Raw genomic sequence first — 55818 nt, 5'->3', positions numbered from 1 at the left:
GAGCACGAGCACGAGCACGAGCACGAGCACGAGCACGAGCACGAGCACGAGCACGAAGAAAAGGGTAGCCACAGCGATGTCGAGGTCACCCAGAGAATCGAGTGCGATAGTGAACTGACCGATCCCCTGGCAACGCCCCTGATGACACGATTCCCCGGCATCGAACACCTGTCCGTGGACTGGCTGGGCTCCGGCGGCCAGGGCCACACCGAGCTGCACGCGGGGGAGGACGAGATCCATCTCGATCACTGATGGGAACCAACCACGGATCAGCGTGACGGAACATCACATCCCGTCGCGCCATCAGCCCTCGTAGGGCTCCACATTCTCGCTGACCAGGGTATAGGAGGCGGCACCGATATCGTTCTCCACCGACTCTGTCTTCAGGGTGCCCTGGACCCAGACAGGTTCATAGAGGGCGTCCAGGGTGAAACCGGGTTTGTAGGTCACGTGAATAATCTGGTTCGGCGGTGGTGGCGGCACGTGGATGCAGGCACCGTAGTAGGGCACCAGGAAGAATTCGACAATGCGCTGGTCACCCACCGTCTTCAGGGGTACCACGAAGCCGGGGATCCTGGCCCGGGTGCCATCCATTTCCGGCACCACCCGGCCGGTGAGGATCTCATCCGGCAATGCGGCGGGGCCACTGCCCTCATGCTCCACCTCCGGCAGGTTCTCAAGCAGTCGCAGATCCTCCTCAGGCATCAGTTCCAGCCAGTCCAGCTCGCGCCACTGTTCGTCGGCAAGGCTGGTGCTGGCGATCAACACCAGCAGGCAGGCCCCCAGGACCTGTCTTGTCGGCGCACGAAGGAATGGTATGGACATTGATGGTCTCCAGGTATTCGGGGAGGCACCTGACGGACGATAGCCGGGGCCGGTCATGATGATTCAGGTTATCATGCCACGACCCGAACCGGCTTCCCAGACTACGGCGATTACCATTTTGACGCACAATACAGCGCTCATAGCCCGATACCCTCGACCACAATGACAGGGAACAGCAATCACAGGCACGATCCAACCATGGTGATTAATACGAAAAACCTGAGCTGGCACTGGCCCGACCAGGGGGGCAGTCTCCACTTTCCCGACATCCGGCTGCAGGCGGGGGACCACCTGTTTATCCGTGGGCCCAGCGGTAGCGGCAAGAGCACCCTGCTCAGCCTGCTGAGCGGCCTCAACCGAGCGGTGGACGGAGACATCGAAGTTCATGGCCAGGACCTGAAACGGCTGGGCGGCGGCGCCCGGGACCGGCTGCGGGCCGACTGTACCGGCGTCATCTTCCAGCAGTTCAACCTGGTGCCCTACCTCAGTGCCCTGGACAACGTCACCCTGCCGTGCCGCCTCTCCGCCACCCGTCGGCGACATGCCGGGCAACCGGAAGACACCGCCCGACGCCTACTGCGGGCCCTGGACCTGCCGGATGACAGCCTGGGGCGCAAGCCCGCAGCCCTGAGCACCGGCCAGCAGCAGCGGGTGGCTGCGGCCCGGGCCCTTATCGGCGCACCACCCCTGATCCTGGCGGACGAGCCCACCTCCGCCCTGGACACGGACAACCGCGACCGGTTTATCGACCTGCTGCTGGCACGGGCCGCCGACCACGGCACCAGTGTTGTCTTTGTCAGCCATGATCCCGGGCTCGCCGCCCACTTTCCCCATCACCTGGAGCTGGCATCCGGCGGGGAGGTGCAGCCATGAGACTGTCCCTCGCCCTGTCACTGGCCGCCGCCAGCCTCTGGCACCGCCGCCGGGTCCTGCTGCTGGTCACCCTGACACTGACCCTGAGTGTCACCCTGCTGCTGGGTGTGCAGTACCTGCGCACCGAGGTTCGCCAGTCCTTCAACCTGTCGGTGTCCGGTACCGACCTGATCATCGGGGCCCGCAGCGGGGAGCTGAACCTGCTGCTCTACTCCGTGTTCCACATTGGCCATGCCACCAACAACCTGCGCTGGTCCACCTTCCAGGATCTGGAACAGGACCCGCGCATCGACTGGCTGGTGCCACTGTCGCTGGGCGACAGCTACCAGGGTTACCGGGTGGTGGGCACCGACCGGCGTTTCCTGGAGCGTTACCAGTACGGCGATGAACAGCCCCTGGCCATGGACGAGGGCAAATGGTTCAGCGACCTGTTCGATGTGGTGCTCGGGGCCCAGGTGGCCCGCAAGCTCGGACATAATATTGGCGACGAGGTCATCCTGTCCCACGGCGGCGGTCGTACCAGCTTTGTCAGCCATGACCAGCATCCGTTCCGGGTCAGCGGCATCCTGGCGCCCACTGGCACTCCGGTGGACCGGGGCGTCTATGTCAGCCTGGAGGGACTCGAGGCCATCCATGTGGGTTGGGAGGCCGGTGTGCCCTCGCCGAGCCGGACCCTGTCCGCCGAGGCCGCCCGCGACCGCAACCTGACACCACAGACCATTACCGCGGCCCTCGCCGGCGTGGAACGACAGATCCTCACCTTCCGCATCCAGCGTGACATCAACCAGATGTCGGCGGAACCCTTGTCCGCGATCCTCCCCGGCGTTGCCCTGTCACAGCTCTGGCAGGTGCTGGGCCAGTTCGAGTTCATCCTGCTGGGTATCACCGCCTTCGTGGTGGTCACCAGCCTGGCGGGACTGGTCACGGTACTGCTGACGCTGCAATCCCACCGTCACCAGGAAATCGCGGTGCTGAGGGCCAACGGCGCCTCCCCGGCCCTGATTGCCGGCCTCTACCTGCTGGAATGTACCGGGCTGGCCTTGCTGGCGGCGGCGCTGGCCAGCGGCCTGTGGTACCTGGCCGTGGCCATCCTGGCCCCCTGGCTACTGGAGGTGTGGGGCGTGGCCATCGTCTTGCGGACACCCACCCTGGCGGAATGGGGGCTGCTGGCGGCGGTGCCTGTGGCCGGGCTAATAGTGGGGTTGATACCCGCCCTCAGGGCGTGGCGAATGGGCAGCCATCCGGGTGGATGGGGTCCCACTGAGGATATGACCAACTGAACACGACTCACGGTCTGTGGGGATGCGGACTTACCGTGTTGGGACAGGGGTCACAGCAAGATGACAGACTGGCAAATTGACCCTTTCCCATCGCCCACTTATAGTGATTGCAGACGGTGGCCCCAGTGGCTCGGGTCCTTGCCTGCCCGAGCCATTGCAAACCGGAGTGCCAGACCGCGAACTGTAAGACCGAAAGGGGCCGCCGGTGTCAGACGGCCCCGCCAAGTACCGGAATGTCTATGGAACAGTCAGAATTGCAGGCCATGGCGGAGAAGCTGGACCGCCTTATCGAGCGCTGTCGCAAACTGGAGCAGGACAACGCTGCCATGAGGGAGCTTCAGGACGAATGGAACCGGGAACGGGCCCAGCTACTCCAGCGCAACGACCAGGCCAAGAACCGGATTGAAGCCATGATCGGCCGGCTCAGAGCCCTGGAGCACCACTGATGTCTAGATCCCCCACCACGGTTGAAGTCACCATCCTCGACAAGGACTACCTGGTTGCCTGCCCGGAAGACCAGCAGGATGCCCTGCGCCGGGCCGCCCGCCACCTGGACAGCAAGATGCGGGAAATCCGCACCACCGGCAAAGTGCTGGGCACCGAGCGCATTGCGGTCATGGCCGCCCTCAACATCACCCACGAATTGCTGGAGGACAGCAATGTCTCCGGGGCCGCGGACCAGTTGCTGCGGTCGATGGATGACAAACTGGACACCGCCCTGGGCGGCTCACAATCCGGTCCCGGGAACAGCCACGGCACCGGGTAACCGAAAAGTCACACACGGCGGTTGCAAAGGCCCCGGCCAATGCCCGTATAATGAAGCCAACTTCCTGGGCTGTTCGCTGGTCGGATACGTCCTCGAGCCGATGCGCAACACCCAGGTGGCTACTTCAGGGCATTGTGAGCAAGTCCCCCGCGAAGGGGAAAGCCTAATGTGTCACAGCGGCCACCACCTTGAACTTTGGGTTCAAGGGCCACATCCGATAACGGCAGCCCGGGAAGCTTATTCCACCTGACCCCTGACCCATCGTGAGTCACACGTTCCAGAATCTCTCAGAATTCGAGCCGGAATCCGCCAGGGACCGCAAGGCCCTCCGACGGCACCTCCGTGACGCCAGGCGGGCGCTCAACCCCGAGCAGCAGACCCTTGCCGCCATCGACCTGGCCAACACCCTGCGCCGACACCCCAGGGTCATGGGCGCCCGCCACATTGCGCTCTACCTGCCCAATGACGGGGAAATCGATCCGCGGACGTTCATGGCGCAGAGCCGTCGCCGGGGGGTGCATTTCTATCTGCCGGTACTGCATCCCATCCATTCCGGGCAACTGGCCTTCTGCCGCTATGACGCCCACACGCCCATGGCGCCCAACCGCTTTGGCATTCCGGAGCCGGTGTTCCACCATCGCCTGATACGACCGGCCTGGTCGCTGGATGTGATCCTGATGCCCCTGGTAGGGTTCGATGAGCAGGGCGGGCGCCTGGGAATGGGGGGCGGATTCTATGACCGCACCCTGGCGTTTACCCGGGTGCGCCCACGGCTACGGCCCACCCTGATCGGGCTGGCGCATGAACTGCAACGGATGGACAGGCTGCCGACGGAGCCCTGGGATGTGCCGCTGGATGCGGTGGTAACGGACGGAAGGATTTACCGGACCGGCTGACTCAGCCTTCGTTGCGGGGATCCTGACTGCGCTGGGCCTGGAACCACTGGCCCTGGGAACTGATATCGGCGGGCACCGCGCGAGGCTCATCCTCCGACGCCTGGAGAGATGTCAATCCGGTAACCGCCAGCCCAATAAAAAATAACAGGACGACCGCCCGAAGTGTATCCGGCCTGCGACTCATTGCCTCTTCTCCATGGGTAACCCCTGCCCCGTATTGTTTTCGTTTTAAACGATCACTTTGCGTTGAAAAACAGCTGGATGTTGTCGTTTTCCAGAATTGACAAAAAGCCTAACACGTATCTGGCCATTTACAATTTTTTATAATTAAAATTTGTAAAGGCTACGGGCCGTCGCATTACCGTTGGTAACGCGGCGTAACCCGGGGCGCACCTCGTAAAGCCATCCTGACAGGCGATCAATGCCCGTTGCCCGCTCCCAGGAACAGGCGATAGGCCTCGTTGTCGGTCTCGTTGGTATAACTGAACCCAACCTGGTCCAGCATGGCCTCAAAGTCCGCCAACTCCCCGTCCTCCACCTGGGCCCCCATGAGCACACGGCTGTAGGCCGCGCCGTGGTTGCGGTAGTGGAACATGGAGATGTTCCAGCGTGTTCCCAGGGACAGCAGGAATTTCAGCAGTGCACCGGGGCGTTCCGGGAACTGGAACTGGAACACCTTCTCGTTGTGCACCGACGGGGCATGGCCACCCACCATGTGCCGGATATGCTGCTTGGCCAGGTCGCTATCGGTGAGATCCATCACCTGGTAGCCGGTTTCCCGCAGGCTCTGGACCAGGTCCTCGCGGCCATGGCCTCCGGCCTGGATCTGGATGCCCACGAAGATGCTGGCGGATTCCGGATCGGAGTAGCGGTAATTGAACTCGGTGATGTTGCGCTTGTGCAGGGCGTTGATGAAGGTCTTGAACGCCCCCGGCTTCTCGGGGATGGTCACCGCCAGGATCGCCTCACGCTTCTCGCCGATCTCCGTGCGCTCGGAGATGTAGCGCAACCGGTCGAAGTTCATGTTGGCACCACTGAGGATGCCCGCCAGGTTCTCGCCTTCCAGTTGTTCCCGTTCCACGTACTTCTTGATACCGGCCACGGACAGGGCCCCGGCAGGCTCGCAGATGGAGCGGGTGTCCTCGAAGATGTCCTTGATGGCCGCGCAGATCTCGTCGGTGCTGACCGTGATCACCTCATCCACATGACCCTTGCAGATCTCCCAGGGGGCCTCCCCGATCTGTTTCACGGCGACCCCGTCGGCGAAGATGCCCACCTGATCCAGCACCACCCGCTCACCGGCCGCCATGGCCGCCTGCAGGCAGTTGGAATCCGCCGGCTCCACCCCGATCACCCGGATCTCCGGGCGCAGGTACTTGATGTAGGCCGCCATACCGGCAATCAGGCCGCCGCCGCCCACGGGGATGAACACCGCATGCAGGTTATGGGAACATTGCCACATCAGTTCCATGGCCACGGTACCCTGGCCGGCAATCACATCGGGGTCGTCGTAGGGGGGGATATAGGTGTAACCGTGTTTGGCAATCAGCTCCTGGGCATGGGCGGCGGCCTCATCGAAGGCATCGCCACGAAGCACCACCTTCGCGCCCCGATCCCGCACCGACTTGACCTTTATGTCCGGCGTGGTCTGGGGCATGACGATGACGGCCCTGATGCCCAGCTTCTTCGACGCCAGCGCCACGCCCTGGGCATGGTTGCCGGCGGAGGCGCAGATCACGCCTTTTGCCTTCTGCTCATCGGAGAGCTGGGCAATCCGGTTGTAGGCACCACGAATCTTGAAGGAAAACACCGGTTGCAGGTCTTCACGCTTGAGCAGGATGTTGTTGCCCAGGCGCTTGGTGAGACTGCGTGCTTCGGTCAGCGGGGATTCGATGGCCACATCGTATACCCGCGCATCAAGAATCTTTTTGATGTAGCGTTGCGGCATGGTGCTGGAGTCCGGTTCTGGGTGATTTGGCAAGATATTGGCCGCCCCGGTGTGCGGGGCAAACGCACAGTGTAGAAAGTTTGCACGGTCCGCGTCTATAACTGGGCTCCGCAGGAAGGGTATAATACGTCGCCTCGCGCCGACCAGGCGCCTTCCTTTACGACCAGTGACACCCAACCGGAGGCCAGCATGACGCAGGACGAACTCAAGCAGGCGGTGGCCAGGGCCGCCCTGGATCATGTCGCCCCCCGCCTGGACCGGGACAGCGTGATCGGCGTGGGCACGGGCAGCACCGCCAATTTCTTTATCGACTACCTGGCCGACATCCGCAACGACTTCGACGGCGCCGTGGCCAGTTCCGATGCCACCGCCGAGCGCCTCAAGCAGCACGGCATTCCGGTGTACGACCTGAACAGCGTCAACGAGCTGGAATTCTATGTGGACGGCGCCGACGAGACCAACGACTACCTGGAACTGATCAAGGGCGGCGGCGCCGCGCTGACCCGGGAAAAAATCGTCGCCGCCGTGGCCCGGACCTTTATCTGCATTGCCGACAACTCCAAGCGGGTGGACATCCTCGGTGACTTTCCGCTGCCGGTGGAGGTGATCCCCATGGCCCGCAGCCACGTCGGTCGCGAGATCGTCAAACTGGGTGGCGACCCCGTCTACCGGGAGGGGGTCACCACCGACAATGGCAACATCATCATCGACATCCACCACATGGACCTGTCCCGCCCCATCGAGGTGGAAGAGCGCCTCAACCAGATTGTCGGCGTGGTCACCAACGGCCTGTTTGCCCGCCGGCCGGCGGACCTGTTGCTACTGGGCACCAGCGAGGGCGTTCGTACCGTCGAACGGCCTGCCTGAGCACTCCGGGCCATCGAACCGGCAACCGACCTTGGTTGAGTTTCGGATGCGCCCGGTTGCCCGTATAATGGCGCGCACTTTTTCACGCAGTTATCAATGACCATTACCGCAGAGAAGGATCCGTCATGAACTTTGATCATATCCCGGCCGGCAAGAACCCGCCCGAAGACATCTACGTGGCCATCGAGATTCCGGCCAACAGTTCACCGGTCAAGTACGAGATTGACAAGGACATGGGCGCCGTCATGGTGGACCGTTTCATGACCGCCCCCATGTTCTACCCGGCCAACTACGGCTTCATCCCCCACACCCTGGCGGATGACGGCGACCCCCTGGACGTGCTGGTGGTCACCCCTTATCCGGTGCAGCCCGGCTCGGTCATTCGCTGCCGCCCGGTGGGCATCCTGAACATGGAAGACGAAGCCGGCGGCGACGCCAAGTTGGTGGCCGTTCCCCATGACAAGCTCACCAAGGCCTACACCGACATCAAGGATGTCGATGACCTGCCGCAACTGCTGCGGGACCAGATCCAGCACTTCTTCGAGAACTACAAGACCCTGGAGCCCGGCAAGTGGGTGAAGGTCCAGGACTGGGCCAACGCCGATGCCGCCCGCAAGGCCATCGAGGATTCCGTGGCCAACTACCAGGGCAAGTGATCACGCCCTGAAACAGAAAAACCGGGCTCAAGGGCCCGGTTTTTTGTGTCTGATTATCAGCCATGCCCTAACCCTGGGACAGCAGCTCCCGCAGATCCGAGATGGCCGAGTTGGCCCTCGCCAGGTACGCCGCCATGGTCAGGGAGTGGTTGGCCAGCACCCCGAAACCGCTGCCGTTCAGGATGACGGGGCTCCACATCTGGGCCTGGGATTCCTCCAGTTCGATAATGATCTGCCGCACGCTGGCCTGGGCGTTCTTGTCCACCAGCACCTTGCGGAAATCCACCTCAATGGCCCGGAAGATATGCAGCAGGGCCCAGGAAGTGCCTCGGGCCTCATAGAACACGTTGTCGAGCTGGGTCCAGGGGGTCTTCACATCCGCCCCCCGCTCTTCCTCTTTTAACGGGTCAAGGTCGTCGATACCGGCCAGGGCCTCGGTAATCTCCGGCTTGCCCACACTTTCGCTCAGGGTCCGCGACAGGCTGCCCAGGCGGGTCTCCAGATCCGCCAGCCAGTCGTTCAGGTTATCGGCACGGGCGTAGAAGTGAGCCTCCGGGCCCTCCGGGGCGGACAGACGGTCAAGGTAGCTTTCCAGCGCCCGGATGCCACGGCGGTACTCGCCCTCGGTGGAGGGCAGCGCCCAACTGTCGCTGTTGAAGTGGAACTGGGGCTCCGCCACCGTCAGGTCCGGGTCTTCCGCGGACTGGCTCTGGGAGCGGCTGATGTTCTGGCGCATGGCCCGGGACAGGTCCCGGAGCTGAACCAGTACGCCGTATTCCCAGGCCGGCATATTGTCCATCCACAGGCCCGGGGGAAAGATGTCGTTGGAGATGTAACCACCGGGTTTGTCCAGCAGGGTCTCGGCGACCCGGATCATGGTCGCCGTGGTGGCGAAGCCGGTGACCGGCTCCCGTCCCATTTCCTGCGACACGGTGCGGGTATGTTCACGGACGGAGAAGGTATCCGGCTCGCTGCTCCAGATCATGCCCAGAACGATGGTGACCAGCAGGTAGATCAGCACCACAACCGCGATAATCCTGCCGATGGGTCGGGATTTTCCGGAGCTGGCCGATGCCCCCTGGTAGCCTGATCCGCTACCGGAGAAAACGGATTTGAGTCGGTTAAACATATGCGCCTGTCCTTTGCCGATAAACCGGAAGCCGGTCTCAAAGATGAATGATTTGTCAGATTTATGCAACGCCGCCAGTAGCTTAACCGATCGGCGGATCGCCAACGGGGCCCGGCCTGCCCAGGTGATAACCGGTGGCGCCGTCAATGCCGATGGCCTGGAGGACCTGCCATTCCGATTCCGTCTCCACGCCGGCGGCGAATACCTTCACACCTCGACCATGGGCGATCGTGACCACAGATTCCAGGTAGAAGCGGTATTCATCGTGCCGATCAATACCATGGATAAAGCTGGAATCAATACGCAACGCCTGGATGGACAGATTCTTCATGTAACTGAATGGGATGCCTCCCACGCCGAAACGATCCACCATCAGACGGGCACCGGTCCGTCGTAGCTGCCGGATGAAAGTCTGGGCTTCCAGCCGGTGGTAGTGCAACGCCTGTTCCGGAACACCGATCCAGAGCCTCCGCATATCGGCCCCGGCCGCCCCGGCCAGCTCCAGGATACGCTCCGGGACCTCCGGCAACACCACCGTGGAGGCCCCCAGTGACAACCCGATTTCCGTCGCGGGCTCCTCCCTCAGCCGCTGCAGCGCCCGCTGGAACACCATCAGGTCCAGCCTTCCGATCAGCCCGAAACGCTCGGCCAGGGGCGCAAAGACATTACCACGCACCCAGTCCCGCTCAATCAGCAGACGCGAGAACACCTGATGATACAGCGGGGAACCGGTGGCCGCGGCCATCACCGGCTGCTCCCACAACCACACGGCCTCCCGGTCCAGGGCGTGTTCCAGCAACCGCCGCCAGTCTTCGGCGCCGTGGTGGACATCGGCACCGCTGTCCGCCAGTTCGCAATGGGGCACACCCTCGGTCTGGGCGCGCCTGAGGGCCGCATCCGCGTATTCGAACAGGGTTCGCACCGAGATCCCTTCCCCACTGCCGGCCACACCCCCGTGGACTGTCATTTCCACCAGGGCATCGCTGCCCTCACCGGCAAACTCGACACAGATGGACTGCAGGGCATCCACCAGTTCCCGCCCCCAGATCAGGGCATCGGCCGGCGCGCCACCGGGAATGAAGACCGCAAACTCGGCACCACTGCGCCGACCGGCAAAGCTGCCGGCATGGCTATCCACAAACCCATGCAGACCTTTCGACAGTCGCACCAGCAGGGCGTCCGCCTCCAGCCGCCCTGCCCGCTGGTTGAAGTCGGCAAAACCGGTGATCTGCACCAGTATCAGCGCCCCCGGACGGCGGCCTTCCTCGGTGACCGCCTCCACCGCCAGCCGCTGGTCAAAGGCATTGCGGCTGGCCAGGCCGGTCAGGGCATCCTCGTTGTTCAGCTTGCGGAGATGGGCAATCAGGGCCGCCTGGCCGGCAAACAGCTGCTCCAGGTCATCGGTCATCTGATTCATGGCCCCGGTGACCTCGTTCACTTCACGGGTCGAACGGACATGGGTGCGCATGCGGAAATCCCGGCGACCGATGGCCCGGGCCTGTCGCTCCAGGGCCCGCAACGGACGCAGCAACCGTCCCAGCAGGAAATAGAGCACCAGTATGGCCACCATGCCAATGGCCACGGAGGCCAGGGTCAGCCACTGGGTTATCCGCCACAGGTCCCGGTAGGCATTACCCGGATGGCCCACCACCCGCACTTCACCAAGCCACTGCCAGCCGCTCATCACCGCCGCCGTACCCACCGGCCGGGGCAGGTCAACGGCGCGCACGAACCACAACGGCACACCCAGGTCGGTCAGGGTCTGGGAGCGCCCGGTCACATGGCTGCCGTCGTGATCAATCAGTTCCACCACCAGGTACTCGCCACTGTCGAACACCGAGTCGATCAGGGAGCTCACCGCCACGGTATCCGTGGCATCGATGGCATTGGACAGGGACAACCCGATGGCGGTGGCCGCATCCCGGGTCCGGCCCTCCAGCTCCTCCACCAGGTAGTTGTGGAAACGACTGAAACTGATCGACATGCCGACCACCAGCAAAAGCAGCACCAGGCCGCCGGTGAAGATCAGCAACAGGGTGCGCAGCGTCACCGCGCGGTTCGGACGGCTTTTTTGGCTTTCCTGCTGCATCCGTGCCATACCTTGAGTTTGGAACGTTCTAGCCACCAAATTCCCGGCCTGGATCGTACCCAGGTCTCAGGTTCACAAAGATTTACAGTTCGCAGCCTGCGTCTTCGGTTACAAACACTATAGACTGCAGCAACAGAGACATCCTGCATTCCATGGCAAAGGAGCCAGAAAAACAGGCCGATTCTTCCGCCAGGGAGGCTCGGTGCGGTTCTTTTCGGCATTCCAGAAAAATCAGGACAGACTGACAACACCATGACTGACGAGTCCCAAAAAGAAAAACTGCGACAGCACTTCGCTCGACGGGTGACCAACCAGGCCCGGGTGGTGCTGGACACCTGGCAGAAGATCCATGCCGACGCGGCGGCCTCGGCGCCCTTCCGCGATGACCTTTATTCCGCTGCGGACAAGCTTGCGCGCTATGCCGGCCGCTTTGAAATGACCGCCTACGTGGAGGCCAGCAAGGCCATCATGGACGCGATCCGGCAATGGCCGGAGGGGCAGGCGCCGGACAGCGACGCCATACAGGCCCTCCGGGAAGCGGTCATGTCCCTGGAACAGAGCACCCAGCGCCGATCCGACCGCCAGAGCAGCGAGCCGCCCCGGGTCTATCGAAAAACCCCGATCTACGTGGCACTGGGCAATCACGAGCTGGCAACCCGGCTGGTCCGGCAACTGGAGTTCTTCGGCTTCCGGGCGGAGGCCTTCGACACCCCCGAGGGCCTGATGGACGCCTGCGCCCTGCACAAACCGGAAACCATCCTCATGGACATCGCTTTCGGGGGCGAGCCGGACAGTGGCCTGGCCACGGTCGAGACCCTGCAGCAGCGCCACGACACCCCTATCCCCATCATTTTCGTCAGTGATGAGGACGGCACAATTGAAACCCGCCTGCGGGCGTCCCGTTGCGGCGGCGAGGAATTCTTCTACCCGGCGGTGGATCCGGGCCAGTTGATCGAGAAGATCGAGACCTACACCCACAACAACGCGGTGGAACCCTACCGGGTGCTGGTGCTGGACGATTCCCGGGCCCAGGCCAAGTTCATGGAGACGGTGCTCAAGAAGGCAGGCATGACCGCCCATATCATCACCGATCCCATGCAGATCATCATGGCGCTGGAGGAGTTCAACCCGGAGATCATCATCCTGGACATGTACATGCCCGGCTGCACCGGCATGGAAATCGCCCGGGTGATCCGCCAGCAGGACCGCTTCCACAGCGTTCCCATTATCTACCTGTCCGCCGAGGACGACGTCCAGAAGCAGCTCCATGCCATGAGCCTGGGGGGCGACGACTTCCTGACCAAACCCATCGATCCCAAGCACCTGGTGGCCACCATCCACAACCGGGGGCGCCGGGCCCGCTCACTGCTGGCCCTGATGATCCGCGACAGCCTCACCGGTCTGTACAACCACACCCACACCCTGTATCTGCTGGAGCAGGAAATCATGAAGGCACAGCAAAAGGACCACGCCCTGTGCTTCGCCATGATCGACGTGGACTACTTCAAGAAGGTGAACGACACCTTCGGCCACCCCATCGGCGACCGCATCCTGCGGGCACTGTCCATGTTCCTGAAACAGCGGCTGCGCAAGACCGACCATATCGGCCGTTATGGTGGCGAGGAATTCGCCATCATCATGCCCGACACCCGGGAAAGCGACGCCCGTGCGGTGATCAACGATATCCGGGAACGCTTCTCGGAACTCACCCAGTCCGCCGGCGACCGGGAATTCCACGTCACCTTCAGTTGCGGGGTGGCCCACTGGCGGGGGGAAGCGCCGTCGGCCTTCTGCGAACGGGCCGACCAGGCCCTGTACCAGGCCAAGGCATCGGGCCGCAACTGTGTGATCGGAGCCGAGGATTAGGGCATCGCATTCCCTCTGTCCTATGGATTAGGAAGGAGGGAATCCCTGGCATCGGGGTCCGTTGCGTAACCGTCATCCGCGCGCTGCGAACTGGCCGGCATTTTTCTCCTTTCGTCGATGAAACCATCGTCTTATGGACGGATCTCCCGCCAACATCGAGAATATGGCGCAAGACGCAACAAATCCTGCCCGCGACCCGGAATTCATACGGTCGTTTGTCAAAAACTGTTGAACCGACAGCGTTCAAGACGCATTATGGGCACAAAATTCGACAAAATACGGCATTTTCACAAAACACCAGCAAGGCAAGACTGAACATGGCCACCATACTCGTTCTCCACGGGCCCAACCTGAATATGCTCGGCGTCCGCGAGCCTGACGTCTATGGCCATGAAACCCTCCAGGATATCAATGACCGGCTGCATGCCACCGCATCCGACCGTGGTCACCACCTGCTGCACCTGCAGTCCAATGCCGAGTACGAGCTGATCGAACGACTCCACGATGCCCGGGCCGAAGGCATCGACTACCTGATCTTCAATCCCGCGGCCTTCACCCACACCAGTGTGGCCCTGAGGGACGCGGTGCTGGCGTCGGGCATTCCGTTTATCGAGGTGCACCTGTCCAACGTGCACACCCGGGAGCCCTTCCGGCAGCATTCCTATTTTTCCGATATCGCCGACGGCGTTATCTGCGGTCTTGGCAGTCAGGGGTACGACCTGGCGCTTGACGCCGCCCTGCAAAGAATCAACTCCAACTAATACCGATAAGACGGGACCTTTAACACCATGGATATTCGCAAAATCAAGAAGCTGATCGAACTCCTCGAGGAATCCGATGTTGAAGAACTGGAGATTCAGGAAGGTGACGATTCCGTTCGTATTTCCCGCCGTCGCGAGCACGCCGGTGTAACCTACGCCGCGCAGCCGATGCCGGCACCCCAGCCCCAGGCTGCCGCCCCGGCCCCGCAGGCCGCTCCGGAAGCCGCCGCACCGGCGGAGCCCGAGGCACCCAAGGGCCATGCCGTCAAATCGCCCATGGTCGGCACCTTCTACCGTGCACCGTCCCCCAGCGCCGCCGCCTTTGTGGAGGTTGGCCAGACCGTCAAGGCCGGAGATGTTGTCTGCATCGTCGAAGCCATGAAGATGATGAACCAGATAGAAGCCGACAAGAGCGGCACCGTTTCCGAGATCCTGGTGGAGAACGGTCAGCCCGTGGAATTCGACCAGCCACTGGTAATCATTTCCTGAGCAACAGGTGACACGACATCATGGCCATGATTGAAAAAGTTCTGATCGCCAACCGCGGCGAGATTGCCCTGCGGGTGCTCAGGGCCTGCAAGGAGCTGGGCATCCGGACGGTTGCCGTGCACTCCCAGGTCGACCGCGACCTGATGCATGTGCGACTGGCGGATGAATCCGTCTGCATCGGCCCCAACAGCGCCACCGACAGCTACCTGAACATTCCCACCATCATCAGCGCGGCGGAAGTAACCGACAGCGTGGGCATCCACCCGGGCTACGGCTTCCTGGCGGAAAACGCCGACTTCGCCGAGCAGGTGGAGAAGAGCGGCTTTACCTTTATCGGCCCCCGGGCGGACACCATCCGCCTGATGGGCAACAAGGTCTCCGCCATCAACGCGATGATAAAGGCCGGTGTACCCACCGTACCCGGTTCCGACGGCCCCATCGACAACGACGATGAGCGCACGTTGCGCATCGCCCGGGAAATCGGCTACCCGGTTATCATCAAGGCCGCATCCGGCGGTGGTGGCCGTGGCATGCAGGTGGTTCACTCCGAGGCCGCGCTGCTCAAGGGCATCCAGGTCACCCAGAGTGAGGCCAGAAACTCCTTCGGCGACGCCACCGTGTACCTGGAGAAATACCTGGAGCGCCCACGCCACGTGGAAGTCCAGGTGCTGGCGGACACCCACGGCAACGTCATCCACCTGGGTGACCGGGACTGCTCGATGCAGCGCCGTCATCAGAAGGTGCTGGAAGAAGCCCCGGCGCCGAACATTGATCCGGAAGCCCGGGAAAAGACCCTGAAGGCCTGTGTCGACGCCTGCAAGGAAATCGGCTACGTGGGCGCCGGCACCTTCGAGTTCCTGTACCAGGACGGTGCCTTCTACTTCATCGAGATGAACACCCGGGTCCAGGTGGAACACCCGGTCTCCGAGATGGTGACCGGTGTCGATATCGTCCGCGAGCAGCTTCGTATCGCCAGCGGCCTGCCCCTGCAGTACAGCCAGGACGACATCCGCATTTCCGGCCATGCCCTGGAATGCCGGATCAACGCCGAGGACCCGAAAACCTTCGTGCCCAGCCCCGGCAAGGTGAAGCATTTCCATGCCCCCGGCGGCAACGGCATCCGGGTGGACTCCCACCTGTACAGCGGCTACACGGTTCCGCCCTACTACGATTCCCTGGTGGCCAAGCTGATCACCTGGGGCGACGACCGGGAAATCGCCCGCCGGCGCATGAAGAATGCCCTGGACGAGCTGGTCGTGGAAGGCATCAAGACCAACCAGCCCCTGCATCGCAACCTGGTGCGGGACGGCGGCTTCAAGAGCGTGGACTTCACCATCCATTACCTCGAAAAGCTGATGCGGGACTGACATGCCCTGGATCCAACTGCAGATCCCGGCTGATCCGGACAACGCGGATCAGCTGGAAGATCTTCTCATGGAGATGGGCGCCGACGCCGTCTCCATGGAAGATGCCGCCGACCAGCCCATCTTCGAACCGGACCCGGGCACCACGCCCCTGTGGATCGACACCCGGGTGACCGGCCTGTTCGATGCCGACCAGGATATCGACCGCATCTGCGCCGATATCCGCGATGCCTGGCACCAGCAGACCCAACAGGAGTTACCCGGTATCGAGGTGACCCTGGTGGAGGACAAGGACTGGGAGCGGGCCTGGATGGACGACTTCAAGCCCCTGAAGTTCGGCGAGCGCCTGTGGATTGTCCCCAGCTGGCATGACGCCCCCGACCCCGATGCCGCCAACCTGCTGCTGGACCCGGGGCTGGCCTTCGGTACCGGCACCCACCCCACCACGGCCCTGTGCCTGGAGTGGCTGGATGGCGCCCGGGTGGAAGGCACGCAGGTCATTGACTACGGCTGCGGTTCCGGCATCCTGGCCCTGGCGGCGCTGTTGCTGGGTGCCGACCATGCCATCGGCGTGGACACCGATGCCCAGGCCCTGGAGGCCAGCCGCGACAACGCCCGCCGCAATCAGGTGGAAGACCGTCACCTGGACCTGTACCTGCCGGGTGACGAGCCGGACACCCGGGCGGATATCCTGCTAGCCAACATCCTCGCCGGACCACTGGTGGAACTGGCACCCACGCTGGCGTGCAAGGTCAGCCCCGGTGGCCATCTGGTACTGTCCGGCATCCTGTCCCAGCAGGCCCGCGAAGTGATGGCCGCCTACGAGCCCTGGTTTGTCATGGATGAGCCGGAACAACGCGAAGAATGGATACGTCTCACAGGTCGCCGGATTGACGGATGACGAACGACACCTGTGTCGCTAAACTGCTGAGAGTCTGACACCTTACAGGATTTAGGGATGGCCGATACCTCCAGTCTGTTGACCCGCTGCCCGCATTGCGACACCCGCTTCCGGGTGACCGATGGACAGCTCAATGTGGCCAACGGCAGGGTACGCTGTGGTCACTGCATGGAAGTGTTCGACGCGCGCTCCCATGCCGACTCCGGCATGGGGCCGGACACCACTTCCGACACCACCGAAACCCATGAAAGTTTCAGCGCCTCGGAGCCGGAAGACGACCTGATCTTCCAGGACAACCCGGAAGAGGACGCCGCCGAGGGCCACTATGCCGGCCAGAAGACCGGGTTTGCCGACGACGAGCTCAGCGACAGCTTCCGGGATGCCGGTATCGACGACGGTAGCCTCGATGCCATGGATGAGGACGAGGACAGCGAGGTGGACGAAAGCTGGGCCGAGGCCATGCTCCAGGAAGAACTGCCCGATACCACCCCGGCTCGCACCAAACCCCGCGCCCCCGATCATGGAGCCACACCGGAACCTCCGCAGGAATCGCCCACTTCCCCTACACAGCCGGAGCCCGAGCCGGAGCGGCACAGCCCGACTGAGGCGCCGGAACGAGACCTTCATGCCACGCCCCATTCCACCGACGACCTGGAAATGACCGAAATCACCGCCGCGCCACCTCCCGACGAGGCCCCGGCGGGACCGGCCCGTCAGCAGGATGGCATTACCGGGGGCACCTTCCCGCCACTGGATGACCTGTCGCCCTATGAGCAGTTGTCCCGGGAACCGGTGGCGGTGCAGCCCCGCCGCGGAGGCAGCCTGCGTGGCTGGTTGTGGACCCTGGTCATCCTGGCCCTGATTGGCGGCCTGGTGTCCCAGGTGGTCTGGTTCCAGTTTGACCGGCTGTCGGCGATTCCCGAACTGCGGCCCTGGTATGAACAGGCCTGTGAGTATGCCGGCTGCGAACTGGAACCGCTAGTGGCCATGGACCGCATCCAGAGCCGCAAGCTGGTGGTGCGCACAGATCCGGAGAACCGCAGCGCCCTGCTGGTGGACGCGGTGATCATCAACCAGGCCGAATTCGAGCAGCCGTTCCCGTCCATCGCCCTGACCTTCTCCAACCTGAACGGCGACGTGGTGGCCCAGAGCGTGTTCCCGCCGGAAGACTACCTGGCCGGGGACGGCACCGACCTGGAGGCCATGCCCCCGGGGACCCCGGTCCGCATCGCCATCAGTATCCGCGACCCGGGGCGGGATGCGGTTAACTACAATCTGCGCTTCGTTAACCGGCGTGATGGCTCCTGAGACGGCCTGATCCTGTCCCGGTCCAGGGACAGCAGGCTGCCTGAAAGTCAACCAGACAGGACGAAAAATAATCAATTTTTTCCATGCTCCCGGCCTTCAATACCCTTGCCCCTGGCGGTATCATTGTCGCCCCCTGAAATGACCGCCCCGAACTGACCGACTCCCCGCCGGAGTCCGCCGGTAAGGTATGGTTGTTTCGGACGGAACGCTGGTAACCGACGACGGACACTGACGTATGCTGCCCACGGTGAAGATCGGGCCCTATACCCTGCCCAACTCCCTGGTGGTCGCGCCCATGGCCGGCGTGACCGACCGCCCGTTCCGGCTGCTCTGCCGGCGCATGGGGGCGGGGCTGGCGGTGTCCGAGATGGTGATTGCCGACTCGTCCCTGTGGCATACTCGGAAATCGCGCCTGCGCCTGGACCATACCGGCGAACCGGAACCCCGGTCGGTCCAGATTGCCGGCGGTGACGCCGACATGCTGGCCAACGCCGCCCGCATGAACGCCGAACATGGCGCCCAGATCATCGACATCAACATGGGCTGCCCGGCAAAGAAGGTCTGCAACAAGGCGGCCGGCTCCGCCCTGATGCGGGACGAGGCGCTGGTGAAGGAGATCCTCCACGCCGTGGTCCAGGCGGTGGAGGTTCCGGTGACCCTGAAGATGCGCACCGGCTGGGACCGGGACAACCGCAATGCCGTCACTATCGCCCGCATGGCCGAGGATGCCGGCATCCAGGCCCTGGCGGTGCATGGCCGCACCCGGGCTGATGCCTACAAGGGCGACGCCGAGTACGACACCATCGCCGAGGTGAAGTCCGCCGTGGGCATTCCGGTATTCGCCAACGGCGATATCACCTCGCCGCAGAAGGCGCAGGCGGTACTCCGGCACACCGGCGCCGATGGCCTGCTGATTGGCCGGGCCGCCCAGGGGCGGCCGTGGATCTTCCATGAGATCCGCCACTTCCTGGCCACCGGCGAACCGGTAGCACCGCCGCCGCTGGATGAGGTGGAGAGCATCCTGCTGGAGCACCTGGGGCAACTTCACCAGTTCTACGGTGACCCCATGGGCGTTCGCATCGCCCGCAAGCATGTGGGCTGGTACCTTCAGTCCCACGATGCCGGCAAACAGTTCAGAAAGCGTTTCAATACGCTGGAATGTGCCCAGGCACAGTCCGACAGTATCCAACAGTATTTTGCAGCCTTACGAAATGGAGAGGTATTCGCAGCATGAGCGCTGAAACCCTGGCAAACGACAACCTGGCGTCTTCCGCCAACGACGACCAGCCCACCCTTCAGACGGTCAGCAGCACGGGTAACTCCGTGACCCTGCGTGACAGCGTTGAAGTGGCCCTGAAGAACTATTTTGCCCAGCTCGACGGCGCCCCCGTCACCGAGGTCTACCAGCTGGTGCTGTCGGAAGTGGAAGCACCCCTTCTGGAACAGGTGATGAAGTACACCCGCAACAACCAGACCAAGGCGTCCACCATGCTCGGGCTGAACCGCGGCACGCTGCGGAAGAAGCTCAAGCAGTACGGTCTGCTATAATCCGTTCGTCATCCCAAGGCCTCCCGGACATCCTTCGCGAGGCCTTTCCTGTTTCAAGAAGGCATCGAAAATGGCACACCCGTCTAGCACCCCTGTTCGTCGCGCCCTGATCAGCGTTTCCGACAAGACCGGCATTGTGGAATTCGGTCGCAAGCTGGCCGACGCCGGCGTTGAACTCCTCTCCACCGGCGGTACCTTCCGGCTGCTGAAGGAAAACCAGGTGCCCGTCACTGAAGTCAGCGACTACACCGGCTTCCCGGAAATGATGGATGGCCGGGTCAAGACCCTGCATCCGAAGATCCACGGCGGTATCCTCGGACGCCGGGGCACCGACGACGGGGTTATGGGCGACCATGGCATCAACCCCATCGACATGGTGGTGGTCAACCTGTACCCCTTCGAGGAAACCGTGGCCAACCCGGACTGCGACCTGGTCACCGCCATTGAGAACATCGATATCGGCGGCCCCACCATGGTCCGGGCCGCCGCCAAGAACCATAACGATGTGGCCATCGTGGTGAACGCCTCCGACTACAGCCGGGTGCTGAAGGAACTGGAGGACAACGACGGCCTGCTCAGCCATGCCACCCGCTTCGATCTGGCGGTGAAGGCTTTCGAACACACCGCCGGCTACGACGGTGCCATTGCCAACTACCTGGGTGGACGCACACCGGACAACGACAACGCCGACTTCCCCCGCACCTTCAATGCCCAGTTCGTGAAGGTCCAGGACATGCGCTACGGCGAGAACCCGCACCAGCGGGCGGCGTTCTACGCCGAGCGCCATCCGAAGGAGGCCTCGGTGGCCACCGCGAAACAGCTCCAGGGCAAGGAACTGTCGTTCAACAACGTTGCCGATACCGACGCCGCCCTGGAATGCGTCAAGCCCTTTGCCGACCCGGCCTGTGTTATCGTCAAGCACGCCAACCCCTGCGGTGTGGCCATCGGTGCCGACATCCGCCAGGCCTACGACCTGGCCTTTGCCACCGACCCCACCTCCGCCTTTGGCGGCATCATCGCCTTCAACCGGGAACTGGACAGCGAAACCGCCCAGGCCATCATCGACCGCCAGTTCGTGGAAGTGATCATCGCCCCCACCATCGCGCCTGAAGCGGTGGAGCTGGTGGCCGCCAAGAAGAATGTGCGCCTGCTGGCCTGCGGCGAATTCGATGGTGAACGGGCGAAAGCCATGGACTACAAGCGGGTGACCGGCGGCCTGCTGGTACAGGACCGGGACCTGGGCATGGTCTCCATGGACGACGTCAAGGTAGTTACCGACCGCCAGCCCTCCGAAGACGAGCTCAATGATATGCTGTTCGCCTGGGAAGTGGCCAAGTACGTCAAGTCCAACGCCATCGTCTACGCCCGCGCCGGTCGCACCATCGGCATTGGCGCCGGCCAGATGAGCCGGGTCTACAGCGCGAAGATTGCCGGCATCAAGGCCGCGGATGAGAACCTGGAAGTGAAGGGCTCGGTGATGGCCTCCGATGCCTTCTTCCCGTTCCGGGATGGTATCGATGCCGCCGCTGCGGCGGGCATCACTGCCGTCATCCAGCCCGGCGGCTCCATGCGCGACCAGGAAGTGATCGACGCTGCCAACCAACACGGCATCGCCATGGTCTTCACTGGCATGCGTCATTTCCGCCATTAAGGTTTCAGCCAGAGGACACAACAAGATGAATATCCTGATCATCGGCAGCGGCGGACGTGAACACGCCCTGGCCTGGAAAGCCGCCCAGTCGCCGGACGCCGACCGCGTCTTCGTGGCCCCGGGCAACGCCGGCACCGCCCTGGAACCTCGCCTGGAGAATGTTTCCATCGACGTCATGGACCTGGACGCCCTGGCGGATTTCGCCGCCACCCACGAGGTGGGCCTGACCATCGTCGGCCCGGAGGCGCCGCTGGTGGCGGGCATCGTGGACCGGTTCGAGGCCCGCAACCTGCGGGTGTTCGGCCCCACCGAGGGCGCGGCGCAACTGGAAGGCTCCAAGGCCTTCACCAAGGACTTCCTGGACCGCCAGAAGATCCCCACCGCCGCCTACGCCAACTTCACTGACGTGAACCAGGCCCTGGCCTATGTGCGTGAACAGGGCGCGCCCATCGTGATCAAGGCCGACGGCCTGGCCGCCGGCAAGGGCGTGATCGTGGCCATGACCCTGGAGGAGGCCGAAGAGGCCGTGCGCGACATGCTCGCCGGCAATGCCTTCGGCGACGCCGGCAGTCGTGTGGTGGTTGAGGAATTCCTGGATGGCGAGGAAGCCAGCTTCATTGTCATGGTGGACGGCGAGAACGTGCTGCCCATGGCCACCTCCCAGGACCACAAAAGAGTGGGCGACGGTGATACCGGCCCCAACACCGGTGGCATGGGTGCCTACTCCCCGGCGCCGGTGGTCACCGCCGACGTGCACCAGCGCATCATGGACGAGGTGATCTATCCCACCGTTCGCGGCATGGCGGCGGAAGGGCATCCCTACAAGGGCTTCCTTTATGCCGGCCTGATGATCGACGCCAACGGTGCCCCCAAGGTGATCGAGTTCAACTGCCGCTTCGGCGACCCGGAAACCCAGCCCATCATGCTGCGCATGCAGTCCGACCTGGTGGAACTGTGCAACGCCGCCATCGATGGCCGGCTTGACCGGTGTGAGTCCCGCTGGGATGACCGTGCTTCCGTCGGCATTGTCCTGGCCGCTGGCGGCTACCCGGGCAGCTACCAGAAGGGCGACGCCATCACCGGCCTGCCGGAGCAGGAAACCGAAGGCGAGAAAGTCTTCCACGCCGGCACCCGCATGCAGGGTGAACAGGTACTGACCAACGGTGGCCGCGTGCTCTGCGCCACGGCCCTGGGCGCTTCGGTCACCGAGGCCCAGCAGCGCGCCTATGCACTGGCCGCCCGTATCCATTGGGACGGTGCCTTCTACCGGAATGACATCGCCTACCGGGCCATTGCCCGGGAATCCACCTGAAACTTGAGCCGTCTCAAGGCCCGGTGGCTGCACCGGGCCGTGGTTCCCGCTAGAATCGGCGGATAGACGACACCCGCTTTTCAGTCAGGGACCCTCCATTTCATGTCCGAAGCCCTCTGGATCACTTTTGCCTTCTCCCTGGGCCTGCTCGTCAAGGGCATCGGCCTGCCCCCTCTGGTGGGCTACCTGGCGGCCGGTTTCGTGCTCAGCGGGCTGTCGGAATTCACCCCCCTGGTGGTGGAGGACACGGACGTCCTGGCCCATATCGCACACCTGGGCGTCCTGCTCCTGCTTTTCACCGTGGGCCTCAAGCTGAAGCTGAAGTCCGTGGTCAGCCCGGAGGTCATCGGTGGCAGTCTGCTGCACTTCGGCATCACCTGCGCTGTATTCGCGCCGGGGCTCTACTACATCGCCGGGGTAGACTGGAAGACCGCCATCCTGCTGGCCATTGCCCTGTCGTTCTCAAGTACAGTGCTCGCCGCCAAGGTCCTGGAAGCCAAGCGGGAGCTGAGGGCCTTCCACGGTCGCGTCGCCATCGGCATCCTGATCATGCAGGACCTGATTGCGCTGGCGGTGATGAGTGTGGCTGCGGGCCGGACGCCTTCTGTCTGGGCCCTGATGGTGTTCGCGCTGCCCCTGCTGCGGCCGTTCCTGCACCGCCTGCTGGACGTCAGCGGCCATGACGAACTGCTGGTCCTGCTGGGGCTGTTGCTGGCTCTGGTCATTGGCGGTCTCGGCTTCGAAGCGGTCGGCCTGAGCTCGGAGCTGGGTGCGCTGATCTTTGGTGCCATGCTGGCCAGTCACCCCCGCGCCCAGGAGTTGTCCAAGTCCCTGTGGAGCGTCAAGGAGATCTTCCTGGTGGGGTTCTTCCTGCAGATCGGTGTCGCCGGCCTGCCGGATGGCACGGCCCTGGGCTATGCCCTGCTGGCCACCCTGGTGCTGCCACTCAAGGGCGTCCTGTTCTTCTTCGTGCTGCTGCTGTTCCGGCTGCGGTCCCGCAGCAGCTTCCTCTCCAGCCTGGCGCTGACCAACTACAGCGAGTTCGGACTGATTGTCGCCAGCGTCGCCCTGCCGGACTGGCTGGTCCCCCTGGCCATTGCCGTCTCCATATCGTTTATTGTGTCGGCACCGCTCAATCGCCTGGCCCACCCCATCTATGAGCGCCTGGCCCATCGCCTGACGCCGCTGGAAAGCAGTCGTCGCCATCCCGACGAACAGCCCATTTCACTGGGGAATACCCGTTTCCTGGTGATGGGCATGGGGCGCACCGGTACCGCCGCCTATGACCAGTTGGCCCAGTACGACCCGGACGTGATGGGGCTGGATTCGGACCCGGCCAAGGCCGAGAAACACGCCGCCGCAGGACGTAACGTGGTGTTCTCGGACGCCGAGGATGTCATATTCTGGGAGGGGCTCCACATGCCGAAACTGGAGGGGGTGATCCTCGCCATGAGCGACCTGGAAGGCAAACTCATTGCCGCACGCATGCTGCGCAAGAAGGGCTTTACCGGTTATGTGGTGGCACACACCGGTTTTGTGGAGGAAGCGGAGAAGATCCGTGAGGCCGGCGCCGACGAGGCGTTCCTGACCATGAACGAGACCGGCGTGGCGCTGGCCACTCACCTTCACGACCAGCACAGGCCGACGACGGAAACGCCGGCCTGAGGCAGATTACCAGACAGGATGTCTAGCGGGGGGCGTACTCCAGCACATCGGAATGGAAGTCGCCTTCCGGCAACCCGGCTTCCACCAGTGCGTCCATCAGGGTATAGACCATGGCCGGTGAGCCGCTGCCCATGACCTGGACGTTCCGCCAGTCGAAGCCGGAGCGCAGCACCGCGTCCACCAACTGGTCGTGGTGGCCACTCCAGTCGTTGTCCTCGTCATCCCCCACCACCGGCACGAAGGTGAAGGGCCCCCATTCCCGCTGCCAGGTCTCCGCCAGTTCCCGCAGGTACATATCCTCCGGTCGACGCACCCCCCAGTACAGGGCCACCGGCTGGTCGAAACGGGTTTCCCGAAGGAAGTCCACCATGCTCTTGACCTGGGCAAAGCCGGTGCCGGCCGCCACGAACAGCAGGGGCTTCTCGGGAGCGACCGCCAGGCAGGCCTTGCCATGGGGCATTTCCACCGTCACTTCCGGCCCCTGGATCAGGGCATCGATCACCTTCTGGGCCGACACCCACTCCGGTGTCGCCTGGATATGCAGCTCGACGGCCTGGGCCAGGGGGCTGCTGGCAATGGAAAAGTAACAGGGATCGGTATCCGGCAGGTTGACGGAAAGATACTGGCCGGCGTGGAAGGAAAGCTCCCGGCGACGGTTCAGCTGCAGCTCCACACGATAGACATCGTGACTGATGGCGCGTACATCGGCGACTTTGGCCTGAAAGGTCTTGGGCGGGTTCTGTCCAGCGGCCATAACGGCGTCTATCTCCAGTTCCAGGTCGGTGAGTGCCTCGGTGCGGCACATCATCAGGGGTTCACCGACCATGATGGTCTGTTGGTTTCGGGTATTGAGGGCCCTGCCCGAAAGCAGGCGAGCCTCGCAGATCTCGCACACGCCATTGCGACACGAGGCGGGTACGGCAATGCCGGCCCGGGCGGCGGCGGTCAGCAGGTCGTCGGCGGAATGACAGTCAAAGGACAATCCGGCGGGCTGCAGCAGCGCTCTTTTTACACCCGTGGCCATATCAGTCGGGGCGGGTACCGGGAAGTTCAATCCCCAGGCTGTCCCACTTTTCGTCCACCCGGCGTTTGACCTCGTCGTCCATGGTGATCGGCGTACCCCACTCCCGGTCGGTTTCGCCGGGCCACTTGCTGGTGGCATCCAGCCCCATCTTGGACCCCAGCCCCGATACCGGCGAGGCGAAATCCAGGTAGTCGATGGGGGTATTCTCCACCATGGTGGTGTCCCGCACCGGGTCCATACGGGTCGTCATGGCCCAGATCACGTCGTTCCAGTCCCGGGCATTGACGTCGTCATCGGTGACGATCACGAACTTGGTGTACATGAACTGGCGCAGGAAGGACCATACGCCCATCATCACCCGCTTGGCGTGGCCGGGGTACTGTTTTTTCATGGTCACCACCGCCAGCCGGTAGGAGCAGCCTTCCGGCGGCAGGTAGAAGTCGACGATTTCCGGGAACTGCTTCTGCAGGATGGGAATGAAGACTTCGTTCAGCGCCACCCCGAGGATCGCCGGCTCATCCGGCGGGCGTCCGGTGTAGGTGCTGTGGTAGATGGGGTCCTTGCGGTGGGTGATTCGCTCCACGGTAAACACCGGGAACTGTTCCACCTCGTTGTAGTAGCCGGTGTGGTCGCCGAAGGGGCCTTCCGGCGCGGTATCGTCCGGATAGATAAAGCCTTCCAGCACAATCTCGGCACTGGCGGGCACCTGCAGGTCGCTCAGGCCGGCCTGGACCAGCTCCGTACGCCCGCCCCGCAGCAGCCCGGCGAAGGCGTATTCCGACAGGGTGTCCGGCACCGGTGTGACCGCCCCCAGGATGGTGGCCGGGTCGGCGCCCAGGGCCACCGCGATGGGGAAGGGTTCCCCCGGGTGGACACGTTGCCATTCCTGGAAGTCCAGGGCGCCGCCCCGATGACTGAGCCAGCGCATGATCAGGCGGTTCCTGCCGATCACCTGTTGCCGGTAGATGCCCAGGTTCTGCCGCTCCTTGTGGGGGCCACGGGTGATCACCAGGGGCCAGGTGATCAGCGGGCCGGCATCCCCGGGCCAGCATTGCTGGACCGGAATGGTGGACAGGTCCACGTCATCCTTTTCAACCACCACGTCCAGGCAGGGCGCGGAACGCAGGACCTTGGGGCTCATGCGCATGACCTGCCGGAACAGGGGCAGTTTCTCGATGGCGTCCCGGAAGCCCTTGGGGGGATCCGGTTCCTTGAGGTAGGCCAGCAGTTTGCCGATGTCCCGCAGCGCGGTAACGCTGTCCTGCCCCATGCCCATGGCCACCCGTCTGGGCGTGCCAAACAGGTTGCCCAGCACCGGCATGTCGTAACCCTTCGGTTTTTCAAACAGCAGCGCCGGGCCGCCGGCCCGCAGGGTACGGTCGCAGATTTCGGTCATTTCCAGGTGGGGGTCCACCTCGGTGGAAATACGCTTCAACTCACCCATTTGCTCCAACTGGGTGATGAAGTCTCTCAGGTCGTTGTACTTCATGCCGGGCTCCGTTGGTTGCTCACCGCGATGTCAGCCGGTTCTGGCAAGGCCACGCCTGCTGATGGCGGAGTATTGCACAAGGTGGGGGACGGCGTGTTCAGCAAACCTCGGGCAATTGCCTGAATACAGGTGCGCGCAGAGGGCTGGCGGCCAGTGCCGGGGAGCCCCTCCCCGGACCGTTAAATTTTGCCATGGACGGCAAAACCGAGCCTACAGGGACGTATTGACGGCGTGTCCGGGGAGGGGCTCCCCGGTGCTGGCCCTCTCACAGGTTCCTGCGCCTGGAGCCCCCACTCTGGCCGAGATCAGCGACGCTTCATGGACTGGAAGAACTCGTCGTTGGTCTTGGTGTCCTTGAGCTTGTCCAGCAGGAACTCGATGGCGGCGGTATCGTCATCCATGGAGTGCAGCAGCTTGCGCAGGATCCAGATTCGCTGGATGTCGGCCTCGCTCATCAGCAGGTCTTCGCGGCGGGTGCCGGAGCTGCGGATGTTGAGGGCCGGGTAGACCCGCTTCTCGGCAATCTTGCGGTCCAGGTGCACTTCCATGTTACCGGTGCCCTTGAACTCCTCGTAGATCACCTCGTCCATCTTGGAACCGGTGTTCACCAGAGCCGTCGCCAGGATGGTCAGACTGCCGCCCTCTTCCACGTTACGGGCGGCACCGAAGAAGCGCTTGGGCTTTTCCAGGGCGTGGGCGTCGACACCACCGGTCAGCACCTTGCCGGAGGACGGGATCACGGTGTTGTAGGCCCGTGCCAGGCGGGTGATGGAGTCCAGCAGGATGACCACATCCTTCTTGTGCTCCACCAGGCGCTTGGCCTTCTCGATGACCATTTCCGCCACCTGCACGTGACGGGCCGGCGGCTCGTCGAAGGTGGAGGCGATCACCTCGCCGCGCACGGTACGCTGCATCTCCGTCACTTCCTCCGGACGCTCGTCGATGAGCAGCACCATCACATGGCACTCGGGGTTGTTACGGGTGATGGACTGGGCAATGCCCTGCATCAGCAGCGTCTTACCGGCCTTGGGCGGGGAGACGATCAGACCGCGCTGGCCCTTGCCGATGGGTGCCACCAGATCCAGCACTCGGGAGGTCAGGTCTTCGGTGCTGCCGTTACCCGCCTCGAGCATCAGTCGCTCTTCCGGGAACAGCGGCGTCAGGTTTTCAAACAGAATCTTGTTGCGGGCGTTGTCCGGCTTGTCGAAGTTGATCTCGTTGACCTTGAGCAACGCGAAATAGCGCTCGCCGTCCTTCGGAGGCCGGATCTTGCCGGCGATGGTGTCGCCGGTACGGAGGTTGAAACGGCGGATCTGGCTCGGGGACACGTAGATGTCGTCCGGGCCCGCCAGGTAGGAGGCATCAGCGGACCGGAGGAAGCCGAAGCCGTCCTGCAGGATTTCCAGTACGCCGTCACCGTATATGTCCTCGCCGCTCTTGGCATGCTTCTTCAGGATCGTAAAAATCACGTCCTGCTTGCGCGAACGGGCCAGGTTTTCCAGGCCCATTTCCTGCGCAATATCGAGCAATTCGGGCATGGACTTCTGCTTGAGTTCAGTAAGATTCATAGTTTGTTGATTTTCAGGAATGGAAGTAAGCGATAGTTGGGATGACAGGGAAGCCCTGAACGGATTGATCAGAAAACGCTAGTAACTATTGATACCAGTAACTGTCGATGCTAGTAACTGTTGATGCTGGCCAGATGGAGCAACCGGTAGTGATGGAGTCCGGAAAAGTATTGAGGCCAGGGACAGGGAGAACAACCGTTCGCCAGGCAAACAGGATAATCGTCCAGACCCCGCACCCGTGTCAAGTGCCACCGACCAGTTTTTCAACAGTTTTTGAACTTTGGCGCCTGATTCCCGACGAATTCCCGGTGACAGCCCGTACCTCCCTATTCCTGTTGGGGTATTCCCTTCCCTTGCCCGGCGCCAATACGGATACTGTAGTGAATCATCCTATTTAGCACCCATAGACAGTTTTCGACGCGGAGTTCGCCATGAGCAGCACACCCACCGGTGACCTGACCCCTCTCAATATTGCCCTGCTGACCGTATCCGACACCCGGGGCCCGGGCGAGGACACCTCCGGGCAGTACCTGGAGGACCAGTTGCTGGACGCGGGTCACCGGCTGGCCGCCCGGCGCCTGCTGCCGGACGACATCTACCTGGTACGGGCCCTGATGGCCCGCTGGATTGCCGACCCGGCGATCCATGCCATTATCATTACCGGGGGCACCGGCTTCCACGAGCGGGACAGCACGCCCGAGGCGGTGGCGCCACTGCTGGACAAGACCATCGACGGCTTTGGCGAGGAGTTCCGGCGCCTGTCCCAGCAGGACATTGGCACCTCCACCATCCAGTCCCGGGCCTTCGGTGGCTTGGCCAACCACACCGTGATTTTCTGCCTGCCCGGCTCCACCGGCGCCTGTCGCACCGGCTGGGAGGGCATCCTCAGCACGCAACTGGACAGCCGCCACGGGCCCTGTAACTTTTCGGCCCTGGTGCAGCGCAAGCCGGACCGCCCCCTGCACCGGCTTGACGAAAAGATCGGCGACAGGGCACAGCACTGATGGCCAGCCAGGACCTGACCTCCCTCGACGACGCCCTGGACCACCTGCTGGCCCGGGCCCACACGGTGACGGAAACCCGGACCCTGCCCCTGCACCGGACCCTGGGCCGGGTGCTCGCCACCGATATCACCGTGCCTGCGGATGTGCCCCCGGCGGACAACAGTGCGGTGGACGGCTACGCTGTACGTGCTGCGGACCTGGCCACGAATACGGTACTGCCCGTGTCCGCCCGGGTAGCTGCCGGGGAAGCCCCGGGAGTACTGGAGCCCGGTACGGCCGTGCGCATCTTTACCGGCTCGGAGATCCCGGCCGGGGCGGATGCCGTGGTGATGCAGGAGCGGACCGAGTCGAGGGATGGCGGTATCGCGATTACGGCCAAGGTGGAGACTGGCCAGAATATCCGTCGTCAGGGGCAGGACCTGTCAAAGGGGGCTGTTGCCCTGAATGCCGGCACCCCGATCCGCCCGCAGGAAATGGGGCTGCTGGGGTCCATGGGGATCGGCGAGGTCACGGTATGCCGCCGCCTGAAGGTGGCGGTGTTCTCCACCGGTGATGAACTGGTGGAACCGGGCCGCCCACTGCAACCCGGGCAGATCTACAACACCAATCGCTTCACCCTGACCGGCCTGCTGGAAGCCGCGGGCTGCGAGGTCACCCGCTGCGAAACGCTCCGGGACCGCCGGGAAGCCACCCGCGCAAGCCTGGAAACCGCAGCGGAAGAGGCTGATCTCATTATCACCAGCGGTGGCGTCTCCGTGGGTGAGGAGGATCATGTCCGCGCCGTGCTGGAAGAGGCCGGCGAGCTGTCCCTGTGGCGGCTGGCCATCAAGCCCGGTAAGCCCCTGGCCTTCGGCACCATCGACGGCACACCGGTGCTGGGACTGCCCGGCAATCCCGCCGCCGTGCTGGTGACCTTCCTGGTGGCGGGCCTGCCCTATATCCGCCGGTGCCAGGGCAACCGCCGTTTCCGCCCCCTGGGGGAACCCCTGCCCGCTGGCTTTGCCGTGGACAGGCCCTCCGTCCGCCGGGAATTCGTGCGGGCCCGCAAGGAGCCTGGCGAACAGGGCGTGGTGATCACCGCCTATCCCAACCAGAGCTCCGGCGTGCTCAGCTCCGCCTGCTGGGGCGATGGCCTGGCGGTGGTACCGGAGAACACCACCATCATCGCCGGTGATATCATTCACTATTACTCATTCAGCGAACTGCTCGGGTAGCACCATGGCCGACGATACCCTCACCATCCGTTTCTTCGCCCGCCTGCGGGAAGAGCTGGATACCGACAGTGAAACCCTGCCCTGCACCGGCAACCAGACCGCCGGCGACCTGCTGGCACAACTGGCCGGTCGAGGTGGCCCATGGCAGCAACTGGTGGATGGTCAGCCGGTGATGATTGCCGTGAACCAGACCATGGCCAATGCCCGGACCCCGGTGCACCCCGGAGACGAAGTGGCCTTTTTCCCGCCGGTAACAGGAGGCTGACCATGGCTGATGAGGTACTTGTCAGCGAGGCGGACTTTGATCCAGCGACGGAATACGCCCGGCTGCGGGACAGCGGTGCTGGCACCGGTGCCATTGCCACCTTTACCGGGTTGGTGAGGGACAGTGGCGACCTGACAGGTGTGACCGGTCTGTACCTGGAACACTATCCCGGCATGACCGAGCAGGTGATCGAAGACCTGATCCGCCAGGCACGGGAGCGCTGGAACCTGCGGGCCGTTCGGGTCATCCATCGGGTTGGCACCCTGAACCTGACGGACCAGATTGTGTTCGTGGGGGTCGCCAGCGCCCACCGGGAAGACGCCTTTGCCGCCTGCCAGTTCCTGATGGATATCCTCAAGACCAGTGCCCCCTTCTGGAAAAAGGAACTGACCGAGGAGGGGGAGCATTGGGTGGAGCAGAAGGATACGGATGTTCAGCTTGGGGAACGTTGGTCCTCGTAGTCTTCCGGCTTGGGGGCGGGCCCCGGGGCGGTCTTCTGGCTCGGGGCTGGTCCCGGGATAGGGAAGCCTTTCTTCTGGGAAAAGAACTCGCTTCGCTCAGACACCTTTTCCCGGCAGAAAGACCTCCCCACCCGATACCGATCAATTCACTGCTTTTCTCTGGTTTGCTGATAGGTTTTTTCAGTTTCCCAGCCGGTTGATGTTGTCCAGTAAGGTTTCCGGCCCGACCATCACCGGTTTCGCGCCCGCCGCTTCGGCAAAGGCCATGACCTTTCTTTCGCCGTTTTCCAGTCTCTGCTCCAGCATCGGCACCAGGGTGACCGGATAGACACCGTGTAGCGGGTGCTGTCGGTCACCGCACTGGACGAAGACGGGTTCACCAGGGTTGCGGTGGTAGGCGTTCAGGAGTTCCAGAAATAGCTCTGGGGTTACGTTCGGGGTGTCGCAGGGAGAGACCAGCACGGCATCGGCGCCCTCTTCCGCCGCGGCCCGAAGGCCTGCCAGCAGACCGGCCAGGGGGCCCTGCCACCGGAATTCCTCCGGGTCGCTGACCAGTCGGGGACTGTAGTGTTGGTAGTGTCCCCGGGAGCGGTTGGCGCTGATCCACACCGGAGAGACCACCGGCGCCAGGGCGTCCAGCACCCAGGCCACCAGCGGGCGGCCCCGCCAGTCCACCAGGCCCTTGTCGACTCCGCCCATGCGGCGGCCCTCGCCACCGGCCAGGATCAGGCCGGCGATACGGGGTGAGTGATTTCCGTCAGCCATAAAAAAACCGCCCGTGAACCTCAAGTCCAGGGGCGGCCTGGTGTCCGGTCCGGCAAATCCACGAATTCACCAGACGGTACACGGGGACCGGCAACCGATCAGAGGTTGCTGTCCAGGAAGGCGGCCAGCTGGCTCTTGGATAGCGCGCCCACCTTGGTGGCATCCACGTTGCCGTTCTTGAACAGCATCAGGGTGGGGATACCCCGGATGTTGAACTTGGGCGGCGTCTGCTCGTTCTCGTCGATGTTCAGTTTGCAGACCTTGAGCTTGCCCTCGTATTCCTCGGCAATTTCTTCCAGTACCGGTGCAATCATCTTGCACGGGCCACACCATTCCGCCCAGTAATCCACCAGTACGGGGGTGTCGGCGCCCAGTACATCCTGGTCAAAGGAATCGTCGGTTACGTTTACGATATTTCCGCTCATTACTGTTTCCTGTGCTTTCATCGGGCTCCCGCCAGCCAGGGGAGGGACTCGGCCCGATGCTCTGGATCTTTTGACGGTGGCAGCACCGCCGCGAATAAAACGTTGGCTGTTATGAAATGACGTTGCTCATTACTTTACGCGATTTCTCCTCCACCTGTGAAGCGCTGACAAGCGTATAGGTATGAGTCACTACCCGTTACTGACAGGCCCGTCGCGTTTCGCTTATAGTACCGGCAGCGACGTTCCACGGGCAATGCCGTGTATAAAGGCAGGCAATAGGATTTCAAGACACGTGACGGCTTCAGACAATGCCAATCCCCCCGAGCTGCTTGCAGCCATCGACATGGGCTCCAACAGCTTCCACATGGTGGTTGCCCGTCAGGTTCACGGAGAGATACGCACCCTCGAGAAAATGGGTGAGAAGGTCCAGCTTGGCGCCGGACTGGATGAAAACAATTACCTTACCGAAGAGGCCCAGCAACGGGCCCTGGACTGTTTGAGCCGGTTTGCCCAGCGCCTTAGCGGCATGCCCCAGGAAGCGGTGCAGATTGTCGGCACCAACGCCCTGAGGGTCGCCCGCAATGCCAATTCGTTTATCGCCCGGGCCGAGGAGGTGCTGGGCTACCCGGTGGAGATCATCGCCGGCCGGGAAGAGGCGCGGCTGATCTACCTGGGAGTGTCCCACACCCTGTCCGATGATACCGGGCGACGGCTGGTGGTGGACATCGGTGGCGGCAGTACCGAGTTCATCATTGGCGAGCGCTTCGAGACCCAGGCCCTGGAAAGCCTTCACATGGGGTGTGTGTCCTTCCGCAACCGCTACTTCCCGGACGGCAAGATCAGCCGCCGGCAGATGGACCAGGCGGTCACCCACGCCTCCCAGGAACTGCTCAACATCCGCTCCCGTTACCGGGAACTGGGCTGGCACAGCTCGGTGGGCTCGTCCGGCTCCATCAAGGCGGTGGCCAGCGTGCTGTCCAGCCTGCGCATCACCGATGGCCACATCGACCTCAAGAGCATGCGGGAGCTGCGCCGGCGGTTGATCGACATGGGGCATGTGCGACGGCTCGCGGACCTGGGCGTCCGCACCGACCGCCAGAGCATCTTCCCGGCGGGCTTCGCCATCCTGCTGGCGGCGTTCGAATCCCTGGGTATCGAGAGTATGACCTACGCCGACGGGGCCCTGCGGGAGGGTCTGCTGTACGACATTCTGGGCCGGATCCAGCACGAGGATGTGCGGGAACGCACCATCACGGCCCTGCAGGAGCGGTACCACCTGGACCAGCGCCACGGCGAGGCGGTGGAAGCCTCGGCCATTGCCCTCTGGCAACCGGTGTGCCGGGACTGGGATATCGACACGCTGGCGGACGAGGAACTGCTGCGATGGGGCTGCCGGCTCCACGAGATCGGACTGACCATTTCCCACAGCCAGTACCACAAGCACGGCGCCTACCTGTTGCGCTATTCCGACCTGCCCGGCTTCACCCAGCAGTTTCAGCTGGAACTGGCCACCCTGGTACGCGGCCACCGCCGCAAGTTCAGCACCGCTATTTTCGAGAACTTCTCCCCGGAGGACGCCACCCGCCTCAAGCGCCTTTGCGTGCTGGTGCGACTGGGTGTCCTGCTGCAACACGCGCGCAACTATGATGCGCCGCCGGTGGTCGTGGCCCAGGCCTCCGGGAAGCGCCTGCAGCTCACCTTCGAGGAAGACTGGCTGAGCGAGCGCCCGCTGACCCTGGCGGACTTCGAAAACGAGCGGGAGTACCTCGCCAAACAGGGCTTTGACCTGGTTATCCAGACCCGCTGACGCATACCCTGCCGATTACCGTTCTAGCTGGGCTTCCAGTTCTTCCAGCTTCTCACCCGTCTCCAGCCAGGTGGCTTCCGCTTCCTCCAGGGCCGCCCTGGTGGAGGCCTGTTCCGCCAACAGCTCCCTGAGGCGCCCCTTGTTGGCCTCCTCATAGAGGGACGCATCGGACAGCACCTGCTCCAGCTCCGCCAGCCGGGCCTGGCTGGTTTCCATGGTCTTTTCCGCCCGGGCGAGCTGCTTCTTCCAGGGACTGAGCTGTTGTCTCAGTTCCGCCTGCTCCCGCTTGCGGGCCTTGCGCTGGTCGGCGGTCAGTCCCGCGCCGGCGGCCATAACCGTGGCCTGACTGTCCCGTCGCGGCGGCTGGTCATCGTCCTTGCGACGGTCCGCCAGCCAGCGTTCGTAATCCTCCAGGTCACCCTCGTAGGCGGTAACCGAGCCATCGTTCACCAGCCAGAACTCGTCCACCGTGTTCCGCAGCAGGTGACGGTCGTGGGAGACCACCACCATGGCGCCGTCGAAGTTCTGCAACGCCATGGTCAGGGCCTGGCGCATTTCCAGGTCCAGGTGGTTGGTGGGCTCGTCCAGCAGCAACAGGTTGGGTTTCTGCCAGGCAATCACCGCCAGGGCGACCCGGGCCTTCTCACCCCCGGAGAAGGAACGGATCGGCGACAGGGCCTCATCCCCATGGAAATCGAACCCGCCCAGGAAGTTGCGGATGCTCTGCTCTGACGCTTTGGGCGACAACCGCTGCAGATGCAGGAACGGGCTGGCATCCAGATCCAGGGATTCCAGTTGGTGCTGGGCAAAGTAACCGATGGCCAGGTGCTCACCGCCGGTGCGCTCACCGCCCAATAGGGTGGCCTCCCCCCGCAGGGCGTCCATCAGCGTGGACTTGCCGGCGCCATTGGGGCCCAGCAGGCCAATGCGACTGCCGGGCAGCAGGGTCAGGTTCAGGCCCGACAGGACCACCGACTCCCCGTGCCCGGCGCGACCGTTACGGATGGACAGCAACGGGTTGGAGACCTTGTCCGCCACCGGGAAGGTAAAGCTGAAGGGCGAGTCGATATGGGCCGGCGCAATCTGCTCCATGCGCTCCAGGGCCTTGACCCGGCTCTGGGCCTGCCGGGCCTTGGTGGCCTTGGCCCGGAAACGGTCGATAAAACGCTGGATCTCCGCCACCCGGGCCTGCTGCTTCTCGAAGTTGGCCTGCTGCTGGGCCAGGCGCTCCCGGCGCTGGTCCTCGAAAGCGGAGTAGTTGCCGGTGTACTGCACCAGCTTGTTGCGATCGAAGTGGATCACCTGGGTGGCCACCCGGTCCATGAAATCCCGGTCGTGGGAGATAAACAGCAGGGTGCCGGAATAGCCCGCCAGCCAGTTTTCCAGCCAAAGGCAGGCGTCCAGGTCCAGGTGGTTGGTGGGCTCGTCCAGCAGCAACAGGTCCGAGGGTTTCATCAGCGCCTGGGCCAGGTTCAGGCGGATCCGCCAGCCGCCGGAAAAAGAGGACACCGGGCGGTCGGCATCGCCGTCGGCAAACCCCAGACCGCGGATCAGGGCCTCGGCCCGCCGGGACGCGGACCAGGCCTCGTGCAGGTCCAGGTCACCGTGGATCCGGGCCATGGCGTGGTCGTCACCGTTGGCCTCGGCCTGCTCCAGCTCCGCCTCCAGCTCCCGCAGGCGAGTGTCGCCATCAAGCACGAAATCCCGGGCACTGCGTGGGGAGGCTTCCACTTCCTGGGCCATATGGGCGATCCGGCAGCCCCCGGGCAGGCTTGCCTCCCCCTGTTCGGGGCTCAACTGGCCCAGCAGAAGCTGGAAAAGACTGGATTTTCCGGCACCATTGGCCCCGACAATGGCAGCCCGCTGGCCGGGCTGGATGGTGACGCTGGTGGAGTCTAGCAACCAGACACCACCGCGTTGTAAACTGAGGTTGGTTATCGTAAGCATCGCGGGATTATAACGTCCTGGGTGGACCAACGACGAGCGAAGAATGCCAGAGAACGACGACCATGACACGACAGCGGAAACGGACACGCCACTCTGGCGCTTTGCCCTGGCACTCTGGCAACAGGACGCCGCCCGCGACCTCTGCCTGCAACTGCAGGAACAGGGCTGGAGCGTGACCCGGCTGCTCTGTGCGGGCTGGATGGCCCGCCAGGGGCGACACTACTCCGGCAACGAGCCCGAGTCGCTTCAACAGTGGCGCCGGAATGTGACGGAGTCGATACGACACCTGAAGAAATCCCTGGGCAAATCGGATAGTCTGCTCGCCCCCCTGAGGGAGAGTCTGGCCAGGGCCGAACTGGAGGCCGAGCGTATCGAACTCTACCGGGCATGGCAGACCCTGCGGGACACCGCCCCCGGCGACACAACCCGCCCCGGGCCGTCGATAACGGAGTCCAACCTCCGGCAGGCTGCCCCGGCGACCAACGGCAGCATCAACGGCATGACGGAGCCCATGATCAGACAACTGGCACAGCTTATAGGCACCGTTTCCTCCGGACACAGCCACCCATCGGGGAGTCAAGGGGCATGACCCGCTGGCTGATCCGGCTCGCCTTTCCCGCCCTGGGACTGCTGGTGGCGTTGATCGTGTACGGCGTCAAGGCCCCCGAGTCCGCCCCCGACAAGCCCGAGGAGCCGAGGCAATCCGATTCCATGCCGTCCTTCGAGGAACTGGTGCCGGCACCGGTGGCGCCGGAAGGTCCCGACATCGTCTTCAAGTGGCAGGACGACGATGGCAGCTGGCACTACGCCGACCAGCCCCCGAAGAAAGGGCCCTGGTATACCCTCGCCATCGAATCCGGCCGGGAAACCCAGCCGGTTACCCCCGACAGCCCGGACCCGGCGTACGAAGACCTGGCCGCACCCTACTCCGCCCCGTTCGCCCTGGACCCCCACTATTCCGGGAACGGTAGCTGATCATCCTGAAAGACCGCCCCGGCCGGTGTCAGGATTAAGACACCGTCAGTGGTATCAGAGCCTTAAAGGGGTTACCTTTGGCCTTCGTTATGACTCTTCAGACAACACAATCCCAGACACTACAACCACAGTGACAGGAACCATCATGAAGAAATCGCTTATCGCCCTCTCCGTTGCCGGCATTCTGGCCGGATGTTCAGCCAGCAACCAGACGCCGGAAGTCACCCAGGCGCCGCTGGAAACCAACGGTGAGAAAGTCAGTTACGGCATGGGCATGGTGTTCGCCGAGCGCATGAAGAATGACCTGCCGGACCTGGAACTGGAGCAGTTCATCGAAGGCTTCCGCCAGGGTCACTCCGGCGAGGGAGAACCCCGTCTCAGCCGGGAAGAAATCCAGCAGGCCATGATGGCCTACCAGCAGGAGCTGCAGACAAAACAACAGCAGGAAATGGATCAGGCCGCCACCGACAACCTGGAGAAAGGTGAAGCCTTCCTGGCGGAGAATGCCGAGCGGGAGGAGGTCATGACCACCGACTCCGGACTGCAGTACGAGGTGCTGGAAGAAGGCGATGGTGAAAAACCCGGCCCCGAGGACGAAGTGAAAGTCCACTACACCGGCGAGTTGCTCTCCGGCGAAGTGTTCGACAGCTCCCGTGAACGGGGCGAGCCAGTGACCTTCCGCCTCAACCAGGTCATTGAGGGCTGGACCGAGGGACTGCAACTGATGAACGAAGGCAGCCGCTACAAGCTCTACATCCCCTCCGACCTGGCCTATGGCCCCGGCGGCAACATGAGTATCGGCCCCAACGAAACCCTGGTGTTCGATGTGGAACTGCTGGACGTCAACCCGGAAGCAGCCGCGGAGTAATCCGCACGGGATTGACCATACAAAAAGGGGCAGCGCCGGACGCTGCCCCTTTTTTATGTTCGCTGTCCTGGTCGGCCAACTCTCCGGTCAATACCGTCAGGCCGAGGACGGCACCTTGCCCGCGTGAACATTGTGCAGGTGCTCAATCAGGAAGTCCTCCAGCTCGAAACGGGTCTCCAGGGCCTCACCCAGCCGGGACAGTTCCGCCATCAGGTCATCCATTTCCGATTCGGAAGGCCGCTTGCCATCCACCCGCTCGTTGAAGTCCAGCACCACTTCGGTGGTCTCGCTGATGCGGGGATAGATACGACCGGCCAACTCAATGCCGCCATCGTCAAATTCCCTGGCTTCCTGGATCAACTGCTCGTAGACCTCGAAATGCCCTGCGGAGGTGTAGTCCACCAGGATCTCGCAAAGCCGCTCAAGCTTCTTTCCCAGGTCCTCGGATGGTGTACTCCTGGCCGTATCCGACAGGTCACAGTAATGGACCAGCAATTCCTGGCGTTCCTTCAGCCAGCGGTCAATCAGCTGGTGGACGCCTCCCCAGCGTTCCTTCGCGTCGCGGCAATTGTCTAACATGGTGCCTCCCGGGCGGATTTATTATTGGCTTGCGCAGCCGATGTTGGCGAAGTGTCCCGACTCCACGTGAACCAAGTTACCCCAATTTCGCTCAGCCGGGCAAGCCTCAAAAAACACGCCATAAACGACAACGCCCCGCCAATATGACGGGGCGTTAACGGTTCAAGGGCAGACGCTCCTCAGCGGGATGTGGACTGCCCCCGGAGCAGGCCGAACAGGATGCCAAGGGAGGCCAGCACGATCAGGGTGAAGAACATCGCGGTCCACCCCGGGATACTGACGCCCAGGAAGGTCCACGCCACCTTGGCGCAGTCGCCGGTACCCTTGATGGACATGGCCAGCACATCCATCAGCGGGAACATCTCCAGCATGAAATCCACGGATCCGCCACAGGCGGGCACCTGGTCTGCCGGCAGGCTCTGGAGCCACAGCTGGCGGCCAGCCAGACCAAGGCCCGTCCCCGCCGCCAGGGCCAGCAGGAAACCGTAGATGCGACCGCCGGTGTCGCCGGGATTATGGATCACCGCGATCAGGCTCACCGCCGCCACCGCCATGAACGCAAAGCGCTGCAGCCAGCACAGAGGGCAGGGCTCCAGGCCCATGACATGTTCCATGTAGAAGGCCACGGCCAGCAGCCCGGCGGACACCAGGAATGCAAAGAGAAACACCAACCTGCGCATACAACTCCTTCCTCCTGTCAAAGACCGGTTCCGTGCCCGCCAATGGCTGCATCAACCGGCGGGGCCTGCTATTCTGCGGACCAGACTTTCCATTAATGTGAACCAAGAACGCCGATGATGAATCGACCCTTTGCCCTCTGGGCTACCTTGCTGTTGACCTGTGCCCTGTCATTCCCGGCCCTGGCCGCCGATGAACCTGCGGAAGGGGAGGATGAAGCCGCCACCGGGTCCTTCACCGAGTACGTGGAGATGACACCACCCTTCGTCACCCACGTTGGCGAACCCACCGAGAGCCCCGCCTACCTCAAGGCCGAGGTCAGCCTTCGGGTTGGTACCGAAACCGCCAGGGAGGCCATTGAAACCCACATGCCGCGCCTGCGCCATGAACTGGTCATCCTTTTTGGCGAACAGACCGACCTCGACACCCTGGCCAGCACCGAGGGCCAGCAGGCCGTGCGGCAGGAAGCCCTCACGCGCCTGAACCAGGTACTGGCGGACCAGCAGACCGGCGAGGAGATCGTGGACGTGCTGTTCACCTCCTTTGTGGTCCAGCGCCGCTAGGCGTCTGCGAGGCATAAATCACGCAGACGCCTGATATCCCTTTCGGTAACGGCAACTGGGACCGTCAACTGGCCAGATAGTTCTCCAGGAATCCGGCAAATGTGCCGGTGTCCTCACTTTCCATGGCACGCTGGTCGTCCAGGGAGGCTCGGGTCATGCGCTCGAATTCGGCCCTGACCCGCTCGTCCGGCACCGCATCCCGCAGCGACTGCTGGTGCTCGGCGGACAGCGCCAGGGTCCACTCCCGGTGGCCCCGCCCGGTTTCCTCCATGGCATCCAGGACCCGTGCCGACGGCAGCAGCCCAGGCTGCTCCAGCTTCTGGCGCTGCACTTCCAGGGCTTCCCGGTAGACCTTGCCCCCCTGCCAGTGATCAAGCTTCTCCGCCAGCCACTGCAGGTCGTCCAGGGCCTCGGCGGCCGCTGTCATGACCGGTGTTGAGCGGTCACAACGATTGATCCGCAGCTCCGGGTTGCGACCCTCGTTGACCACATCCTTGTAGTTGTCGTCCAGCCGCTCACATTCATCATCACCAATGCGCGGGCTGTCCCTGAGCAGGCAACCCAGCAGGAACAGGTCCAGGAAATCCACCTGGGGGGCATTCAGGCCCACGGGGGAAAACGGGTCCAGGTCCAGGCAGCGCACCTCGATGTATTCCACGCCCCGGGTGTCCAGGGCCTGGATGGGCTTCTCCCCCCGCTCCGTGGTGCGCTTGGGCCGCACGGCACTGTAATACTCGTTCTCGATCTGGAGGATGCTGGTGTTGATCTGGATGAACTGGTCGCCCCGGCGGGTACCGATCTTCTGGTATTCCGGCCAGTCGGTGTGGATGGCCCGGTCCAGGGTCTCGGTGTAGGTCTTCAGTTCATTGAAACAGATGTTCAGGGAGGACTGGGCGTTGTTGTGGTACCCCAGGTCCCCCATGCGCAGGGAAGTGGCATGGCGACCGAACCAGGAGTCGTCACCCAGGGGCGTGAGCTGGTGCTTCACGTCCCTCACGAAGCTGGCGTCCAGGGCCGGCGAGGCACCAAACAGCAGCATCAGCAGCCAGCTCTGGCGGCGGAAATTACGGATCAGCCAGAAGTACTGGTCTGACTTGAAGTCCTTGAGGGACTGGCGGTTTTCCAGGACACCCTGCCAGGTCTGCCAGAAGCTGTCCGGCAGCGACAGGTTGTAGTGGGCCCCGGCAATGCTCTGCATCATGCGGCCGTAACGCACCGCCAGGCCCTGACGGTAGACGTGCTTGAGCTGGCCGATATGGGAACTGCCGTACTCGGCAATGGGAATGCTGGGATCGCCGTCCAGGCCGCAGGGCATGCTGGCGGACCAGAGCACCTCGTCCCCCAGGTGCTGGTGCACGAACCAGTGGATATCCCGCAGCGAGGCCAGCATCTCTTCGGTGCTGCGACACACCGGCGTGATCAGCTCCAGCAACGACTCGGAATAGTCGGTGGTAATGCGGGGGTGGGTCAGCGCCGAGCCCAGTGCTTCCGGGTGCGGCGTCTGCGCGATAAACCCGTTGCGGTCGACCCGCAGTCCTTCCTTCTCGGCTCCCTTCAGGAAACCGTCCCAGTCACTGGCCGTCAGCTGTGAAAACAGCGCCTGGCGTGATGCACCCATGGTTGACTCCTCTGATCACCAGGTAAACGGCCTGCTTGCCGTTCCGGACAATGTGTCGGAGCTTCTGGAAAGGGCCCGGACCGTTTACTGAGCCCGGGACGTTTTCGGAAGCTTCAAGGCATATGGGGGCAATTGCCCCCAACTCAATGATTAGCGCTTGTCCTTGGCTGACGCCAGTGCCTGTGCCAGCGCACCGGCCATGGCTCCCTGGGGCTGTTGCTCCGGTTTGCCGCGACCGTTCTGGCGGTTGCCCGCACCCTGCCGGGGCTTGCCGGAAGCCTTGCTGTCGCCCTGCCCCCGTTGCGGCCGGTTGCTCTCGCCGGGCTTGTCGTCCAGGCGCATGGACAGGCCGATGCGTTTGCGGGGGATATCCACTTCCATTACCTTGACCTTGACAATATCGCCGGCCTTGACCACTTCGCGGGGGTCCTTGACGAAGTCATGGGACAGGGCCGAGATATGCACCAGCCCGTCCTGGTGGACACCGATATCCACGAACGCCCCGAAATTGGTGACGTTGGTTACCGAGCCTTCCAGGGTCATGCCCGGCTTCAGGTCGTTCAGGGTTTCCACCCCTTCCTGGAAGCTGGCAAAGCGGAACTCCGGACGCGGGTCCCGGCCCGGCTTCTCCAGCTCCGCGATGATATCGCGGATGGTGGGAACACCGAACTGCTCGGTCACGTAATCGTTCGGGTCCAGGGCACGCAGGAAGCTGACATCGCCGATCAGGTCGGCCACCTTGCGACCGTTCCTGGCGGCGATGGCTTCCACCACACCATACGCTTCCGGGTGCACAGCGGACCGGTCCAGGGGGTTCTCCCCCTGGCTGATCCGCAGGAAGCCGGCGGCCTGCTCAAAGGTCTTGGGGCCCAGGCGCGGCACTTCCAGCAACTGCTGACGGCTGCGGAAGCCGCCACTACGGCTGCGGAAATCAATAATGTTCTCGGCGGTGCCGGGATTGAGGCCGGACACCCGGGCCAGCAGCGGGGCGGAGGCAGTGTTCAGGTCCACCCCGACGCCGTTGACACAGTCTTCCACCACCGCGTCCAGGCTGCGGGCCAACTGCACCTGGGACACGTCATGCTGGTACTGGCCCACGCCGATGGACTTGGGCTCGATCTTGACCAGTTCCGCCAGCGGGTCCTGCAGACGGCGGGCGATGGACACGGCGCCGCGGATGGTCACGTCCAGGTCCGGTAGTTCACGGGAGGCAAACTCGGAGGCGGAATAGACCGAGGCCCCGGATTCGCTGACCACGATGCGGTTGAGCTTCAGCTCCGGGTAGCGCTTGCACAGGTCCGCCACCAGCTTCTCGGTTTCCCGGGAGGCGGTGCCGTTGCCGATGGCCACCAGCTCGATGTTGTACTGGCGGCACCACTTGGCCATCTGCTCGATGGACGGGTCCCACTGGTTCTTCGGGGCGTGGGGATAGATCGCGCCGTGACCGGCCACCTGGCCGGTACCGTCAATTATGGCCACCTTGACCCCGGTACGCAGACCCGGGTCCAGGCCCAGGGTGGCCCGGGGACCGGCCGGGGCCAGCAGGAGCAGGTCCTTCAGGTTATTGGCGAACACCTGGATGGCCTCGGCTTCGGCGGCTTCGCGTACCTGGGCCATCAGGTCGGTTTCCAGTTGGGTGGACAGCTTGACCCGCCAGGTCCAGCGCACCACCTCCGCCAGCCAGCGATCCGCCGGACGACCGTTGTCGCGGATGTGCCAGTGGGCGGCGATCTTCGCTTCCGCCGGATGCGGCACGCGGCGGTCCTCGCTTTCGCCCTCCACGGCAATGCCGTAGGTGAGGATGCCTTCGTTGCGACCCCGGAGCACCGCCAGGGCCCGGTGGGACGGCATCTTCTTCAGGGGTTCCCGATGGTCGAAGTAGTCCCGGAACTTGGCGCCTTCGTTCTCCTTGCCCTCGATAACGGAAACTTTCAGCTCGCCGTCGTTCCACAGGTAGTCCCGCAACCGACCCAGCAGTTCGGCGTCCTCGGCGAAACGTTCCATCAGGATATTGCGAGCACCTTCCAGAGCGGCCTTGGGGTCTTCCACCCCGGCTTCCGGGTTGAGGTAACCGGCGGCCACCGCCTCCGGGTCCTGGGTCGGATCGTCGTAGAGGGTATCCGCCAGGGGTTCCAGACCGGCCTCGCGGGCAATCTGGGCCTTGGTGCGGCGCTTGGGCTTGTAGGGCAGGTAGAGATCTTCCAGGCGGTTCTTGGTATCCGCCTCGTCAATGGCCGCCTTGAGCTCGTCGGTCAGTTTGCCCTGCTCGTCGATGCTCTTGAGGATGGTATCCCGGCGCTCCTCCAGCTCCCGCAGGTACCGCAGGCGCTCCTCCAGGTTACGCAACTGGCTGTCATCCAGGGCGCCGGTCACCTCCTTCCGGTAGCGGGCGATGAAAGGCACGGTGGCGCCTTCGTCCAGCAGGGCAATGGTGGCGTTTACCTGTTGTTCACGGACACCGAGTTCTTCGGCAATACGAGCGGGGATACGGATCATTCTGTGTTACCTGAAAGGGGGAATCCCTGGCTGCCATGGCAGTGGGAGATCCCTGACTGTTTTGGACCAAGGGGCAAAAGGTACAGGGCCTTACTCCGGCAGGCAAGCCAGGCGATTGCGGTCGTGCAGGAAAGTGATCAGGTCGGACCAGGGCATGGGGCGGGCGTAGTAGTAACCCTGCACCTCATCGCAGTGCTGATTCCGCAGGAACTCGAGCTGGCCCTCGGTTTCCACGCCTTCCGCCACCACGCTCATCTGCAGGCTGTGGGCCAGGCTGATAATGGCGCGGATAATGTGCTCCGAGTCCCCGGACTGGCCCAGGGCCTGCACGAAGGACTTGTCGATCTTCACCAGTGAGATGGGCAGGTGTTGCAGGTTGGTGAGGGAGGAGTAGCCCGTACCGAAGTCATCCAGGGCGAAGCTGATGCCCAACTGGCTCAGTTCCCGCAGGCAGCGCTGGGCATAGTCCGGGTCATGCATCATGGCGCTTTCGGTGAGTTCCAGCTCCAGCAGTGTGGTGTCCACATTGGCATTGAAGATGATGCGGAAGATGGTTTCCGTCATCTTGCGGTCGTGGAACTGCCGGAACGACAGGTTGACCGCCACCACCAGGCCCGGGAAACCCAGATCGGCGGCTTCCCGCAGGCGCTGGCAGGCCTGCTCGATCACCCAGTAACCGATGGGTACGATCAGGCCGCTACGCTCGGCGGCGGGAATGAACTCGTCAGGCATGACCAGGCCACGGGTCGGGTGGTTCCAGCGGATCAGGCACTCCACGCCGCGCACCTCGCCGGTGATCAGGTCAATTCGGGGCTGGTAGTAGAGCTCCAGCTCTCCGGCCCGGAGGGCGTTACGCAGGTCGCCTTCCAGCTTGAGCTGGTGGCCGGCGGAGATGTGCAACTGGCGATTGTAGAAACGGTAGCTGGTACCGGCGTCGCGCTTGGCCTCGAACATGGCGCGGTTGGCCCGGCGCAGCAGGGTCTCCGGGGTGTCGCCGGCTTCCGGGAAGGTTGACACTCCCAGGCTGGCGGTGACCCCTACCATATTGCCGCCGACGTTGACCGGCTCACCCAACACACCCACCAGCTTGCGGACGATGTGGGACAGGTCCAGGGAATCGTCCACGTTCTCGGCGATCACCGCCAGTTCATCGCCACCGATGCGCATCAGCGAGTCCACCCGGCGCATGACCTTGCGCAGACGCTCCGCCAGCTTGAGCACGAGTTCGTCGCCCCGCCGGTAGCCCAGGGATTCGTTCACCGTACGGAAATCGTCGATGTTGATGTGGATCAGCGCCAGCCGGTGATCACCCCGCTCCGCCCGCAGGATGGCCTGCTGTAACCGGTCGAAGAACAGGTTGCGGTTGATGAAGCCGCTGGCCACCTCCCGGCCAAGCTGGCCACCGGCACTGTCCTCCAGTTGCCGGCGGAACCAGACACAGCGCACCGCACGCCCCAGGGCCCACCGGTCCAGGCGGCCCTTGCTCAGGTAATCGGCGGCACCGCTGGCCAGCAGTTCCGTAGTGACGTCGTCCTCCCGAGCCGCGCCGAGGGCAATCACCGGCTTTTCATTACCCGCCACGGACAGGTATTGCAGGAACCCGGCGCCGGAGCCGGCGTGGAAGGTGGCATCCCAGAGCAGCACATCGAAATGGGCATTGTTGAGCAGATCGCCCACGGCGTCAGGGTCCGGACACCAGGTCAGTTCCGGAACAAAGTCTCCGTGGCCACGGAGCATATTGCCGTACCAGAGAAAGTCGGTCTGTTCCCCGGTCAGGACGAGGATTCGCAGGTTATCGGACTGCATGAAGATTCAGGTGCTCTCTTGATCCGGAGCGTCGCCGCCGCAGGCTCCCAAGGAAACCATCACGGCCATCATCCGGGAGGTGTCATATCGCCCCACACCAGTCTCCCTTAACACCGGTGCCAGCGACGCCGTCCCGCATTTCCATGATTCAGACTAAAAGATAGCCGAAAGCCAGGGAAGATACAGGTTTTACTCTCAGGTAGAATACGCCTTTATGCTAAAGGAGCCTCTGAACAGCTCCCGAGTCACCTCTGCTCGCTGCCATTTGCCGACACGTGGACGCTCCCGTTAAGTCGCGTCCTGATTGTGCACGGCCCCGGAAGCCGGAGGCAATCGATGAATTGTTCAGAGCCCCCACCATCCCCGCGCCAGGTGAAATGTGTCACAACTGAACCCGCGTCAACGCGAAGCCGTCCATTACATTGATGGCCCCCTGCTGGTACTGGCCGGGGCCGGCAGTGGCAAGACCAGCGTGATCACCCGCAAGATCGCCTACCTGATCGAACAGGCCGGCATACCCGGGCGACATATTGCCGCAGTGACCTTCACCAACAAGGCGGCCCGGGAGATGAAGGAACGGGTCGGCAAGCTGGTGGACCGCAAGCTGACCCGGGGCCTGACGGTCTCCACCTTCCACAACCTGGGCATGCACATCATCCGTGAGGAGTTGGCCCACCTGGGCTACCACCCGGGCTTTTCCATTTTCGATGCGGAAGACGCCAAGGCCCTGCTGCAGGACCTGATGCTACGGGAAGCCAGCGCCGATGCCGGTGACGAGCTGTCCGACATCCAGAACACCATCTCCACCTGGAAGAACGACATGAAAGGCCCGCAGGACGCCTGGAGCAGGGCCGCGGACGAGCGCGAGCAGCGTATCGCGCTGATCTACAAGAGCTACCAGCAGTACCTGAAGGCCTACAATGCGGTGGATTTCGATGACCTGATCCTGCTGCCGGTGCAGTTGTTCCGCACCGTGCCCGAGGCCCTGGCCAAGTGGCGCCGCAAGATCCGCTACATGCTGGTGGACGAGTACCAGGACACCAACCTGTGCCAGTACGAACTGGTCAAGCTGCTGGTGGCGGAGCGGGCCGCCTTTACCGTGGTGGGCGACGATGACCAGTCCATCTATGCGTGGCGCGGGGCGCGGCCCGAGAACCTGGCCCAGCTCAAGACGGATTTTCCCAGCCTGAAGATCGTCAAGCTGGAGCAGAACTACCGCTCCACCTCCCGCATACTGCGCTGTGCCAACGAGGTCATCGCCAACAACCCCCACGTGTTCGAGAAGGCCCTGTGGAGTGACCACACCATTGGCGAGGAGCTGCGCATCGTGCGCTGCCGCAACGAGGATGCCGAGGCCCAGCGGGTAGCCTCCGAGATTATCGACCAGAAGCTGAAGAAAGGCCTGCAGTTCCGGGACTTTGCCGTGCTCTACCGGGGCAACCACCAGGCCCGGCTGCTGGAAATGAAGTTGCAGGCGTTCCAGATTCCCTATCGGATTTCCGGCGGCCAGTCATTCTTCTCCAAGAACGAGATCCGCGATGCCATGGCCTACCTGCGGCTGCTGATCAACCCGGACGACGATGCCGCCTTCCTGCGGGTGGTGAACGTACCCAGGCGGGAGATTGGCCCACGCACCCTGGAACAACTGAGCCACTATTCCCGGTCCCGGGACATCAGCATGCACCGGGCCCTGGACGAAATGGGCGTGGAAACCCATGTCACCGAGAAGGGCCTGGATCGCCTGCGACGCTTTCGCCACTGGGTGGAAGCCACCTGCCGCCGACTCCATGAAGAAGACCCGATACCGGTCCTGAAACAGCTGTTCACCGACATCGAGTACGAGGAATGGCTGCACCAGCATGCCAGCAGTCCAAAGGCCGCCGAACGGCGGATGGAGAACATCTGGTACCTGATCGAGTCGGTGCAGCGCATGCTCGACAATGACAAGGGCACGGCCAATGAAACCACCATTGAGGACGCCATCAGCCGCCTGATCCTGCGGGACCTGATGGAACAGCAGGAGGAGGAGGATGACAGCGACAAGGTGCAGTTGCTGACACTGCATGCCTCCAAGGGGCTGGAGTTTCCCCACGTCTTCATCATGGGCCTGGAGGAAGAAATCCTGCCCCACCGATCCAGCATCGAGGAAGGCAATATCGAGGAAGAGCGGCGACTGATGTATGTGGGCATCACCCGGGCCCGGGAAACCCTGACCCTTACCTTCGCGGCCCAGCGACGTCAGTACGGCGAGAAGATCGAGACCATTCCCAGCCGGTTCCTGGACGAGCTACCGGAGGGCGATGTCCTGCGGGAAGGCATGGGCGACCTGGATCAGGAAGCCAACCAGCAGAAGGGCAAGGCCACGCTGAGTGCGCTTTTAGGAGACCTGGAAGGGTAAACGAAGCAAGGCAGGCAGGAGAACGGGCCGGCGCATGGCACCGACCCGCGAATGGCGCTACTGGACTTCTTCCACCATATGCTCAACGGCGGCCTGGATTTCCTCATCGGAGCAGCCGTTGCAACCACCCTTCGGCGGCATGGCATTGAAACCGTTGATGGCATGATCCACCAGGGTTTCCAGACCCTTGTCGACCCGCGCCCCCCAGGCATCGGCATCGCCGAACACCGGCGCACCGGCTACACCGGAGCCATGACAGGCCTGGCAGGCAGAACTGTAGACTTCCTCACCGGAGCGGGGGCCATCGCTGGACGCGGCCGCCGGCGCTGCAGTACCGCATTCCTCACCTTGAAGGCAGACTTCGCCGACCGGCGCGATGCGCTCGCGAATCTGATCCTCAACACTCGCCATTACAGCGCCAGCGGTCAGGCCGGATGCAACCAGTACGGCCGCCAGGACTTTCATTATTTTCACAATGCACCTCTCATCAGAGCCTATTGGGAAGCCAGACGTTGTACAGGGCGGATATCCAGAGGCCCCCAAAATTATATGTGGGCGCATTATAGCGGGTGAAGCCGGGCAAAAAAACCAACAAACCGCTAAGATGGGCCGGAGTATCCCGGAAGCCACATGCAACAGACAACCACAGGACCTCCATGACAGACAGACCATCCCAGGAAACCCATCCGTGGCGCAAACCACTTATTGTGATCGAGATGCTCGCCCTGGTCGTGCTGATCGGCTCAATGGCATTGCTGGGGCGCCAGGGCCCGGAGGGCGATCCGGTTCACGCGGCCTGGCTACTGTTGCCCGCCGCCGCCAGCCTGGTGGTGTTCCTGTGCTTCCTGGGGCTGATGTACCTGCGCTGGATCGCGTCCGCCGGAGGCACCACGGGCCGTCGCCAGAAACTGCTATTCTCACTACTGGCGCTGACACTGCTGGGGCTGTGGGCCTACGCCATCGCCCAGACGTGGCACAGCCTACCCTAACGGATTCGATAGTCTGACACTTGGTAATGCCCGGTTCATGCCCACTTCACACCATGTCGTCCATACTCCAGATTCATTGCCGAAAGGATCTCATATGATAGAACGCACACTGGCGGCAGTCGTGATCACTGTGATCGGCGCCGGATGGTCCCTGGTGGCAACCGCCCAGGAAGGCGAGGAAAAGCCCCGGGGAAACCTGCCGAAACTGGCCGAAGAGGTGGAACGGAAACAGGAAGAAGTCGACCGGAACACCACTGGCGACAGGGCCATGGAACAGGAGGTGGAGGAATACGAAGCCAGGGAGAAGCTGATCGGCAGCCTGCTCGGAGGCTTCGTACCCTACAAGCCCACCTATATCCTGCCCTACACCTACGTGGATAACCCGAACCAGACCCCCACCAGTCCGCGCCTGGGAGAGGCGAGTTATGATGCCCGCCTGCAGAGCGAGGAAGCCAAGTATCAGATCAGCTTCCGGGTGCCCCTACTCACCGGCATGCTGGATGACAGCACCACACTCTGGTTCGGCTATACCCAGAAATCATTCTGGCAGGTCTATAACACCGAGGACTCCGCCCCCTTCCGGGAGACCAACTACGAGCCGGAGATCTACCTGCGCCAGCGGCTGGGCTGGGACATCGGTCCCGGGGAGGTCAGCAGCGCCACCCTTGGCTTCAACCACCAGTCCAACGGCCAGTCGGAACCCCGCTCGAGGAGCTGGAACCGCATCAGGGGCAGTGTCGCCTATGCCTACGATCGCTGGCTGTTCATGGTCAGCCCCTGGTACCGGTTGCCGGAAGACGAGAGCGACGACGACAACCCGGATATCGAGGAGTATCTGGGCTACGCCGACTACATTGCAGTGTACAAATGGAATGACAACCATGTGCTCTCCGCCAGGTTGATGAACAACCTGCAGGAGGATGACAACCGGACCTCGGTGGAGCTGGGCTACAGCTTTCCGATGGGCGACACCGTCAAGGGCTATATCCAGTACTACAACGGCTATGGCGAGAGCCTGATCGACTATAATGAACGCACCCACCGGATCGGTATCGGCATCATGCTGAACGACTGGCTCTGAAGAGAGAGGGGCGAACTCGGTGTCGCCCCAAACATCCCCTCTCCCTTGACGGGAGAGGGCCAGGGAGAGGGTGAAGGCGGCCAGACTCCCTGCTAGGGCCCCTCACCCCACCTCTCCAGGGTAGAGGGGCTTTGGAACGTCAGCTGTTCAGCCGGTCCATCTCCGCCAGCAGTTCGGCGGTCTTCTGCTCCATCAGCGCCTTGTCGGCCCGGGACTCCACGTTCAGGCGCACCACCGGTTCGGTGTTGGACATTCGCAGGTTAAAGCGCCATTCCGGAAACTCAATGCTGACCCCATCCACATGGTTCACGGACACGGCGTCACCCGCATAGCTTTCCTCGATGGCCTGGATCACCTTCGCCGGATCATGGATGGTGCGATTGATCTCGCCACTGGCCGGGTAGGCCTCGATCCGGGCGTCGATCAGTGACGACAGGGGCTGGCCGGACTGGCACAGGCGTTCCGCCACCAGCAACCAGGGAATCATGCCACTGTCGCAGTAGGCGAAGTCGCGGAAATAGTGGTGGGCACTCATCTCGCCGCCGTAGACGGCATCCTCGTCTCGCATGCGCTGCTTGATGAAGGCATGGCCGGTCTTGCTCTGCACAGGCTCGCCGCCGGCGGCTTTCACCAGGTCCAGGGTGTTCCAGGTCAGCCGTGGGTCATGGATCACCTTGCCGCCACCGGTCTTGCGCAGGAACTGGTCCGCCAGCAGGCCGACGATGTAGTAACCCTCGATAAAGCGGGCATTCTCGTCGAAGAAGAAACAGCGGTCGAAATCGCCGTCCCAGGCGATACCCATGGCTGCCTTGTGTTCCAACACCGCCTCCGCGGTCACCGCCCGGTTCTCCGGCAGGATGGGATTGGGCACGCCATTGGGAAAGCTGCCATCCGGCTCGTGGTGAAGCTTGATGAATTCGAACGGCAGGTGCTTCTCCAGGGCATCCACCACCAGCCCGGCACCGCCATTGCCGGCATTCACCACGATTTTCAGGGGCTTCAGGGAGCCAGCATCGATATAGCCCAGCAAGTGGTCCACGTAAGGCGCCATCACCTCCAGGGGTTCATGGCTGCCCTGCTCCGGCGCATCGGCGAAGGGTTCCAGCACCCGGTCACGGATCTCGTTAAGACCGTTATCGGAACTGATGGGACGGGACTGGGGCCCCACCATCTTCATGCCATTGTGATCCTTGGGATTGTGGCTGGCTGTCACCATGATGCCGCCGTCCATGCCGAAGTGGCTGGTGGCAAAGTAGACATGCTCGGTGCCACCCAGACCGATATCAAAAACATCCGCCCCGGCGGCCATGAGGCCGGAACTGAGGGCATCGGCGATTTCCGGGCTGGACTCCCGGATATCATAGCCAACAATTACCTTGCGGGCCCCGGTTACCTCCACATAGGCCCGGCCGATCTTCTCCGCCAGGTTGGCATTGAGCTGGTCCGGTACGCGCCCGCGCAGGTCGTAGGCTTTAAAACAGGACAGGTCCATGGCGACGGTTTCTCCCAGTTGGTCTGCGGTATGGATTCGAGTGATCGCCCGTTACTCGGGTACAGGAACATCAGGCAACAACCGGGCCCATTCTAGCCCCTTACCTGTGACAGCGGCAGGAAATAGCTGAAAAATGAAGAAATAGAAACCCGGCAGGTCCTGCCGGGCGGGTTCAGCGGTGCCATTGGCGCGCATTGCGCACGCCAATGGTGCCCGGAGGTAGCGGCTTACTCCGCGGCGCCGGACTGAAGCTGGATATAGTTCTGGATGCCCATCTGGTCGATCTGCTCCAGTTGGGTTTCCAGCCAGTCGATATGCTCTTCCTCGCTGTCGAGGATGCTGCGGAACAGTACACGGCTGGTGTAGTCCTGGACCTGCTCACAGTAGACAATGGCTTCCTTCAGGTCCTTGTGGGCGGTCATCTCCAGCTTGAGATCGCACTCAATCATTTCCTGGACATTCTCGCCGATCAGCAGCTTGTTCAGGTCCTGCAGGTTGGGCAGGCCCTCCAGGAACAGGATCCGCTCAATCAACTGGTCCGCATGCTTCATCTCGTCGATGGACTCTTCGTATTCCTTGTCCGCGAGCTTGGTGATGCCCCAGTCCTTGTACATGCGGGAATGCAGGAAATACTGGTTGATGGCGGTCAATTCGTTGCCAAGCACCTTGTTCAGGTGTTGAATAACCTTCTTGTCACCTTTCACGGCCGGGGTCTCCTCTCATCCTTTATCGATTATCCGCGTTCATGCCGCGGACTTTGAACAAGGATAACCCCTATTCCGGAGAGAAAAAATCGCGTAAGAGAATGGTTTACGTTTGATACAGGGCATCGACAACGCCCTGAGGGAGCGTTGTTTCAGGCCGGCTGGGCGAGCATATCCGCCAGGGCCAGGTAATCGGATGACCGGCTTTCCCGAAGGATCTCCCGGGCGGTGCAGGCACAGCGTCCACACTGGCGCCCCACCCCCAGCTCCTTGCCCAACTGGCGCATGGAACTGATGCCATTTTCAGCCGCTTCGCGGATTTCCCGATCGGTCACACCGGTACAGAGGCAGACGTACATAGATAGAAACTCACACGCCGATTAAAGTTAGTGATAATTATTGTTATTCGCAGGAGAGATTGCAACCCAATTGAGAAAATTTGTACAAATCGTCACAAAACGGTGCCCGCTCCGGAAATCCGCTACACTCTGCTCCATTCATCACCCGACCGGAGCAATCCATGGCCCTCAAAGCCACTGTCTTCAAGGCCACCCTGAACATTGCCGATATGGACCGCCATTACTATGCGGACCACCACCTCACCATCGCCCGGCACCCGTCGGAGACCGACGAACGCATGATGGTGCGGTTGCTGGCCTTTGCCCTGAATGCCGATGAGCACCTGGAATTCACCCGTGGCCTGAGCACCGATGACGAGCCCGACCTGTGGCGCAAGCACTTGACCGGGGACATCGAACACTGGATAGAAGTGGGATTGCCGGAGGAGGATCGGATCCGCAAGGCGTGTAACCGTTCTGACCGGGTGACCATCTATGTCTATGGGGGGCGTGCCATGCCTGTATGGTGGGAGAAACACCACAACCGCCTGGACCGTTTCGGGCACCTACAGGTCATCGCCCTGGACCAGGACAGCACCGACGCCCTGGCGGAACTGGCCGATCGCTCCATGGCACTGCAGGTGAACATCCAGGATGGCGAGGTCACGATCGGTGACGAGTCCCGGATGGTGAGCCTTGAACCGAGGATCCTCAAACGGGTGTAGCCCTGCCATGAACAGGGGGCACGGTCAGAAGTGAGTACTCGCCATCTCCCGGGACCGGCGGCGAACCGGAAAACCCTGGCTTTCCAGCAGGGTCACCAGCGCCCGGGAATCCCGGGGATTGAGGAAATCCGCCAGCGGCACCTCTTCCCCGTTGCAGCACACGCAGACCCGCTCCCTTAACCAGGGGTGGCGCTTTTCCTCCAGCAGGATACGAACCGACGGGCGCGCCCAGTCCCACTGTTGCTCGCGGTGCTCGTGCCCCTTCTCGAGCCGCACCCGGGACGGGCCAAAGGTGATCACCTCCTGACGGCTGCACTGGCGGGCGGTATACCAAAGCCCCGCTCCAACCGCGACCAGTTCCAGCCCGGCAAAGGGAATCACCAGCCAGGCCCCGGCGAGGCTCATGCCCACCACCACGATGGACGTCAGCAACACCAGCCCCAGCCACACCCGTACCAGTGCCGGCCAACTGATGGACCGGTTGGGAGTGAAACGGTAACGCATGCCGCCGTTGTCGGATAAGCGCTCAATCATGGGAAAACCCACCGGGCCCTCGCCCGGACGATTGCCTTTTATCCAGTATACGCGATGACGGCAAAACGGTTTCAAGGAGGGCTGGACAGAGTAGCGCTGCGCAAGTAAGATTGCGCACTCGAAATCGACGCTCAGAGCGTTGAATTTCATCCGCCCGTAGCTCAGCTGGGCGGAAGCGGAACAAACGAAAGCGCAGCTTTCGTCCGCTGGAGCGGCCCTTGCGATGCAACGCAAGGGACTGGACCCCGAAGGGGGAGCGTGAAACGCGCTATCCAGTGCACCGCAAGCAGAGCCATGCCCAAAGAACACGGGGCATGCACAGAGTAGATATCCGCCCGTAGCTCAGCTGGATAGAGCGTTGCCCTCCGGAGGCAAGGGTCACTGAAAAAATCCGGAACCGAAGGCAACGGTCAAACATGCCAAACTTGTTGAAATCCGCCCGTAGCTCAGCTGGATAGAGCGTCGCCCTCCGGAGGCGAAGGTCTCAGGTTCGAATCCTGACGGGCGGGCCATTAACTTGGCAAATCAATGAGTTACCGGAAAGCCAATCTCCTCATCGATATCACCCGCACTTTGGTAATCCTTAACTCTCAGCTTTGATCGCTGACCTTTGCACGGCTAGACTCAAAGCATGTATTTTTCTCTATTTTTTCGCCTGTGCCCAAATGGTGCCCTCGCAGTGCCCTGCTATTTTGCACCTCTGAATCACCACTCGCTTTCAAGACCTTTGCACCGATTCCACCCTGCCAACCCTGTGGCACAACCTTCCCGAGCAAAAACCGCAACCATCGCAAGAACAGATTCTCGCTGGCTCGGACAATGAAGCACTAATCACAAAATTCATTACCCAGACCAATACAAGCCATTCTTCCGACCGACTTGGCTCCAGATTCATCACCCTCTGGTGTACGCTAGTCCATTAGTAGACTAGGTTTCGGCACATTCGGTTCAGCCCCCCCCGTGGAAAAATCAAACAGGTTTATTGGCAAAAAGATCGCTGATTACAGGTATCTACATACCTCCGCGCTTTCTGAACTTGACGACGAAAGCCGCAGCGCTGTGCGCAAAGCCGAGGCCAGGATTACTCCAGGAGCCAAGTACAACGTCATTAAGATCCGAGAAAGTGCTCCCGAAATATCTTTCCTGAACTATCCAACTTTTTTTGAGGAAGCTTTCCCGATTCTCGAACAGTCATGGAAGGTTAATCTCGATACAGGGCAGTGCCGATACAGAGTTTATTCAGAGTCGAATAATCCCCCCATCCTTCACCGCAAAGAACTTCTGCTGCCATCCTATCACCTGGATTATCAGCGGTTTTTGGAGCTGACCAAAGAGGCTGAAAGTATCGGCTTATTCGACGATACGACCAGAATAGGGTTTCTACAGGACTGGAACCGTCTCTTGGAGCTAAAAGGCTATGAGGTTTCCGAGCACGCCCTGGTGCCTCTAGCCAATGAAGCTACAGAGAACCTGTCAGCCATCGAAAGCGGGTCAGAAATTCACCGCCATTTAACTGCCCTCACTCGAACGCAACTATCGGCACCTATGCAAAGCCTTGCGCGATATGGCTACCTTGATCAGACGAGGTCAGTCTTTGACTACGGGTGCGGCAAGGGCAACGATGTTCAGCTCCTAAAAGATAGCAATATAAACGTAGCTGGATGGGATCCTTATTATTCTCCCAGTGCAGAAAAGAAAACAGCAGACATCGTCAACCTAGGGTTCGTCATCAATGTTATTGAAGTGCCTGAGGAACGCCTGCGTATTCCAGACCAAGGTTGCCACTGATTCCAGACGAAGCCTGCCACCCA

Annotated in this window: 53 protein-coding genes, 1 tRNA gene and 1 other RNA gene; 35 read left to right on the top strand and 20 right to left on the bottom strand. The window is 62.6% G+C overall.

From position 1 onward, the window contains the following. Positions 1-252, top strand: a 252-nt coding sequence (locus RO069_RS11135) for a ZrgA family zinc uptake protein (RefSeq protein ID WP_328187528.1), incomplete at its 5' end; no start/stop codon positions are given. A 51-nt stretch (positions 253-303) separates the two neighbouring features. Here RO069_RS11135 and RO069_RS11130 read toward each other — a convergent pair. Then, the gene (locus RO069_RS11130) at positions 304-825 is read right to left on the bottom strand and encodes a DUF3299 domain-containing protein (RefSeq protein WP_328187527.1); all 522 of its coding nucleotides are present in this window, start codon (positions 823-825) and stop codon (positions 304-306) included. 198 nt (positions 826-1023) lie between these two features. Between RO069_RS11130 and RO069_RS11125 the strand changes: the two genes are divergently transcribed. The 6 genes from RO069_RS11125 (at position 1024) to RO069_RS11100 (ending at position 4640) form a co-directional block, all read left to right on the top strand. Then, positions 1024-1698 carry an ATP-binding cassette domain-containing protein gene (locus RO069_RS11125; RefSeq protein ID WP_328187526.1) on the top strand — a complete coding sequence of 225 codons (675 nt, stop codon included), beginning with the start codon at positions 1024-1026 and terminating at the stop codon, positions 1696-1698. After that, a complete protein-coding gene (locus tag RO069_RS11120; RefSeq protein ID WP_328187524.1) occupies positions 1695-2978 on the top strand; it encodes an ABC transporter permease in 1284 nt (427 codons plus the stop codon). Before RO069_RS11125 ends, RO069_RS11120 begins: the two co-directional genes overlap by 4 nt. Positions 2979-3217: 239 nt before the next feature. Then, positions 3218-3424 carry a TIGR02449 family protein gene (locus RO069_RS11115; protein WP_328187523.1) on the top strand — a complete coding sequence of 69 codons (207 nt, stop codon included), beginning with the start codon at positions 3218-3220 and terminating at the stop codon, positions 3422-3424. Next, entirely contained in the window at positions 3424-3744 is a 321-nt protein-coding gene (locus RO069_RS11110) for a cell division protein ZapA (RefSeq protein WP_328187521.1), read from the top strand. The genes RO069_RS11115 and RO069_RS11110 overlap by 1 nt, the downstream gene beginning before the upstream one ends. Positions 3745-3802: 58 nt before the next feature. Beyond that, positions 3803-3983, top strand: a non-coding RNA gene (gene ssrS, locus RO069_RS11105) — 6S RNA. Positions 3984-4007: 24 nt separating this feature from the next. Continuing rightward, positions 4008-4640, top strand: a complete 633-nt coding sequence (locus RO069_RS11100) for a 5-formyltetrahydrofolate cyclo-ligase (RefSeq protein WP_328187519.1) — start codon at positions 4008-4010, stop codon at positions 4638-4640. A 418-nt stretch (positions 4641-5058) separates the two neighbouring features. Here the strand turns inward: RO069_RS11100 and ilvA are convergent, their stop codons facing one another. Then, positions 5059-6588 carry a threonine ammonia-lyase, biosynthetic gene (gene ilvA, locus RO069_RS11095; RefSeq protein WP_328187517.1) on the bottom strand — a complete coding sequence of 510 codons (1530 nt, stop codon included), beginning with the start codon at positions 6586-6588 and terminating at the stop codon, positions 5059-5061. Positions 6589-6777: 189 nt separating this feature from the next. On the opposite strand from ilvA, the gene rpiA reads away from it, so the two are divergent. Both rpiA and ppa read left to right on the top strand, forming a co-directional pair. Then, a complete protein-coding gene (gene rpiA / locus RO069_RS11090) occupies positions 6778-7455 on the top strand; it encodes a ribose-5-phosphate isomerase RpiA (RefSeq protein WP_328187515.1) in 678 nt (225 codons plus the stop codon). 125 nt (positions 7456-7580) lie between these two features. Continuing rightward, a complete protein-coding gene (gene ppa, locus RO069_RS11085) occupies positions 7581-8111 on the top strand; it encodes an inorganic diphosphatase (RefSeq protein WP_328187513.1) in 531 nt (176 codons plus the stop codon). A gap of 67 nt (positions 8112-8178) precedes the next feature. Here ppa and RO069_RS11080 read toward each other — a convergent pair whose 3' ends face one another. Continuing rightward, positions 8179-9240, bottom strand: a complete 1062-nt coding sequence (locus tag RO069_RS11080) for a DUF2333 family protein (protein WP_328187511.1) — start codon at positions 9238-9240, stop codon at positions 8179-8181. 82 nt (positions 9241-9322) lie between these two features. After that, positions 9323-11329, bottom strand: coding sequence for a bifunctional diguanylate cyclase/phosphodiesterase (locus RO069_RS11075; protein ID WP_328187509.1), 2007 nt, complete (start codon positions 11327-11329; stop codon positions 9323-9325). Between the two features lie 252 nt (positions 11330-11581). Here RO069_RS11075 and RO069_RS11070 point away from each other — a divergent pair, with 252 nt between their 5' ends. The 11 genes from RO069_RS11070 to RO069_RS11020 all read left to right on the top strand — a co-directional run bounded on the left by RO069_RS11070 (position 11582) and on the right by RO069_RS11020 (position 24194). Beyond that, complete coding sequence (locus tag RO069_RS11070) at positions 11582-13195, top strand: diguanylate cyclase (protein ID WP_328187508.1); 1614 nt, start codon at positions 11582-11584, stop codon at positions 13193-13195. Between the two features lie 317 nt (positions 13196-13512). Continuing rightward, complete coding sequence (gene aroQ, locus RO069_RS11065) at positions 13513-13956, top strand: type II 3-dehydroquinate dehydratase (RefSeq protein WP_328187506.1); 444 nt, start codon at positions 13513-13515, stop codon at positions 13954-13956. 27 nt (positions 13957-13983) lie between these two features. Continuing rightward, complete coding sequence (accB, locus tag RO069_RS11060) at positions 13984-14445, top strand: acetyl-CoA carboxylase biotin carboxyl carrier protein (RefSeq protein ID WP_328187504.1); 462 nt, start codon at positions 13984-13986, stop codon at positions 14443-14445. A gap of 20 nt (positions 14446-14465) precedes the next feature. After that, a complete protein-coding gene (gene accC, locus RO069_RS11055) occupies positions 14466-15812 on the top strand; it encodes an acetyl-CoA carboxylase biotin carboxylase subunit (RefSeq protein WP_328187502.1) in 1347 nt (448 codons plus the stop codon). 1 nt (position 15813) lies between these two features. Beyond that, entirely contained in the window at positions 15814-16710 is an 897-nt protein-coding gene (gene prmA, locus RO069_RS11050; protein WP_328187500.1) for a 50S ribosomal protein L11 methyltransferase, read from the top strand. A gap of 57 nt (positions 16711-16767) precedes the next feature. Further along, on the top strand, positions 16768-18018 hold the full coding sequence (locus RO069_RS11045) for a DUF3426 domain-containing protein (RefSeq protein ID WP_328187499.1): 1251 nt from the start codon (positions 16768-16770) through the stop codon (positions 18016-18018). A 238-nt stretch (positions 18019-18256) separates the two neighbouring features. After that, a complete protein-coding gene (gene dusB / locus RO069_RS11040; RefSeq protein ID WP_328187533.1) occupies positions 18257-19252 on the top strand; it encodes a tRNA dihydrouridine synthase DusB in 996 nt (331 codons plus the stop codon). After that, positions 19249-19566 (top strand): DNA-binding transcriptional regulator Fis, encoded by a 318-nt coding sequence (gene fis, locus RO069_RS11035; protein ID WP_328187498.1) that lies wholly within the window; start codon positions 19249-19251, stop codon positions 19564-19566. The genes dusB and fis overlap by 4 nt, the downstream gene beginning before the upstream one ends. Before the next feature lie 70 nt (positions 19567-19636). Then, positions 19637-21217, top strand: a complete 1581-nt coding sequence (purH, locus tag RO069_RS11030) for a bifunctional phosphoribosylaminoimidazolecarboxamide formyltransferase/IMP cyclohydrolase (RefSeq protein WP_328187497.1) — start codon at positions 19637-19639, stop codon at positions 21215-21217. 25 nt (positions 21218-21242) lie between these two features. Further along, positions 21243-22529, top strand: coding sequence for a phosphoribosylamine--glycine ligase (purD, locus tag RO069_RS11025; protein WP_328187495.1), 1287 nt, complete (start codon positions 21243-21245; stop codon positions 22527-22529). 102 nt (positions 22530-22631) lie between these two features. Next, positions 22632-24194: a cation:proton antiporter family protein gene (locus RO069_RS11020; protein WP_328187494.1), complete on the top strand. Its 1563-nt coding sequence runs from the start codon at positions 22632-22634 to the stop codon at positions 24192-24194. Positions 24195-24216: 22 nt separating this feature from the next. On the opposite strand, the gene RO069_RS11015 is transcribed toward RO069_RS11020, so the two are convergent. The 3 genes from RO069_RS11015 to rho all read right to left on the bottom strand — a co-directional run bounded on the left by RO069_RS11015 (position 24217) and on the right by rho (position 28275). Next, positions 24217-25218, bottom strand: coding sequence for a 2Fe-2S iron-sulfur cluster-binding protein (locus RO069_RS11015; RefSeq protein ID WP_328187531.1), 1002 nt, complete (start codon positions 25216-25218; stop codon positions 24217-24219). 1 nt (position 25219) lies between these two features. Next, entirely contained in the window at positions 25220-26707 is a 1488-nt protein-coding gene (ubiD, locus tag RO069_RS11010) for a 4-hydroxy-3-polyprenylbenzoate decarboxylase (RefSeq protein WP_328187493.1), read from the bottom strand. A 305-nt stretch (positions 26708-27012) separates the two neighbouring features. Further along, complete coding sequence (gene rho, locus RO069_RS11005) at positions 27013-28275, bottom strand: transcription termination factor Rho (RefSeq protein WP_328187491.1); 1263 nt, start codon at positions 28273-28275, stop codon at positions 27013-27015. Between the two features lie 431 nt (positions 28276-28706). On the opposite strand from rho, the gene moaB reads away from it, so the two are divergent. From moaB to RO069_RS10985, 4 genes are read left to right on the top strand one after another with little or no spacing between them, the layout of a single operon-like run. Continuing rightward, complete coding sequence (gene moaB, locus RO069_RS11000) at positions 28707-29279, top strand: molybdenum cofactor biosynthesis protein B (protein ID WP_328187490.1); 573 nt, start codon at positions 28707-28709, stop codon at positions 29277-29279. Continuing rightward, positions 29279-30493, top strand: coding sequence for a molybdopterin molybdotransferase MoeA (locus RO069_RS10995; protein ID WP_328187488.1), 1215 nt, complete (start codon positions 29279-29281; stop codon positions 30491-30493). Before moaB ends, RO069_RS10995 begins: the two co-directional genes overlap by 1 nt. 4 nt (positions 30494-30497) lie before the next feature. Beyond that, on the top strand, positions 30498-30758 hold the full coding sequence (moaD, locus tag RO069_RS10990) for a molybdopterin converting factor subunit 1 (protein ID WP_328187487.1): 261 nt from the start codon (positions 30498-30500) through the stop codon (positions 30756-30758). Positions 30759-30760: 2 nt separating this feature from the next. Continuing rightward, positions 30761-31219, top strand: coding sequence for a molybdenum cofactor biosynthesis protein MoaE (locus tag RO069_RS10985; RefSeq protein ID WP_328187486.1), 459 nt, complete (start codon positions 30761-30763; stop codon positions 31217-31219). A 180-nt stretch (positions 31220-31399) separates the two neighbouring features. Here RO069_RS10985 and mobA read toward each other — a convergent pair whose 3' ends face one another. Both mobA and trxA read right to left on the bottom strand, forming a co-directional pair. Then, a complete protein-coding gene (gene mobA, locus RO069_RS10980; protein WP_328187484.1) occupies positions 31400-31984 on the bottom strand; it encodes a molybdenum cofactor guanylyltransferase MobA in 585 nt (194 codons plus the stop codon). Between the two features lie 98 nt (positions 31985-32082). After that, positions 32083-32409 (bottom strand): thioredoxin TrxA, encoded by a 327-nt coding sequence (trxA, locus tag RO069_RS10975; protein WP_328187483.1) that lies wholly within the window; start codon positions 32407-32409, stop codon positions 32083-32085. A 292-nt stretch (positions 32410-32701) separates the two neighbouring features. Here trxA and ppx point away from each other — a divergent pair, with 292 nt between their 5' ends. Further along, the gene (ppx, locus tag RO069_RS10970) at positions 32702-34216 is read left to right on the top strand and encodes an exopolyphosphatase (RefSeq protein WP_328187481.1); all 1515 of its coding nucleotides are present in this window, start codon (positions 32702-32704) and stop codon (positions 34214-34216) included. 15 nt (positions 34217-34231) lie between these two features. Here the strand turns inward: ppx and RO069_RS10965 are convergent, their stop codons facing one another. Next, positions 34232-36163, bottom strand: a complete 1932-nt coding sequence (locus RO069_RS10965; RefSeq protein WP_328187480.1) for an ATP-binding cassette domain-containing protein — start codon at positions 36161-36163, stop codon at positions 34232-34234. Positions 36164-36206: 43 nt separating this feature from the next. Between RO069_RS10965 and RO069_RS10960 the strand changes: the two genes are divergently transcribed. From RO069_RS10960 to RO069_RS10950, 3 genes are all read left to right on the top strand, one after another. Beyond that, positions 36207-36752, top strand: coding sequence for a DUF2390 domain-containing protein (locus tag RO069_RS10960; protein ID WP_328187479.1), 546 nt, complete (start codon positions 36207-36209; stop codon positions 36750-36752). Further along, entirely contained in the window at positions 36749-37138 is a 390-nt protein-coding gene (locus RO069_RS10955; RefSeq protein WP_328187477.1) for a DUF4124 domain-containing protein, read from the top strand. Before RO069_RS10960 ends, RO069_RS10955 begins: the two co-directional genes overlap by 4 nt. 145 nt (positions 37139-37283) lie before the next feature. Next, complete coding sequence (locus RO069_RS10950) at positions 37284-38006, top strand: FKBP-type peptidyl-prolyl cis-trans isomerase (protein WP_328187475.1); 723 nt, start codon at positions 37284-37286, stop codon at positions 38004-38006. A gap of 96 nt (positions 38007-38102) precedes the next feature. On the opposite strand, the gene rsd is transcribed toward RO069_RS10950, so the two are convergent. Both rsd and RO069_RS10940 read right to left on the bottom strand, forming a co-directional pair. Then, complete coding sequence (gene rsd / locus RO069_RS10945; RefSeq protein WP_328187474.1) at positions 38103-38585, bottom strand: sigma D regulator; 483 nt, start codon at positions 38583-38585, stop codon at positions 38103-38105. Between the two features lie 179 nt (positions 38586-38764). Further along, the gene (locus tag RO069_RS10940; protein ID WP_328187472.1) at positions 38765-39265 is read right to left on the bottom strand and encodes a disulfide bond formation protein B; all 501 of its coding nucleotides are present in this window, start codon (positions 39263-39265) and stop codon (positions 38765-38767) included. A gap of 114 nt (positions 39266-39379) precedes the next feature. On the opposite strand from RO069_RS10940, the gene RO069_RS10935 reads away from it, so the two are divergent. After that, entirely contained in the window at positions 39380-39826 is a 447-nt protein-coding gene (locus RO069_RS10935) for a flagellar basal body-associated FliL family protein (protein ID WP_328187470.1), read from the top strand. A 64-nt stretch (positions 39827-39890) separates the two neighbouring features. Here RO069_RS10935 and gshA read toward each other — a convergent pair whose 3' ends face one another. From gshA to RO069_RS10920, 3 genes are all read right to left on the bottom strand, one after another. After that, entirely contained in the window at positions 39891-41444 is a 1554-nt protein-coding gene (gshA, locus tag RO069_RS10930) for a glutamate--cysteine ligase (RefSeq protein ID WP_328187469.1), read from the bottom strand. A gap of 150 nt (positions 41445-41594) precedes the next feature. Beyond that, positions 41595-43940, bottom strand: coding sequence for a Tex family protein (locus tag RO069_RS10925; protein WP_328187467.1), 2346 nt, complete (start codon positions 43938-43940; stop codon positions 41595-41597). A 90-nt stretch (positions 43941-44030) separates the two neighbouring features. After that, the gene (locus RO069_RS10920) at positions 44031-45746 is read right to left on the bottom strand and encodes a GGDEF domain-containing response regulator (protein ID WP_328187466.1); all 1716 of its coding nucleotides are present in this window, start codon (positions 45744-45746) and stop codon (positions 44031-44033) included. Positions 45747-46125: 379 nt separating this feature from the next. On the opposite strand from RO069_RS10920, the gene rep reads away from it, so the two are divergent. After that, entirely contained in the window at positions 46126-48144 is a 2019-nt protein-coding gene (rep, locus tag RO069_RS10915) for a DNA helicase Rep (RefSeq protein WP_328187464.1), read from the top strand. 57 nt (positions 48145-48201) lie between these two features. Here the strand turns inward: rep and RO069_RS10910 are convergent, their stop codons facing one another. Beyond that, positions 48202-48609 carry a c-type cytochrome gene (locus tag RO069_RS10910; protein ID WP_442915365.1) on the bottom strand — a complete coding sequence of 136 codons (408 nt, stop codon included), beginning with the start codon at positions 48607-48609 and terminating at the stop codon, positions 48202-48204. A gap of 191 nt (positions 48610-48800) precedes the next feature. Here RO069_RS10910 and RO069_RS10905 point away from each other — a divergent pair, with 191 nt between their 5' ends. Then, the gene (locus RO069_RS10905; RefSeq protein ID WP_328187462.1) at positions 48801-49133 is read left to right on the top strand and encodes a hypothetical protein; all 333 of its coding nucleotides are present in this window, start codon (positions 48801-48803) and stop codon (positions 49131-49133) included. A gap of 94 nt (positions 49134-49227) precedes the next feature. Beyond that, positions 49228-50214: a phospholipase A gene (locus RO069_RS10900; protein ID WP_328187460.1), complete on the top strand. Its 987-nt coding sequence runs from the start codon at positions 49228-49230 to the stop codon at positions 50212-50214. Positions 50215-50353: 139 nt separating this feature from the next. On the opposite strand, the gene RO069_RS10895 is transcribed toward RO069_RS10900, so the two are convergent. From RO069_RS10895 to RO069_RS10885, 3 genes are all read right to left on the bottom strand, one after another. After that, a complete protein-coding gene (locus RO069_RS10895; protein ID WP_328187459.1) occupies positions 50354-51706 on the bottom strand; it encodes a phosphomannomutase in 1353 nt (450 codons plus the stop codon). A gap of 227 nt (positions 51707-51933) precedes the next feature. Next, positions 51934-52410 (bottom strand): bacterioferritin, encoded by a 477-nt coding sequence (bfr, locus tag RO069_RS10890; protein WP_328187457.1) that lies wholly within the window; start codon positions 52408-52410, stop codon positions 51934-51936. A 152-nt stretch (positions 52411-52562) separates the two neighbouring features. Next, positions 52563-52769: a bacterioferritin-associated ferredoxin gene (locus RO069_RS10885; RefSeq protein WP_328187455.1), complete on the bottom strand. Its 207-nt coding sequence runs from the start codon at positions 52767-52769 to the stop codon at positions 52563-52565. 161 nt (positions 52770-52930) lie between these two features. Here RO069_RS10885 and RO069_RS10880 point away from each other — a divergent pair, with 161 nt between their 5' ends. After that, entirely contained in the window at positions 52931-53473 is a 543-nt protein-coding gene (locus RO069_RS10880) for a YaeQ family protein (protein ID WP_328187453.1), read from the top strand. A gap of 24 nt (positions 53474-53497) precedes the next feature. On the opposite strand, the gene RO069_RS10875 is transcribed toward RO069_RS10880, so the two are convergent. Further along, positions 53498-54007 carry a DUF2244 domain-containing protein gene (locus RO069_RS10875; protein WP_328187452.1) on the bottom strand — a complete coding sequence of 170 codons (510 nt, stop codon included), beginning with the start codon at positions 54005-54007 and terminating at the stop codon, positions 53498-53500. A gap of 435 nt (positions 54008-54442) precedes the next feature. Between RO069_RS10875 and RO069_RS10870 the strand changes: the two genes are divergently transcribed. Both RO069_RS10870 and RO069_RS10865 read left to right on the top strand, forming a co-directional pair. After that, a tRNA-Arg gene (locus RO069_RS10870) sits at positions 54443-54519 on the top strand. A 448-nt stretch (positions 54520-54967) separates the two neighbouring features. Beyond that, positions 54968-55795: a hypothetical protein gene (locus RO069_RS10865; RefSeq protein WP_328187450.1), complete on the top strand. Its 828-nt coding sequence runs from the start codon at positions 54968-54970 to the stop codon at positions 55793-55795. The last annotated feature ends 23 nt before the right edge of the window (positions 55796-55818 follow it).

This window comes from Marinobacter sp. OP 3.4, from assembly GCF_036224885.1.
GTDB lineage: Bacteria > Pseudomonadota > Gammaproteobacteria > Pseudomonadales > Oleiphilaceae > Marinobacter.
This window is presented reverse-complemented; position numbering and strand designations above follow the sequence as displayed.

Excerpts from the sequence above, each read along its gene's own strand:
- RO069_RS11130 (WP_328187527.1), bottom strand. The coding sequence starts at position 825 with ATGTCCATACCATTCCTTCGTGCGCCGACAAGACAGGTCCTGGGGGCC.
- RO069_RS11125 (WP_328187526.1), top strand. The coding sequence starts at position 1,024 with ATGGTGATTAATACGAAAAACCTGAGCTGGCACTGGCCCGACCAGGGG.
- RO069_RS11120 (WP_328187524.1), top strand. The coding sequence starts at position 1,695 with ATGAGACTGTCCCTCGCCCTGTCACTGGCCGCCGCCAGCCTCTGGCAC.
- RO069_RS11115 (WP_328187523.1), top strand. The coding sequence starts at position 3,218 with ATGGAACAGTCAGAATTGCAGGCCATGGCGGAGAAGCTGGACCGCCTT.
- RO069_RS11110 (WP_328187521.1), top strand. The coding sequence starts at position 3,424 with ATGTCTAGATCCCCCACCACGGTTGAAGTCACCATCCTCGACAAGGAC.
- ilvA (WP_328187517.1), bottom strand. The coding sequence starts at position 6,588 with ATGCCGCAACGCTACATCAAAAAGATTCTTGATGCGCGGGTATACGAT.
- rpiA (WP_328187515.1), top strand. The coding sequence starts at position 6,778 with ATGACGCAGGACGAACTCAAGCAGGCGGTGGCCAGGGCCGCCCTGGAT.
- ppa (WP_328187513.1), top strand. The coding sequence starts at position 7,581 with ATGAACTTTGATCATATCCCGGCCGGCAAGAACCCGCCCGAAGACATC.
- RO069_RS11080 (WP_328187511.1), bottom strand. The coding sequence starts at position 9,240 with ATGTTTAACCGACTCAAATCCGTTTTCTCCGGTAGCGGATCAGGCTAC.
- RO069_RS11075 (WP_328187509.1), bottom strand. The coding sequence starts at position 11,329 with ATGCAGCAGGAAAGCCAAAAAAGCCGTCCGAACCGCGCGGTGACGCTG.
- RO069_RS11070 (WP_328187508.1), top strand. The coding sequence starts at position 11,582 with ATGACTGACGAGTCCCAAAAAGAAAAACTGCGACAGCACTTCGCTCGA.
- aroQ (WP_328187506.1), top strand. The coding sequence starts at position 13,513 with ATGGCCACCATACTCGTTCTCCACGGGCCCAACCTGAATATGCTCGGC.
- accB (WP_328187504.1), top strand. The coding sequence starts at position 13,984 with ATGGATATTCGCAAAATCAAGAAGCTGATCGAACTCCTCGAGGAATCC.
- accC (WP_328187502.1), top strand. The coding sequence starts at position 14,466 with ATGGCCATGATTGAAAAAGTTCTGATCGCCAACCGCGGCGAGATTGCC.
- prmA (WP_328187500.1), top strand. The coding sequence starts at position 15,814 with ATGCCCTGGATCCAACTGCAGATCCCGGCTGATCCGGACAACGCGGAT.
- RO069_RS11045 (WP_328187499.1), top strand. The coding sequence starts at position 16,768 with ATGGCCGATACCTCCAGTCTGTTGACCCGCTGCCCGCATTGCGACACC.
- fis (WP_328187498.1), top strand. The coding sequence starts at position 19,249 with ATGAGCGCTGAAACCCTGGCAAACGACAACCTGGCGTCTTCCGCCAAC.
- purH (WP_328187497.1), top strand. The coding sequence starts at position 19,637 with ATGGCACACCCGTCTAGCACCCCTGTTCGTCGCGCCCTGATCAGCGTT.
- purD (WP_328187495.1), top strand. The coding sequence starts at position 21,243 with ATGAATATCCTGATCATCGGCAGCGGCGGACGTGAACACGCCCTGGCC.
- RO069_RS11020 (WP_328187494.1), top strand. The coding sequence starts at position 22,632 with ATGTCCGAAGCCCTCTGGATCACTTTTGCCTTCTCCCTGGGCCTGCTC.
- RO069_RS11015 (WP_328187531.1), bottom strand. The coding sequence starts at position 25,218 with ATGGCCACGGGTGTAAAAAGAGCGCTGCTGCAGCCCGCCGGATTGTCC.
- ubiD (WP_328187493.1), bottom strand. The coding sequence starts at position 26,707 with ATGAAGTACAACGACCTGAGAGACTTCATCACCCAGTTGGAGCAAATG.
- rho (WP_328187491.1), bottom strand. The coding sequence starts at position 28,275 with ATGAATCTTACTGAACTCAAGCAGAAGTCCATGCCCGAATTGCTCGAT.
- moaB (WP_328187490.1), top strand. The coding sequence starts at position 28,707 with ATGAGCAGCACACCCACCGGTGACCTGACCCCTCTCAATATTGCCCTG.
- RO069_RS10995 (WP_328187488.1), top strand. The coding sequence starts at position 29,279 with ATGGCCAGCCAGGACCTGACCTCCCTCGACGACGCCCTGGACCACCTG.
- moaD (WP_328187487.1), top strand. The coding sequence starts at position 30,498 with ATGGCCGACGATACCCTCACCATCCGTTTCTTCGCCCGCCTGCGGGAA.
- RO069_RS10985 (WP_328187486.1), top strand. The coding sequence starts at position 30,761 with ATGGCTGATGAGGTACTTGTCAGCGAGGCGGACTTTGATCCAGCGACG.
- mobA (WP_328187484.1), bottom strand. The coding sequence starts at position 31,984 with ATGGCTGACGGAAATCACTCACCCCGTATCGCCGGCCTGATCCTGGCC.
- trxA (WP_328187483.1), bottom strand. The coding sequence starts at position 32,409 with ATGAGCGGAAATATCGTAAACGTAACCGACGATTCCTTTGACCAGGAT.
- RO069_RS10965 (WP_328187480.1), bottom strand. The coding sequence starts at position 36,163 with ATGCTTACGATAACCAACCTCAGTTTACAACGCGGTGGTGTCTGGTTG.
- RO069_RS10960 (WP_328187479.1), top strand. The coding sequence starts at position 36,207 with ATGCCAGAGAACGACGACCATGACACGACAGCGGAAACGGACACGCCA.
- RO069_RS10955 (WP_328187477.1), top strand. The coding sequence starts at position 36,749 with ATGACCCGCTGGCTGATCCGGCTCGCCTTTCCCGCCCTGGGACTGCTG.
- RO069_RS10950 (WP_328187475.1), top strand. The coding sequence starts at position 37,284 with ATGAAGAAATCGCTTATCGCCCTCTCCGTTGCCGGCATTCTGGCCGGA.
- rsd (WP_328187474.1), bottom strand. The coding sequence starts at position 38,585 with ATGTTAGACAATTGCCGCGACGCGAAGGAACGCTGGGGAGGCGTCCAC.
- RO069_RS10940 (WP_328187472.1), bottom strand. The coding sequence starts at position 39,265 with ATGCGCAGGTTGGTGTTTCTCTTTGCATTCCTGGTGTCCGCCGGGCTG.
- RO069_RS10935 (WP_328187470.1), top strand. The coding sequence starts at position 39,380 with ATGATGAATCGACCCTTTGCCCTCTGGGCTACCTTGCTGTTGACCTGT.
- gshA (WP_328187469.1), bottom strand. The coding sequence starts at position 41,444 with ATGGGTGCATCACGCCAGGCGCTGTTTTCACAGCTGACGGCCAGTGAC.
- RO069_RS10925 (WP_328187467.1), bottom strand. The coding sequence starts at position 43,940 with ATGATCCGTATCCCCGCTCGTATTGCCGAAGAACTCGGTGTCCGTGAA.
- RO069_RS10920 (WP_328187466.1), bottom strand. The coding sequence starts at position 45,746 with ATGCAGTCCGATAACCTGCGAATCCTCGTCCTGACCGGGGAACAGACC.
- RO069_RS10910 (WP_442915365.1), bottom strand. The coding sequence starts at position 48,609 with ATGAAAGTCCTGGCGGCCGTACTGGTTGCATCCGGCCTGACCGCTGGC.
- RO069_RS10905 (WP_328187462.1), top strand. The coding sequence starts at position 48,801 with ATGACAGACAGACCATCCCAGGAAACCCATCCGTGGCGCAAACCACTT.
- RO069_RS10900 (WP_328187460.1), top strand. The coding sequence starts at position 49,228 with ATGATAGAACGCACACTGGCGGCAGTCGTGATCACTGTGATCGGCGCC.
- RO069_RS10895 (WP_328187459.1), bottom strand. The coding sequence starts at position 51,706 with ATGGACCTGTCCTGTTTTAAAGCCTACGACCTGCGCGGGCGCGTACCG.
- RO069_RS10885 (WP_328187455.1), bottom strand. The coding sequence starts at position 52,769 with ATGTACGTCTGCCTCTGTACCGGTGTGACCGATCGGGAAATCCGCGAA.
- RO069_RS10880 (WP_328187453.1), top strand. The coding sequence starts at position 52,931 with ATGGCCCTCAAAGCCACTGTCTTCAAGGCCACCCTGAACATTGCCGAT.
- RO069_RS10875 (WP_328187452.1), bottom strand. The coding sequence starts at position 54,007 with ATGATTGAGCGCTTATCCGACAACGGCGGCATGCGTTACCGTTTCACT.